This is a genomic window from Nocardia sp. NPDC059764, assembly GCF_042732555.1.
Lineage (GTDB): Bacteria > Actinomycetota > Actinomycetes > Mycobacteriales > Mycobacteriaceae > Nocardia.
The window spans coordinates 1-44,747 of the sequence record NZ_JBHWHH010000048.1 but is presented as its reverse complement, the minus strand read 5'-3'; the positions used below and the strand labels follow the sequence as shown (position 1 = coordinate 44,747).

General features: G+C 68.9%; 39 protein-coding genes and 2 pseudogenes. 12 read left to right on the top strand and 29 right to left on the bottom strand.

The window, feature by feature from the left end:
* Positions 1–622 (bottom strand): annotated as a pseudogene (locus tag ACFV4K_RS13715) (hypothetical protein); the annotation flags it as partial.
* Between the two features lies 1 nt (position 623).
* Positions 624–1,670, bottom strand: a complete 1,047-nt coding sequence (locus ACFV4K_RS13710; RefSeq protein ID WP_379274786.1) for a 3-oxoacyl-ACP synthase III family protein — start codon at positions 1,668–1,670, stop codon at positions 624–626.
* A 311-nt stretch (positions 1,671–1,981) separates the two neighbouring features.
* Between ACFV4K_RS13710 and ACFV4K_RS13705 the strand changes: the two genes are divergently transcribed.
* From ACFV4K_RS13705 to ACFV4K_RS13695, 3 genes are all read left to right on the top strand, one after another.
* Entirely contained in the window at positions 1,982–3,649 is a 1,668-nt protein-coding gene (locus ACFV4K_RS13705; RefSeq protein WP_379274784.1) for a fatty acid CoA ligase family protein, read from the top strand.
* Positions 3,646–4,680: an NAD-dependent epimerase/dehydratase family protein gene (locus ACFV4K_RS13700; RefSeq protein WP_379274782.1), complete on the top strand. Its 1,035-nt coding sequence runs from the start codon at positions 3,646–3,648 to the stop codon at positions 4,678–4,680. Before ACFV4K_RS13705 ends, ACFV4K_RS13700 begins: the two co-directional genes overlap by 4 nt.
* Positions 4,681–4,781: 101 nt before the next feature.
* Entirely contained in the window at positions 4,782–5,612 is an 831-nt protein-coding gene (locus ACFV4K_RS13695; RefSeq protein ID WP_379274780.1) for an alpha/beta fold hydrolase, read from the top strand.
* 23 nt (positions 5,613–5,635) lie between these two features.
* On the opposite strand, the gene ACFV4K_RS13690 is transcribed toward ACFV4K_RS13695, so the two are convergent.
* Positions 5,636–6,589 (bottom strand): helix-turn-helix transcriptional regulator, encoded by a 954-nt coding sequence (locus ACFV4K_RS13690; RefSeq protein ID WP_379274778.1) that lies wholly within the window; start codon positions 6,587–6,589, stop codon positions 5,636–5,638.
* Between the two features lie 63 nt (positions 6,590–6,652).
* Here ACFV4K_RS13690 and ACFV4K_RS13685 point away from each other — a divergent pair, with 63 nt between their 5' ends.
* Entirely contained in the window at positions 6,653–7,801 is a 1,149-nt protein-coding gene (locus ACFV4K_RS13685; RefSeq protein ID WP_379274776.1) for an epoxide hydrolase family protein, read from the top strand.
* 36 nt (positions 7,802–7,837) lie between these two features.
* Here the strand turns inward: ACFV4K_RS13685 and ACFV4K_RS13680 are convergent, their stop codons facing one another.
* The 4 genes from ACFV4K_RS13680 to ACFV4K_RS13665 all read right to left on the bottom strand — a co-directional run bounded on the left by ACFV4K_RS13680 (position 7,838) and on the right by ACFV4K_RS13665 (position 10,987).
* Positions 7,838–8,710: an LLM class flavin-dependent oxidoreductase gene (locus tag ACFV4K_RS13680; protein WP_379274775.1), complete on the bottom strand. Its 873-nt coding sequence runs from the start codon at positions 8,708–8,710 to the stop codon at positions 7,838–7,840.
* Positions 8,711–8,790: 80 nt separating this feature from the next.
* Entirely contained in the window at positions 8,791–9,099 is a 309-nt protein-coding gene (locus ACFV4K_RS13675; protein ID WP_357288183.1) for a pyrimidine/purine nucleoside phosphorylase, read from the bottom strand.
* Positions 9,100–9,189: 90 nt separating this feature from the next.
* Positions 9,190–10,119 (bottom strand): patatin-like phospholipase family protein, encoded by a 930-nt coding sequence (locus tag ACFV4K_RS13670; RefSeq protein ID WP_379274792.1) that lies wholly within the window; start codon positions 10,117–10,119, stop codon positions 9,190–9,192.
* A 58-nt stretch (positions 10,120–10,177) separates the two neighbouring features.
* Positions 10,178–10,987: a hypothetical protein gene (locus ACFV4K_RS13665; RefSeq protein ID WP_379274772.1), complete on the bottom strand. Its 810-nt coding sequence runs from the start codon at positions 10,985–10,987 to the stop codon at positions 10,178–10,180.
* 39 nt (positions 10,988–11,026) lie between these two features.
* Here ACFV4K_RS13665 and ACFV4K_RS13660 point away from each other — a divergent pair, with 39 nt between their 5' ends.
* Positions 11,027–11,158, top strand: coding sequence for a hypothetical protein (locus tag ACFV4K_RS13660; RefSeq protein WP_379274771.1), 132 nt, complete (start codon positions 11,027–11,029; stop codon positions 11,156–11,158).
* 34 nt (positions 11,159–11,192) lie between these two features.
* Here the strand turns inward: ACFV4K_RS13660 and ACFV4K_RS13655 are convergent, their stop codons facing one another.
* From ACFV4K_RS13655 to ACFV4K_RS13635, 5 genes are all read right to left on the bottom strand, one after another.
* Complete coding sequence (locus ACFV4K_RS13655) at positions 11,193–13,559, bottom strand: RelA/SpoT family protein (RefSeq protein WP_379274769.1); 2,367 nt, start codon at positions 13,557–13,559, stop codon at positions 11,193–11,195.
* Between the two features lie 151 nt (positions 13,560–13,710).
* Positions 13,711–15,309 carry an ABC-F family ATP-binding cassette domain-containing protein gene (locus ACFV4K_RS13650; protein ID WP_379274767.1) on the bottom strand — a complete coding sequence of 533 codons (1,599 nt, stop codon included), beginning with the start codon at positions 15,307–15,309 and terminating at the stop codon, positions 13,711–13,713.
* A 172-nt stretch (positions 15,310–15,481) separates the two neighbouring features.
* Positions 15,482–16,675 carry an MFS transporter gene (locus ACFV4K_RS13645; RefSeq protein ID WP_379274765.1) on the bottom strand — a complete coding sequence of 398 codons (1,194 nt, stop codon included), beginning with the start codon at positions 16,673–16,675 and terminating at the stop codon, positions 15,482–15,484.
* A gap of 67 nt (positions 16,676–16,742) precedes the next feature.
* Positions 16,743–17,222 carry an RrF2 family transcriptional regulator gene (locus ACFV4K_RS13640; RefSeq protein ID WP_379274763.1) on the bottom strand — a complete coding sequence of 160 codons (480 nt, stop codon included), beginning with the start codon at positions 17,220–17,222 and terminating at the stop codon, positions 16,743–16,745.
* Positions 17,223–17,265: 43 nt separating this feature from the next.
* Complete coding sequence (locus ACFV4K_RS13635) at positions 17,266–19,245, bottom strand: peptidoglycan DD-metalloendopeptidase family protein (RefSeq protein WP_379274761.1); 1,980 nt, start codon at positions 19,243–19,245, stop codon at positions 17,266–17,268.
* Between the two features lie 159 nt (positions 19,246–19,404).
* Here ACFV4K_RS13635 and ACFV4K_RS13630 point away from each other — a divergent pair, with 159 nt between their 5' ends.
* Complete coding sequence (locus tag ACFV4K_RS13630) at positions 19,405–19,692, top strand: hypothetical protein (protein ID WP_379274760.1); 288 nt, start codon at positions 19,405–19,407, stop codon at positions 19,690–19,692.
* A gap of 36 nt (positions 19,693–19,728) precedes the next feature.
* Here the strand turns inward: ACFV4K_RS13630 and ACFV4K_RS13625 are convergent, their stop codons facing one another.
* The 6 genes from ACFV4K_RS13625 to ACFV4K_RS13600 all read right to left on the bottom strand — a co-directional run bounded on the left by ACFV4K_RS13625 (position 19,729) and on the right by ACFV4K_RS13600 (position 27,210).
* Entirely contained in the window at positions 19,729–20,301 is a 573-nt protein-coding gene (locus ACFV4K_RS13625) for an adenine phosphoribosyltransferase (RefSeq protein WP_379274759.1), read from the bottom strand.
* A gap of 39 nt (positions 20,302–20,340) precedes the next feature.
* Positions 20,341–22,011: an ABC transporter substrate-binding protein gene (locus ACFV4K_RS13620; RefSeq protein ID WP_379274790.1), complete on the bottom strand. Its 1,671-nt coding sequence runs from the start codon at positions 22,009–22,011 to the stop codon at positions 20,341–20,343.
* 92 nt (positions 22,012–22,103) lie between these two features.
* Positions 22,104–23,333, bottom strand: coding sequence for a protein translocase subunit SecF (gene secF, locus ACFV4K_RS13615; RefSeq protein WP_379274757.1), 1,230 nt, complete (start codon positions 23,331–23,333; stop codon positions 22,104–22,106).
* A 2-nt stretch (positions 23,334–23,335) separates the two neighbouring features.
* Entirely contained in the window at positions 23,336–25,033 is a 1,698-nt protein-coding gene (gene secD / locus ACFV4K_RS13610) for a protein translocase subunit SecD (protein ID WP_379274755.1), read from the bottom strand.
* A gap of 115 nt (positions 25,034–25,148) precedes the next feature.
* A complete protein-coding gene (yajC, locus tag ACFV4K_RS13605; RefSeq protein WP_379274754.1) occupies positions 25,149–25,547 on the bottom strand; it encodes a preprotein translocase subunit YajC in 399 nt (132 codons plus the stop codon).
* A gap of 169 nt (positions 25,548–25,716) precedes the next feature.
* Complete coding sequence (locus ACFV4K_RS13600; protein ID WP_379274752.1) at positions 25,717–27,210, bottom strand: flavin-containing monooxygenase; 1,494 nt, start codon at positions 27,208–27,210, stop codon at positions 25,717–25,719.
* A gap of 55 nt (positions 27,211–27,265) precedes the next feature.
* On the opposite strand from ACFV4K_RS13600, the gene ACFV4K_RS13595 reads away from it, so the two are divergent.
* On the top strand, positions 27,266–27,931 hold the full coding sequence (locus tag ACFV4K_RS13595; RefSeq protein ID WP_379274750.1) for a TetR/AcrR family transcriptional regulator: 666 nt from the start codon (positions 27,266–27,268) through the stop codon (positions 27,929–27,931).
* Between the two features lie 117 nt (positions 27,932–28,048).
* Positions 28,049–28,618 carry a DivIVA domain-containing protein gene (locus tag ACFV4K_RS13590; protein ID WP_379274748.1) on the top strand — a complete coding sequence of 190 codons (570 nt, stop codon included), beginning with the start codon at positions 28,049–28,051 and terminating at the stop codon, positions 28,616–28,618.
* A 74-nt stretch (positions 28,619–28,692) separates the two neighbouring features.
* Here ACFV4K_RS13590 and ACFV4K_RS13585 read toward each other — a convergent pair whose 3' ends face one another.
* The 7 genes and pseudogenes from ACFV4K_RS13585 to ACFV4K_RS13555 all read right to left on the bottom strand — a co-directional run bounded on the left by ACFV4K_RS13585 (position 28,693) and on the right by ACFV4K_RS13555 (position 35,530).
* Positions 28,693–30,000 carry an amidase gene (locus ACFV4K_RS13585; RefSeq protein WP_379274747.1) on the bottom strand — a complete coding sequence of 436 codons (1,308 nt, stop codon included), beginning with the start codon at positions 29,998–30,000 and terminating at the stop codon, positions 28,693–28,695.
* 40 nt (positions 30,001–30,040) lie between these two features.
* Positions 30,041–30,214: pseudogene (locus ACFV4K_RS13580) on the bottom strand (cytosine permease); the annotation flags it as partial.
* 27 nt (positions 30,215–30,241) lie between these two features.
* The gene (locus ACFV4K_RS13575; RefSeq protein ID WP_379274745.1) at positions 30,242–31,375 is read right to left on the bottom strand and encodes an ABC transporter substrate-binding protein; all 1,134 of its coding nucleotides are present in this window, start codon (positions 31,373–31,375) and stop codon (positions 30,242–30,244) included.
* Positions 31,376–31,474: 99 nt separating this feature from the next.
* Positions 31,475–32,479 carry an ABC transporter permease gene (locus ACFV4K_RS13570; RefSeq protein WP_379274744.1) on the bottom strand — a complete coding sequence of 335 codons (1,005 nt, stop codon included), beginning with the start codon at positions 32,477–32,479 and terminating at the stop codon, positions 31,475–31,477.
* Positions 32,476–33,321: an ABC transporter ATP-binding protein gene (locus ACFV4K_RS13565; RefSeq protein ID WP_379274742.1), complete on the bottom strand. Its 846-nt coding sequence runs from the start codon at positions 33,319–33,321 to the stop codon at positions 32,476–32,478. Before ACFV4K_RS13565 ends, ACFV4K_RS13570 begins: the two co-directional genes overlap by 4 nt.
* A gap of 209 nt (positions 33,322–33,530) precedes the next feature.
* Complete coding sequence (locus ACFV4K_RS13560) at positions 33,531–34,730, bottom strand: amidohydrolase (RefSeq protein WP_379274741.1); 1,200 nt, start codon at positions 34,728–34,730, stop codon at positions 33,531–33,533.
* 56 nt (positions 34,731–34,786) lie between these two features.
* The gene (locus ACFV4K_RS13555; protein ID WP_379274739.1) at positions 34,787–35,530 is read right to left on the bottom strand and encodes a sulfite exporter TauE/SafE family protein; all 744 of its coding nucleotides are present in this window, start codon (positions 35,528–35,530) and stop codon (positions 34,787–34,789) included.
* Between the two features lie 207 nt (positions 35,531–35,737).
* Between ACFV4K_RS13555 and ACFV4K_RS13550 the strand changes: the two genes are divergently transcribed.
* Positions 35,738–36,421, top strand: coding sequence for a GntR family transcriptional regulator (locus tag ACFV4K_RS13550; protein ID WP_379274737.1), 684 nt, complete (start codon positions 35,738–35,740; stop codon positions 36,419–36,421).
* Positions 36,422–36,501: 80 nt separating this feature from the next.
* Positions 36,502–37,785, top strand: coding sequence for an amidohydrolase family protein (locus ACFV4K_RS13545; protein WP_379274736.1), 1,284 nt, complete (start codon positions 36,502–36,504; stop codon positions 37,783–37,785).
* Positions 37,786–38,195: 410 nt separating this feature from the next.
* On the opposite strand, the gene ACFV4K_RS13540 is transcribed toward ACFV4K_RS13545, so the two are convergent.
* The 3 genes from ACFV4K_RS13540 to ACFV4K_RS13530 are packed head-to-tail and all read right to left on the bottom strand — an operon-like array spanning position 38,196 to position 42,006.
* Positions 38,196–39,647 (bottom strand): DUF222 domain-containing protein, encoded by a 1,452-nt coding sequence (locus ACFV4K_RS13540; RefSeq protein ID WP_379274734.1) that lies wholly within the window; start codon positions 39,645–39,647, stop codon positions 38,196–38,198.
* A 23-nt stretch (positions 39,648–39,670) separates the two neighbouring features.
* The gene (locus ACFV4K_RS13535) at positions 39,671–40,849 is read right to left on the bottom strand and encodes an amidase family protein (protein ID WP_379274788.1); all 1,179 of its coding nucleotides are present in this window, start codon (positions 40,847–40,849) and stop codon (positions 39,671–39,673) included.
* Positions 40,850–40,866: 17 nt separating this feature from the next.
* Positions 40,867–42,006 (bottom strand): acetamidase/formamidase family protein, encoded by a 1,140-nt coding sequence (locus ACFV4K_RS13530; RefSeq protein ID WP_379274733.1) that lies wholly within the window; start codon positions 42,004–42,006, stop codon positions 40,867–40,869.
* A 156-nt stretch (positions 42,007–42,162) separates the two neighbouring features.
* Here ACFV4K_RS13530 and ACFV4K_RS13525 point away from each other — a divergent pair, with 156 nt between their 5' ends.
* Positions 42,163–42,858 (top strand): FadR/GntR family transcriptional regulator, encoded by a 696-nt coding sequence (locus tag ACFV4K_RS13525; RefSeq protein WP_379274731.1) that lies wholly within the window; start codon positions 42,163–42,165, stop codon positions 42,856–42,858.
* Here ACFV4K_RS13525 and ACFV4K_RS13520 read toward each other — a convergent pair.
* Positions 42,839–43,822: a GlxA family transcriptional regulator gene (locus tag ACFV4K_RS13520; RefSeq protein ID WP_379274729.1), complete on the bottom strand. Its 984-nt coding sequence runs from the start codon at positions 43,820–43,822 to the stop codon at positions 42,839–42,841. The two genes, ACFV4K_RS13525 and ACFV4K_RS13520, sit on opposite strands and share 20 nt — an antisense overlap.
* A gap of 71 nt (positions 43,823–43,893) precedes the next feature.
* Here ACFV4K_RS13520 and ACFV4K_RS13515 point away from each other — a divergent pair.
* Positions 43,894–44,747 (top strand): NADP-dependent oxidoreductase (locus ACFV4K_RS13515; protein ID WP_379274728.1); only part of this gene is annotated, 854 nt, incomplete at its 3' end.

The window sequence follows — 44,747 nt, the reverse complement described above, 5'->3', positions numbered from 1 at the left end:
GATCGGAGGTGGCGGCGCGCACGGTCAGCGCGCCGCGGCCCGCGGTCCCGGCGGCTTCGAGGTCGGCCCACGCGGTCGGGGTGAGCGGACCGGTGCTCCCTGTCGCGTAGAGACGGCCGAAACCGCCCCCGTCACCGCCGGCGTGCAGCAGGATCGCGGCGCCGCCGGCCGTGTACGGGAAGTCCTCGCGGCCGCGCTCGGTGGTGGGGTGGGTGTCCCCGGCGACGATGAGCGCGTACTCGACATCGCCCAGCCCGGTGAAGCAGTGCGCGGTCATGAGGGCGTGCAGCACCCCGGTGCCGCCGTTGAGCAGATCGAAGGAGAAGGCGGGCAGGCGGCCGGTCTCGTACTCCAGGCCGACCTCGAGGCGCTTCTGGATCAGTGCGGCGACGGCGGGTTCGGCGATATTGCTGTCGCGGAACACCCCGGCATTGATCACCAGGCCGACCCGGTCGGCGGAGATCTCGGCGGCGGCCAGCGCCCGCCGTCCCGCACGGGCGGCGAGTTCGAAATAGCTGCCGGTGTCGGCGTCGGTGCACACGGCCGCGGAAACGATTGCGGTGCGCCCACCCGTCACCCGGCCACCACCCCTCACCGAATCGCGAAGCGATGCTGTATTCATGTCAGGCCTCCAGCCGGGAGATCGTTGCGGCGAGGTGACCGGAGACCACCCCGGACGCCTCGGGGATCAGCAGCACCTTGGAGCCGCGCGGAATTCGCCCCTGCGCCAGATGTTCGCGCAGCACCAGGAAGTGGGAGGTGGACGCGGTATTGCCGTACTCGGCGTAGATATTGAGCGCCTGCGGCATGGGGGTGTCGAAATGGCGTTCGGTGAGCGAGCTGATGTACTCGATGGCCGGGCCGCTGAACTGGTGGTGGATCCAGTAGTCGTATTTCTCGCTCTCCCAGGCCCGGCCGGTCTCGAAGAAGAAGTCGGCCATGCGGGAAATGCCCTGCAGGAATCGTGATTCGCTGGCCAGTGCCCGGTTGTCGGTGTACATGGCGATGCCGGTGGTCTTGTCGCTCGGCATGCCGATGCAGTGTTCCGCGCCGGCCGAGGTGGTCATGAGTTCGATGTAGTGGATCTCGTCGTCATCGTCGCCGTGGTCGTCGACCACCACCGCCACCGCGGCGTCGCCGACGGTGAGCGCCGCGAACTGCGGGTCGTAGGGTTTGGAGATCTCGCGGGTGGCGGTCTCGGCGATGGGGGTGATCTGCTCGCCGCTGACCACCAGGCCGCGGCGCACCACGCCGGCCTTGATCATGCGGTCCAGCACCAGCACGCCGGTGATCATCCCGGCGCAGGCGTTGGACAGGTCGAAGTGCAGCGCCTTGCCCGCGCCGATGGCGGCGCCCAGCTGGGCGGCGAACGACGGGGCGAAGCAGTATTGCCCGGGCGCGGTGAACCGGGTGATCGAGACCGAGATGATCACGTCCAGGTCCTCGGCCGCGTAGCCGGAGCGTTCCAGGCAATCCTCGATGGCCCGCTGCGCGAGCACGAAGGAGGATTCGTAATCGCCGGGGTCGCTATTGTGCACGCGGCGATTCTTGATTCCGGTAATTCGTTCCAGATCCAAGGCCCGCGGCACCGACAGGGCATTGATGACGTCTGCGGTGGAACGGATGGTGCTGGGTGTATACGCGCCAATGGATTCGAAGCGTGTACGCATGTGGCCCCCTGCTCTCTCGGGTGGATTTCCGTAGGCCCCGATGCCGAGTGGAAAGCTACCGTACGGAGGGGTGGACGAGAGCGGGACGATGATCACGGATCAGCCTGTTGTACACAGTATTTCGATTCTCCGTAGGGGTGGGATAGGGGGTGCGGAGCAACCGGTGTCGGTACCGCGAGACACACTAAACCCGCTGTATATCAAACGAATTCGAATCGACACGGCTAGCGGCCGCGGAGAGCCCCGTGTAGCCTCACCGACATATTCCTCGCATTCCTCGACAATTCCCTGGGGGAAGTGTGTCGCATTCCTTGCCCACTGTTTATTGGCGCGCCCTGGATCGATTCACCGATATCGTTTCCGACCATCCTTCCCGGGCGGCGGTGATCCACGCCGAGGGCCGCACCCGGGCCGGCCTGCCCGACTACCGGCAACTCACCTACGCCGAACTCGACGCGTGGTCGGACACCATTGCCGAGCGGTTCCTCGCGGCCGGCGTGGGCCGCGGCGTGCGCACCATCGTGCTGGTCCGGCCGGGGCCGGAGCTGTACGCGGTGCTGTACGGGCTGTTCAAGATCGGCGCGGTGCCGGTGGTGATCGACCCCGGCATGGGCTTGTTCAAGATGCTGCGCTGCCTGCGCGCCGCCGACGCCGAGGCGTTCGTCGGGGTCACCGAGGCGCAGGCGCTGCGCATCGTGTTCCGCGCCTACTTCCGCAAGGTGCGGGTGACGGTCACCGCGGGCCGCTCCTGGTGGCAGGGACCCACCCTCGAGAGCTGGGGCCGCACACCGGCTTCCGCCCTACCCGAGCGCGAGCCCGCCCCCGACGACGAGCCGCTGCTCATCGCCTACACCACCGGCAGCACCGGGCCCGCGAAGGCGGTGGTGCTCACCCACGGCAATCTCGCCGCCATGATCGATCAGGTGGATGCCGCGCGCGAGCACGTCGCGCCGGAGACCTCGCTGATCACCGCACCGGTGGCGGGCATCCTGGAACTGCTGCTCGGATCCCGGTGCGTGCTACCGCCGTTGATCCCGTCCAAGGTCGGGGCGACCGATCCCGCGCATGTCGTGGACGCGGTCGAACGGTTCCGGGTGCGGACCATGTTCGCCTCCCCCGCCGTGCTGATCCCGCTGCTGGACCACATCCGCCGCACGGGGGCCGCACTGGCGAGCATCCGCAGCGTCTACTCCGGCGGCGCACCGGTGCCGGACAGCTGCATCGCCGGACTGCGCGAGGTGCTGCCCGCCGACGCCAAGGTGTACTCGGGATACGGCGCGACCGAGGCGCTGCCCATGGCCACCATCGAATCCCGGGAACTGCTGGGCGAACTCGTGGCGCAGGCCCACACCGGGCACGGCGTCTGCGTGGGCGCGCCCGCGCCGCACGTGCGGGCCCGCATCATCCCCATCACCGATGATCCGCTGCCGGACTGGTCCGATGTCGAGGGGCGGGGCGGCCTCGCGGGCCCGCTCGGGATCGGGGAACTGGTGGTGTCCGGGCCGAATGTCAGCACCCGCTACTTCTGGCCGCCGACCGCGGACCGGGTCGGCAAGATCACCGACGACGAGGTGATCTGGCATCGCACCGGCGATCTGGCCTGGCTCGACGACGCGGGACGAATCCGGTTCTGCGGCCGCAAGAGTCAACGGCTGGAGACGGCGCACGGGCCGATGTTCACCGTCCAGGTCGAGCAGATGTTCAACACGGTGACGGGCGTCGCCCGGAGCGCGCTGGTCGGCGTGGGCACGCGCGGCGAGCAACTGCCGGTGCTGTGCGTCGAACTCGAGCCCGGGGCCGACCGCGACGCCGTCGAGCGCGAATTGCGCGGGCGGCGCGACGAATTCGAGATCGCCAAACCGGTGACGGAGTTCCTGTTCCATCCCCGCTTCCCGGTGGACATCCGCCACAACGCCAAGATCGGCCGCGAACGACTGACGGTGTGGGCGGACAAGCAGCTCGGGCAGGGGGCGTCATGAAGGTCTTGGTGACCGGGGCCTCGGGGTTCCTCGGCGGCGCGCTGACCCGCCGCCTGGTCGGCGACGGCGAGCACGAGGTGTCGATTCTGGTGCGGCCCACCAGCGATCTGCGCGACCTGACCCCGGTGCTGGGCCACGTGGAGCGGGTGGTCGGCGATCTCCGTGATCCGGCGTCCCTGGAGCGGGCGGTCGCGGGCGTGGACGTGGTGTTCCACAGTGCGGCGCGGGTCGACGAGCGCGGCACCCGCGCCCGCTTCTGGGCCGAGAACACCACGGCCACCGCGCGTTTGCTGGCCGCGTCCGCCGCCGGTGGCGCGCGGCGGTTCGTGTTCGTGTCGAGTCCGAGCGCGCTGATGGATCGTGACGGCGGCGACCAGATCGATATAGACGAGTCGGTTCCGTATCCGTCGCGCTATCTGAACCACTACTGCGAGACCAAGGCCGCCGCCGAACGCCTGGTGCTGGCGGCCGATGCGCCCGGCTTCACCACCTGCGCGCTGCGGCCGCGCGCCATCTGGGGCGCGGGCGATCGGTCCGGGCCGATCGTGCGGCTCCTGGAAAGGGCGGCGGCGGGGACCCTGCCGGATCTGTCGGGCGGGCGCGGCGTCCACGCCTCGCTGTGCCACGTGGACAATATCGTCGACGCCATGGTCAAGGCCGCGGCCAGCGAGAACGTCGGCGGCAGAGCGTATTTCATCGCCGACGCCGAACGCACCGAGGTGTGGGGGTTCCTCGCCGAGGTCGCCGCCGACCTCGGGTATCCGCCACCGGACCGGGCGCTGGACCCGCGTCTGGTGGCGCTGGTGGTCTCGGCGATCGAGAACCTCCGGCGGGTCCCGTATCTCGCCGAGCACTGGACCCCGCCGCTGTCGCGCTACTCGGTGGCGGTGCTCACCCGCACCGGCACCTACGACACCTCGGCCGCCGCCCGCGATTTCGGATACCGGCCCGTTATGGACCGCGACACCGGCATGGCCGAATTGAAATCCTGGATCCACCGCACGGGGGTGATCGCCGGATCCACCCGCTGACCAGCGTTCAGGCGCTCTCCACGAAACCTTGTGTTACGCGCGGTACCGGCTAACATGGCTTGGATACAGCGCAGTACCGCACTCAATGAGGAGAGCGCCCGATGCCGGCATTCGACTATCACGGCGTATCCGTCGCCTACGACCACGCCGGATCCGGCGATCCGATCCTGTTCCTGCACAATATCGGCGGCGACCGCAACATCTGGACCCACCAGACCCGGGCCCTGGCCGCCACGCACAGCGTCTACGCGCTGGACCTGTTCGGCTACGGTGACTCCGACTCCCCCACCGGCGGTTATACCGTCGCCAACTATGTGCGGCTGGTCTCGGAGTTCATCAGCGCCCACGATCTCACCACTGTGACGCTGGTCGGCAACTGCTTCGGCAGTGCGCTGTCGCTGCTCTACACCCGCGCCAACCCGCAGAACGTGCGCGCCCTGGTGCTGTGCAGCCCGCTCACGGCCGCCACCCTGCGGCCGACACCGACCGGCTGGACCGCCCGCGCCGCGTCCCGCATCCCCCTCGACTCGGTCGCGAGCGCCATCCGCCTGCCCGGCGTCGCCGCCAACCTCGTGGTCCGTGAACAGCTCGGCCCGCGTGGCCGCGCCATGACCTCCCCGTCGTTCACGGCTTTGCGTCACCGCTGGTCCGAGCCTCGCCGCCTGTACCCACCCGCCGCCATCGCGCGCGACCTCCCCACGTTGGCCACTCTCGACACCTTCCACCCCTCCCCCGCCTTCCCGCCCATCACCACCGTCTGGGGCGCGAAGAACCGGATCCTCTCCGCCGCCGCGGGCGCTCGTCTCAACGAAACCCTGCGTCCGGCCCACGCCATCACCGTCCCCGACTGCGGCCACCTGATCATGCTGGAACAGCCCGAAACCGTCACCGCCGCAATCCGTTCCGCGACCACCACCGCTCTCGCGGGCTGAAACAACCAGAGCGCAGGATCCGTTCAGCCGTCCCCGGCCGCGCGGCTCAGGAGCGTGGACAATTCACGCATGCGGTCGACCAGTTCCGGTGGTTCGATGACCTGGAATTCGAAGCCGAAGCCCGCGACGTAGACGGCTATCGCGTCCAGGGAGTTCGCGCCCGCGTGCAGGATGCAGGTGTTCGCGTCCACGGCTTCGAGGACGCCGACCGTCGAAGAGATGACATCGGCGGCCCGGTCGGCGGAGGTCAGCAGGGTGATCCGGGCGTGGTAGCGGTAGGGGGCCGAGGTGACGCCCCGGGACACCTGGTCGGCGGCGTCGGGGGCCTCACGCGGGGTGAAACGGGGGCCGGTCGGGATACGCGGGGTGAGACGGTCGACGCGGTAGGTGCGCCAGTCCTCGCGGTCGACGTCCCAGCCGGTCAGATACCAGCGGCGGCCGTGGTGGACCAGGCGGTGGGGTTCGGTTGTGCGGTAGGAGGTTTCGGTGCCATCGTGGGTGCGGTAGTCGAAGCGCAGACGGTGCTGGTCACGGATGGCGGCGGCGATGGTGGTGAGGGTGTCGGGGTCGACGCGGGGGCCGCCGGAGGGGACCGAGACGGTCGCATCCTGGAGGGCGGTGAGGCGGTGACGCAGCCGCGACGGGAGCACCCGTTCGAGTTTGGTGAGCGCGCGCAGGGAGCTCTCCTCGATGCCCGCGATGGTGCCGCCCGCGGCGGTGCGCAGGCCCATGGCGACCGCGACGGCCTCCTCGTCGTCGAGCAGCAGCGGCGGCAGGTTCGCGCCCGCGCCGAGGCGGTAGCCGGCGGAACCGGGCGTGGCGTCGACGGGATAGCCCAGGGCGCGCAGCTTCTCGATATCGCGACGCACAGTGCGCACGTCCACCTCGAGCTGCGCGGCCAGATCCGCGCCGCTCCACTCGCGCGGAGCCTGCAACAACGACAGCAATCGCAGCAGTCGAGCCGAAGTTTCCAACATGAATTCGATTCTGCCCGACAGCTAGGGCGGAACCTGTCCTAACTGGCCCGTAGCGTTGTTCTCATGAGCGAACAGGTCAGTCCCTTCCGCATCGACATCCCCCAGACTCGGCTCGACGATCTGCGGCAGCGGCTCGAATCCGCGCAGTTGCCCGCCCCGCTGCCGGGCGACGACTGGGACACCGGCGTGCCCGTGCACTGGCTGCGGGAACTGGTGGAGCACTGGCGCGCCGGATACGACTGGCGCGCCGCAGAAGCCGAACTCAACCGGTATCCACAGTTCCTCACCGAGATCGAGGGGCAGCGGGTGCACTTCCTGCACATCCGCTCGGCCGAACCGGGCGCGGTGCCACTGCTGCTGACCCACGGCTGGCCCGGCTCGGTGGTCGAATTCCTCGATGTCATCGGGCCGCTCACCGATCCGGCGGCGCACGGCGGCGACCCGGCCGACGCGTTCCACCTGGTCATTCCGTCGCTGCCCGGGTTCGGATTCTCCGGGCCGGTCGCCGACACCGGATGGACGCGGGCGCGGATCGGCCGGCTGTGGGCCGAGCTCATGCAGCGGCTCGGGTACGAGCGCTACGGCGTGCAGGGCGGTGACATCGGCGGCGCGGTGAGCCCGGAGGTGGCGCGCACGGCCCCGGACAAGGTGATCGGCGTGCACGTCAACGGCGGCACCAACCTGCCCCCGGCCTCGGCCGCCGAGGATCTCGACCAGCTCACCGAACTCGAACGCGACCGGATCCGCCGGATCGGGGCGTTCATGCGCGAGGAGTTCGGCTACATCGCGATCCAGTCGACTCGCCCGCAGGCGCTGGCCTACGGACTGGTGGATTCCCCGGTCGGGCAGCTGGCCTGGATCATGGACAAGTTCCGTGAATGGACGCACCCGCGCACTGTGGCGCCCGACAAGATCATCGACCGGGATCGCCTGCTCACCAATGTGATGCTGTACTGGCTGACCGGCACCGCGGGCTCCGCGGCCTACGTGGGCTACGCCCAGACCGGTGAATGGGGCGCTCCCGCAACCAATTCCGGTGTCCCGACCGCCGTCATCGCCTTCGCCCACGATGTCTGCATCCGGCGGTACTGCGAGCCGTCGAACACCATCACCCGCTGGACCGACGTCGACCGCGGCGGCCACTTCGCGGCCCTGGAGGAACCGGAGATCCTCGTCGGCGACATCCGTGAGTTCTTCCGCGACCTACGCTGAACACCGGCGCCCGAATCCGGTGCGGTCCGGCCGGATTCAGGGCACCAGCGGCCTGACCTGCTCGGCGGCGAAGCGGACGAAACCGACCGGGTCGGGCTCGTCGCCGGTGGGTTGCAGCACGACACCGGTGGCCCCGGCCTCGGTCCACGCGATCACCGCGTCGGCGATGGCCTGCGCCTCCCCGGCGACCCCGATGCCCGGGATGGTGTCGCGGTTCTCGGCCCGCAGTTCGGCCGCCACCCGGTCGGCGGCTCCGGGCCCGGTGGCGGCGAGCAGGTACACGACGACCGGATACGGTCGCGCCGCCAGGGATTCCGGCCGGGCGGCCCGCACGATCCCGGCGGCCGTGCGGACGCCGGCGGCGGGCGTGGAGCTGGTGAGGATCACCCCGTCGGCCGCCGCACCCACCAGTTCGAGGGTGCGAGGCCCGGCCGCGGCGGCCAGGATCGGCGGCGCGGCGGCCGGCGGCCAATCCAGCGCGACATCGTCGAGCTGAACATAGCGGCCCCGCACCGAGATTCGCTGCCCGTCGAGCAGTGCCCGCAGCGCCTCGAGGTATTCGCGCAGCAGCGTGATCGGCGAGGCGACCCGCGCCCCCACCTGCCCCATCCAGTCCTGCACCCCGTGCCCCACGCCCCAGATCCCACGCCCGGGGAACATCCGTTCCAGCGTGGCCAGCTCCATGGCGGTGATCGCGACATTGCGCAGCGGCACCGGGAGCACCCCGACGCCGATCCGCACCCGCTCACTCCAGGCCAATGCGGCCGCCGCGGTGGCGATCCCGCCCTCGCGGAAGCAGTCCTCCCACAGCCACAGTTCTTCGAGCCCCGACGCGTCGGCGGCCCGCACCACCTCCCGCAGCCGCTCCGGCGGTTGCTGCGGACGGAACACCACTCCCAGCGTCGTCATCCCCCATGCCTACCACGCGGACGGCGGAAACGACTGCGGCCCGGCCCCATTCGAGGGACCGGGCCGCGGGGAAGTTCCGCTCAGCCGAAGTGGCAGACGTAGTGGACCGGCTCCACGACCTCGATGACGAAGCTGGAGTTGCCCGGGACGGAGAAGGACTCGCCGCCCTTGTAGGCGACAGCCTCGGTCTCGCCGGCGAGGGTGACGTTGCACTGACCCTCGAGCAGCTCCATGATCTCCGGCGCGCCCGTGTTGAAGGTCAGGGTGGCGGGGAGGATGACACCGACCGACTTGCTGGTGCCGTCGGCCAGCTCGATATTGTGGCTCACACACTTGCCATCGAAGTAGACGTTGGCGCGCTTGGTGACGGTCACATTCTCGAACTTCATGCTGCTACGGAGTCCTTCGCTCGGATGGGGACCCGCCCTGGGGGGCGGTCCGGTTCGCGCCGATCGTACCGGTGACCTCCGGGCAATCGTTCAGTCGGGCAGGGCGGCGGCGCCCGCGTCGGCCAGTGCGTCCAGGGCCGCGACGGCCAGTGCCCGCCCCTGCTCGATGATCGGGGCGGCGCGATGGAAATCCATGGTGCCGCAGATGTTCTGCGGCACCGAGATCACCAGATCGGGCGGGTGAGCGGCGAGATGCTGGCGGGTGATGGAGGCCAGCATCAGGTCGATGGCCCGCTGCGCCACGTCGGTGGCGCGCACACTGCTCAGGGCGGGCGGTTGCTCCTCGACGGGAGCCTCCGGAGTGCGGCCGAGCCGTTGCGCGGAGGCCCGCCACCACTGGGTGAACCAGTTGGTCCGCGGTTGCGCCCGGTCGTAGGCGGGGTCGGGCGGGCCGGACAAGTCGACCCCGATGAGCAGATCCGCCTGCCCCAGCGCCATGGTGGCGACCACCGGCAGCGGATCGAGGACGCCCCCGTCGACGAGGACGTGGCCCTCCCGCAGCACCGGGGTGATGAAGCCGGGGATGGCGATCGAGGCGCGGATGGCGGCGTCGAGTTCGCCGTCACGGAACCAGGTCGAGCGGCCCGTGGTGATGTCGGTGGCGACCGCGATGTAGGGAATCGGCAACTGCTCGATGCACAGTTCGCCGAGCATCTCCCGGATCCGGTCCAGGATCTTCCCCGCCCGGATCACGCCGGGCTCACTGAACGCCGGATCCAGCAGGCGCGCCACCTCGAACTGACCGAGAGTCGTTGCCCAGGACGTGAATTCGTCGAGCTTGCCCGCCGCGTACAGTCCGCCGACCAGCGCGCCCATCGACGACCCCGCCACCCCGGTGATCTCGTAGCCGCGTTCCCGCAGTTCCGCGATGACGCCGATGTGCGCGTATCCGCGTGCCCCGCCGCTGCCCAGGGCGAGGGCCACCCGTTTGCCGGTCGGGATCGCGCCACCCAGCGGCAGCGCACCGCCGATCGGCGCGGTGCTGCTCGTCGGCACCGAATCGCTCGTCGGTACCGAGTCACGCGTCGCCATGGACTTCTCCCGTCTCGACGGCGACCGGACCGACCGGTGTCGACTGCTCGGGCCGCCAGCGCCGCAGCAGGAACGCCCCGACGATCACCAGCGCGACACCCGCGACGACCACCACGACCCGGTCACCGCTCTCGGCGAGCCAGCGCGAGGCTCGAGCCAGCGTGAACACCGCGGCGGCTCCGGACAGGATCGGGGCCAGCGAGCAGTCCGGTCCCTCACCGGGCATCGGCCTGAGGTGATTGCGGGCCGGAAGGTTCGCCGCCACCAGCGCCAGCGCCACCAGGATCAGCCACACCGGCGGTGCGCCGCCGAACACGCGGTCCAGGGTGCTCGACCACCGGTCCTCGTCCGGTGGCTGGGCGAGATCCCCGAAGATCACCGAGCTCAGGCAGCCGAACAGATACGCGCCGCCCGCCAGGGACGGCCTCCACACCACGGGCGCGAGGCAGCCGATGATGACACCGGCGCCCAGGGCGTCGACGTAGTTGACGGTGGTCAGCGAATCCATGCCGACCCCGGACATGCCCACGTGATTGACCAGGATGCCCAGCAGCGCGATCGCGACCGCGTACCAGGCCGCGCGGCTGCTGCCGATGCTCACCACCGCGGCCGCGCAGATCACCGCGACCATGGCGCCGGACTCCATGGCCAGCGGCACGCTGCGCACCATGAGGTCGACCTTCTGGGGTGCGGAGGTGAACCAGCCGTAGCTGACGGGCATCATGATCGCCAGCCCGGCCGTCGCGGTGGCGGCGTAGACCGCCGCGAACCGCCCCAGCGCCCGCCACTCCACCATGTCCTTGACGGTACGGCGCTCAGCGAACAGCCCGCAATCATGACTCGCGGACGCGCCGGTCCGGATCGGTGGGAGCGCGGCATCACCGTCGAGTACATCGACTTCTCGGTGTCGCGACTGTTCGGCGGCGCGTTCCGCTGCTCCACCCAGCCGCTGCTGCGCGCCGAATGACCGCTCCCCCACCCCGTTTCGGGGTGGAGGGACGTCAGGCGGCGGAGGTCACGCGGTAGACGTCGTAGACGCCTTCCACATTGCGGACCACATTGAGCAGGTGCCCGAGGTGCTTCGGGTCGCCCATCTCGAAGGTGAACTTGGAGATGGCGACCCGGTCACCGGAGGTGGTGACCGCGGCCGAGAGGATATTGACCTTCTCGTCGGCGAGCACCTTGGTGACGTCGGAGAGCAGGCGGGTGCGGTCGAGAGCCTCGATCTGGATGGCGACCAGGAAGACCGACGACGGCGACGGCGCCCACTTGACCTCGATGATGCGTTCGGGCTCCGCGCGCAGCGAGTCGGCATTGGTGCAGTCGGTGCGGTGCACGCTGACCGCGCCGCCGCGGGTCACGAAGCCCATGATCTCGTCGCCGGGCACCGGGGTGCAGCACTTGGCCAGCTTGGAGACGGTGCCGGGCGCGCCCGGGATCTCCACGCCCGCGTCGCCGGTCGTGCGCTGGCGGGCGGGCACCGTGGACGGCGTGGACCGCTCGGCCAGTTCGTTCTCGACATCGCTGACGCCGCCGAGCTGGGCCATGAGCCGCTGCACCACGTGGTGCGCGGACACCTGGTTCTCGCCGACGGCCGCGTACAGCGCGGAGATGTCGGTGTAGTGCAGTTCGTGGGCGAGGGCGCTCATGGCGTCCACGCTCATCAGACGCTGCAGCGGCAGGCCCGAGCGACGGACCTCCTTGCTGATGGCGTCCTTGCCCGCCTCGAGGGCCTCCTCGCGGCGTTCCTTGGCGAACCACTGCCGGATCTTGGCCTTGGCGCGCGGGGACACCACGAAGTTCGACCAGTCCCGCGAGGGGCCGGCGTTCTGGGCCTTGGAGGTGAAGATCTCGACGACCTCACCGTTCTCCAGCTGCCGTTCCAGCGCGACCAGGCGGCCGTTGACGCGCGCGCCGATGCAGCGGTGCCCGACCTCGGTGTGCACCGCGTACGCGAAGTCGACCGGGGTCGACTTCTGCGGCAGCGTGATCACGTCGCCCTTGGGGGTGAACACGAAGATCTCCGGCGACTTCAGGTCGAAGCGCAGCGACTCCAGGAATTCGGCCGGGTCGGCCGCCTCCCGCTGCCAGTCGAGCAGCTGACGCATCCACGCCATGTCGTCGACTTCGGTGGAGTCGCTGGAGTGCTTGCCCTTGGTCTCCTTGTACCGCCAGTGCGCGGCGATGCCGAACTCGGCGGTCCGGTGCATGTCCTGGGTGCGGATCTGCACTTCCAGCGGCTTGCCGTCGGGGCCGACCACGGTGGTGTGCAGCGACTGGTAGACGCCGTAGCGCGGCTGGGCGATGTAGTCCTTGAACCGCCCGGCCATGGGCTGCCACAGCGAGTGCACGACGCCGACCGCGGCGTAGCAGTCGCGTACCTCGTCGCAGAGGATGCGGATGCCGACCAGGTCGTGGATGTCGTCGAAGTCCTTCCCCTTGACGATCATCTTCTGGTAGATCGACCAGTAATGCTTGGGGCGGCCCTCGACGACGGCCGTGATCCGGCTCGAGGCCAGCGTGTTGACGATCTCGGCGCGCACCTTGGCCAGGTAGGTGTCGCGCGAGGGCGCGCGGTCGGCGACCAGTCGCACGATCTCGTCGTACTTCTTGGGGTGCAGGATCGCGAACGCGAGATCCTCGAGCTCCCACTTGACCGTGGCCATACCGAGGCGATGCGCCAGCGGCGCGATCACCTCGAGGGTTTCGCGCGCCTTCTTGGCCTGCTTCTCCGGCGGCAGGAAGCGCATGGTGCGCATGTTGTGCAGCCGGTCGGCGACCTTGATCACCAGCACGCGGGGGTCGCGGGCCATGGCGATGATCATCTTGCGGATGGTCTCGGCCTCGGCGGCGGCGCCCAGGTTGACCTTGTCCAGCTTGGTGACGCCGTCGACCAGGTGGGCGACCTCGGTGCCGAATTCGGCGGTCAGCTCGTCGAGCGAATACCCGGTGTCCTCGACGGTGTCGTGCAGCAGGGCGGCCACCAGGGTGGTGGTGTCCATGCCCAGCTCGGCCAGGATGTTGGCGACCGCGAGCGGATGGGTGATGTACGGGTCGCCGGACTTCCGGAACTGGTGCTGGTGCTTCTCGTCGGCGACGTCGAAAGCCCGTTGCAGCAGAGCCAGATTCGCCTTCGGGTACAGCTCGCGGTGCACGCTGGCGAGCGGTTCCAGCACCGGCTTGACCGCCGCGATGCCGCGCTGCCCGGTCATACGGCGGGCCAGGCGGGCGCGGACGCGGCGGGAGGCGGACGTGGGGACGGCGGTGGTGTTGCGGGCGGCGGCCGCGGACTGGGCGTTGGCCGCCTTGGTGTCGGATCCTTCCTCGGGCGATTGCCCCGAGTTCGCCTTCTCCAGATGCTGTGTCATGCCACCTCCGCTCGCGGCCTCGAAAGGAAAACCATATCGGACCGTTCAACCACCCAGATCATCCACTTTAGTCCTGGAATCGGATCACGACCGGGGCAGCGTTCACCGCCGGTGCCAACCGCTCCGGAGCGATGAACGATACCCGTCCTGCTCACTGTTCGCTCGGACTCGCCGCGAGCCCGTCGCGGGTCAGTTCCAGCCGTCGTGTCACCCCGATGCCGGCCAGGAATCGCGGGTCGTGGCTGACCACCACGAGCGCGCCCTGGAAGCTCGCCAGCGCCTCGGTGAGATGGGCGAGGCTGGGCAGGTCCAGGTTGTTGGTCGGCTCGTCGAGCAGCAGCAGTTTCGGCGCCGGTTCGGCCAGCAGCAGCATGGCCAGCGCCGCCCGCAGCCGCTCCCCGCCCGAGAGCGCCCCGGCCGCGACGTCGGCGTCGGCGCCGCGGAACAGGAACCGGGCCAGCTGGGCGCGGATCCGCTCGGGTGCGACGTGCGGCGCGGTGGCCGCGACGTTCTCGAACACGGTCTTCGATTCGTCGAAGACGTCGAGGCGTTGCGGCAGCATGCGCCACGGCACGGCCGGGCCCGCCTCCCGAATGCGGTGCAGCAGCGTGGTTTTGCCGATGCCGTTGCGTCCGGTGAGCGCGATGCGTTCGGGCCCGGTGATTTTCAGGGTCACGGTGGGTCCGCACGCCAGTCGCGCCTCGGTCAGGTCGAGGACGTCCTGGCCCGGGTAGAGCCGGGTGCCGGGCAGGTCGACGCGGATCTCGCGGTCGTCGCGCAGCCGGTCCTGCATGTCGGTCAGATGATCCTTGGCCTCCTCGACCTTGCCGATGTGGTTGTTGCGCAGCTTGCCCGCCGACACCTGGGCCTGGCGTTTGCGCTCGCCCATGACGATCTTGGGTTCGCGTTTCTGGTCCCACATCTTCTGCCCGTACCGCTGGCGGCGGTCGAGTTTGATGCGGGCTTCGACGAGTTCGCGCGACTGCTTGCGGACATCGCCGCGCGCCTCCCGGACGGCCGCGCGGGCGGCTTCCTGTTCGGCGTCGATGATCCGCTGGTAGTCGGTGAAGTTGCCGCCGAAGAGGCGCACCTCGCCGTGCCGTAGTTCGGCGATGGTGGTGACCCGGTCCAGCAGTTCGCGGTCGTGGCTGACGGTGAGCACGGTGCCGGGGAACTGGCCGACGACCTCGTAGAGCCGTTCGCGCGCCACTCGGTCGAGGTTGTTGGTCGGTTCGTCCAGCAGCAGCACATCGGGTTCGCGCAGCAGTTCGGCCACCAGGCCGAGCAGCACGGTCTCCCCGCCGGACAGGGTGTCCAGGCGGCGGTCCAGGTGCGCGACATCGCCTGCGACGTAATGCAATCCGAGCCGACCCAGCAGCGCGACGGCTCGTTCCTCGATGTCCCAGGCCGTGCCGACGGTCTCGAAGTCGGTGTCGTCGCCGGTCCCGGATTCGATGCGGTGCAAGGCCTTCCGGATCTCCGACAGCCCGAGCACCTCGTCCACCCGCTGTCCTGCGGCGAGTCCGAGATCCTGACGCAGGTACCCGCACCGCCCCGGCATGGTCACCGAGCCGCGCTGGGCGCGCAATTCCCCGGTGAGTAGGCGGAACAGGGTCGATTTCCCCGCGCCGTTGGTGCCGACCAGGCCGACGTGACCCGGCCCGAACTGGGCGTCGAGTCCGTCGAACACAGGGGTGCCGTCCGGCCACGCGAAGATGAGATCGGAAACAGAAATAACAGGCAAAGACATGCAGGACTCCCGAGAGTGAGCGAATGCGGCGCGCGATTGCGGGCCACTTGGCGATCACCTCAGAAGATCAACGGCATGTCTCCGATCAGACGGGAATGAGAACCGAACTACGGTAACCGAGATCAACAGGCCGGGGCAAGAACATATTTCGTGAGCCGAGTCTCAGCGCACGTCAGCGCGCTGTGACGCGCAAATACCCGAGCGCCGCCGACGCCAGCGCGGCGGCCACGCCGAACATGACCGTCACGCCGTGCCCCAGGGTGACCCCGCCCAGCACGCTCCCCGCCCCGATTCCGAGGTAGATGCAGGAGGCGTTCAAGGCCACCACCAGCCCGGATTCCGCGGGCGCGGCGGCGATGAGCCGGTGCTGTTGCGCGGGCGTCTGGCACCAGGTCGCCGCACCCCAGCCGAGCGCCAGCACACCGATGAGCACGGGAAGCCGGGCACCGGTCGATGCCAGCACGGCCATGACGCCGAGGGAGACGGCCATCAGCGCGTACCCGGAGGTGAGCACCGGGACAGGTCCGAACCGATCGGTGGCGTAGCCCGACGACAGATTGCCCGCGATCGCCCCGACCCCGTACAGGCCGAGCACCCACGCGGTGTCCGATGCCCCGATTCCCAAGGCCCCCAGGGCCGGAACCGCGTACGCGTACACGGTGTAGGCCGCGCCCATGCCGAGCACGGTGAGCGGCAGCACCGCCGCCACGGATCGATCGCGCAGCACCGCCAGCCGAGTCGCCCACGGCACCACCGGATTTCCGGGCAGCGCGGGCACCCACGCCGCGACCCCCGCCGCGGCCACCGCGCACACGACCGCGACGCCTATCAGCGCCGAGCGCCACCCCATCCGCTCGGCCAGCAGGTCACCGAGCGGCACGCCGAGCGCGGTCGCCACGGTCAGACCGCCGACCACGACGGCCAGCGCACGCGCGCGGGCCCGCGGCGGAACGAGCGCCGAGGCCACCGCCGCCGCGTTCGGGGTGAAGGCGGCAGCCCCGAGCGCGGCCACGTTCCGGGTGGCCAGCAGGATCCAGAACGCCGGCGCCAGCGCCGAGCCGAGGTTGGCCAGGGCGAGCACCAGCAGCGCCGACACCAGCAGGGTCCGGCGCGACAGCCGCGCGGTGAGCGTCGCCAGCACCGGCGATCCGAGCGCGTAGGTGGCGGCGAAGACCGTCACCGCCAGTCCCGCACTCGCGAGCGAAACCCCCAGCGTCCCGGCCACATCCGGCAGGAATCCGGCCAGAATGAACGAGTCGGTGCCGACGGCGAACGTGCCCAGCGCCAGAATCCCCGTGCGCCGCAGCCCGTTCCGACCGGCGATGTGCGCGGGTGCGGTCGAACCAGCCTTAACCGGGATACTCATCATCCCGAATCTCCTTCCGAAAAAACCCGGCGTGGGCCGGGTCGGTTCTCACGGGCGAAACGACCGGTCAGCCGGTCACGTTTTCATAGAAGCGGCGTGTGTACTTCGAGGCATTGGCGGGAGTCCCGGCCATCACGTCGGCCACTGTCTGCGCCGTCAGCTCCCGCCGCCAGGCCAGTTCCGCCCGCCCCATGGCCGCGGCGATGCCGCACGGTTTGGCGAATTCCTCGCTCCCCCGCGCGGCGCCCGCGCCACGACGGCGAATCTCGGTGCATCGGAAGGCTTCCGTACGCCCTTCGACGGCGGCGACGACGTCCATCAGGGTGATGCGTTCGGGCGCCCGCGCCAGCCGGTATCCCCCGCGCGCTCCGGGAGTGGACTCGAGGATCCCTTCCCGCACGAGCGGTTGGAGCCGCTTCTTCAGGTACTCCGGCGGGAGTTCGAAGATCTCGGCGAGCCGGGCGGTGGCGATCGGCGCGTGGTCGTCGAGCCAGCCCAGGGCCACACAGCAGTGCAGCCCCCATTCGACGCCTTCACCCATCAACATAAATAGGGATACTACATGTCCCGATATGCCGGGCCAACCCCGTTCAGCGGCCGATGCGGCGCGCCTTCATGCCATTGGCGAGGGGCACCTCGCCGACCTTGCCGCCGGCTTCGGCGTGCAGCATGCGACCGCCACCGGTGTAGATGCCGACGTCGGAGGGCCCCCGCGGCCCGAACGACCCGAACACCAGGTTGCCGGGCTCGGCCGACAGCAACGGCACCTCGACGCCCTGCTCCCACTGCTGTTCGGCGGTCCGCGCCAGGGTGATGGTGCTGCCACTGCCCGCGAACACCGCGGCCGCGGTCAATCCGGCCTGGTCGAAGCCGCCGTCGCTGGGCCCGCCGGGGCCGCCGCCGCCGAACACGTACGGCGTCCCGATCCATTGCTCACCGGCGGCCACGATCTGCGGGCCGAGAGCGGCGTGCGGGTCGGCCTGGAACCGGCCCTCACTGCCGAGGCTGCGGAACCCGGGTTCGGCGGCGAGGATGCGCGCCACGTACGGCCGGGTCTCGGTGTAGTGCCGCGAGATCTGGTTGGGCATACCGCCCGACGCCAGTACCGCGCCCTCACCGGCGTTGTAGGCGGCGACCGTGAGCGCGGTCAGGTCACCGGACACCTTCCCGGCGGCCATCCAGCCCTCGATGGTCTTGGCGATGGCGCACATGTAGCGACCCTGCCCGATGATGGCGTCGGCCGGATCCAGCACGCTGGCATAGCCTTTGCCGTCCGCGTCGATGACATAGGGCTGTCCGTCGGGAGCGAGGGCGCGGGCGGTGCCGGGCATGAACTGGGCGATGCCCTGCGCGCCGTCCGGGGAGACCGCATCGGTGCGGAACCCGGATTCGGCCTGCCCCTGCGCGGCCAGCAGTGACGCGCCGATCTCCGGGCACAGCGAACCCGCGCGCCGGTACCAGATCTCGAGTTCGGCCGGCACCTTCCCGGCGGCGAGATTGCCGCCGGCGGTGCCGAATCCGTCCTCGCAGTAGGGCCCCGCGGGCGCGGGTATGCTGCCGCCGGCCAGCCACGGCATCGGGTCGACCTGATGCCCGCCGGTCATGCGCCCGCCCGGGACCAGCTCGAAATGCAGGTGCGGGCCCGAGGATTCACCATTGCTGCCCACATCGGCGATGTGGCGGCCCATCTGGACGATGTCGCCGGTGCGCACGAAGATGCCGTTCGCGTACATGTGCCCGTACACCGTGGAGTAGCGGCGGCCGCTCTCGTCGAGGGAGTCGATGACCACCCAGTCGCCGAAGCCCGAGGCCGCGCCCGAGGCCACCACCAGACCGTCGGCAGCGGCGTAGATGGGGGTGCCCGTGGCGGCCGCCATGTCCACACCCAGGTGCGCGCCACCACGCGCGCCGAAGGTGTCGGAGATGGTGAATGTGCCTGCGGCGAGCGGATATTGGTGGCGCCCCGCGCCGGTGAGGCTGCCCGCCTCGTTCACCCGGCCTGGCGCGGCGGCCATGGAGGCGTTGGCGGGGGCGAGCACGGTCGAGGTGGGGGCCGCGTCCTTGACGGTGACCAGCACCCGGTCCAGGCGATTGCGGGCCGCGTCGCCGCGATCGCCCAGTGGAGTCCACTGGATGCCGGCGGCCGCGCCGGGAGTCCAGCTGCGCTGCTTCCAGATCAGGTAGTCGACGCGGAAGGCGGCGGCGTTCTCCTGGAGGAACGACACGATGGCGTCGCCCTTGCCGGAATCGCCGCCGACGATGAATTCCACGGCGCGCCCGGCCTTCAGGTCCGGGGTGGCGTCGTCGTCGACCACGCCGCGCATGTCCATCATCCCGAAGCGGGCCACCGTGCAACGCAGGACGCGCAGCGCGCCCTCCTGCAGCCCCGCCTCGACGGGCGAGCCGGTGGACGGGCAGCTGGGTTCGGTGCGCGCGGAGGTGAACGCGGGGACGGCGGGCGATCCGGGGCCGCAGCTGGTCTCACTGGCGGGCAGGATGATGACGAGCAGCAGCGTCATCATCCCCAATATCAGGCAGATCGCCCCACCCACGAGGTATTTGGGCCTCACGCCCGAAAGCTCCCGGCCGCCGCGCTGATCACTCGGACATCATGCCATGGCGGACACGCGGTTTCACGGACCTGCGTGACTGTCACCCGCGACGTGCGTGTCTCTTTCGACGGACCTGCGTGTCTGTTTCGACCCGCATACCGCGGGCATCCCAGGGGTATGCCGTACGTCGCCCGCAATGAAGTCCACGCCGCTCGCATCATCAGCGGCGTCGGCGCGTTGTTCGCCCTCATCGAGGGCGTCTACATCCTGATGCTGGTCCTCAATGCCGACCAGTCCAACAAGTTCTTCGTCTTCATCAAGGGGCTCGCCGAACCACTCGCACTGTTCTTCCCGGGACTGTTCCACACCGGGAGCGTCGACTTCGACATCATCCTGGACTACGGTCTGGCCGCCATCTTCTGGCTGGTGGTCAGCGGATTCGTGGCCCGCATCATCGCCCGCTGACCGAGCGGACGATGATGCGCGACAAGAGAAATCAGGTCAGAGCTTGACGACGGAGGTCACCGGGTAATCCCCCTGGCGCTCACGGCCGTTGAGGAAGCCGAGCTCGAGCACCACCGCGGCCGCGGTCACCTCGGCCCCGGCGGCGATGAACAGTTCGGCCGCCGCGGCGAGGGTGCCGCCGGTGGCGAGCACATCGTCGAGCAGCAGCACCTTGCGGCCCTTCAGATCGATGCCGTCGGCCGGGATCTCCAGTGCGGCCGAACCGTATTCGAGGGTGTACTCGCGGGAGATGACCGGCGGCGGCAGCTTGCCCGCCTTGCGGACCGCGACCACGCCGGTGCCGAGGATGGCGGCCACGCCCGCGCCCAGCAGGAAGCCGCGCGCGTCGACGCCGGCGACCAGGTCGGCGTGGGGGGCACAGGAGGCGAAGCAGTCGAGCACGGCGCGGAAGCCCGCGGAATCGGCGAACACCGGGGTCAGGTCGGCGAAACGCACACCCGGCGTCGGGAAGTCATCGTGCCAGCGAGTCAGCCGCCGCACCGCTTCCTCGGCCCGGGCGGCCCGCTCCCCCACCAGTTCGGCCGTCTCCAGCATCTCGTGCTTGCTCATATACACCCACTCCTCGTTCACCACGCCGGTCCGGCACAACTACCGTTTCAGTACCCAGCGATCCATATTCCAGCCCGCGCCCGCCTTCGTGGCGCTGGCGATCCCGTTCTCCATGCCGTTGCCGAACCCGATGGTGCGGGGGGAGGCGAACAGCGGAATCGACGGCATCTCGCTCCAGAGCAGGTTCTCCTGCTCGTTGAGCAGATTCAGCACGGCCGTCGAGTTGTCCTCGGCCGCAAGCTGATCCGCGATGGCATCGTAGCGGCCGTTGCCGAACCGCCCGAAATTCAGGCCCGCGCCGGTGCGTAGCGCGGCGATGGCGTCGGTCGCGGCGAGCGTGCCGGAGGGGCCCGGCATGGCGGCGGTGCCGCCCAGGATCGCGTCGACCTTGCCCTCGGTGAGCTGCGCGGCGGTGAAATCCGGTGCGCCCGCGTCGATCACGTTCACGCCGGCGGCCTTGCAGGCGTCCGCGATGGCGGCGACCATGGCGGCGCGGCGCTCGTCGGGCTTGACGTAGCCGATCCGCACGGTCTGGTTGGCCACGCTCGAGGACGCGGCGGCCTGGGCGGCGGCGCCGTCGCCCTTGTACTTGTCGCCCGCACCCGAGATCGACTGGTAGTAAACCGAATCCTGTTGCACGGTCCGCGAATTCAGCGGACCGGCGCCCAGGCCGATCTTCACGGTGTAGTCCGGGTGCCCGAACTTCTCGAACAGCGCCTGCCGCGGCACGCAGGAGGCGAAACCGCGCCGCGCGTCGGCACGGTCGAACACGCCGCCGGTGGCGAGCACCAGCTGCTCGACGCCGCGACCGGGCAGATTCTGGCTGTGGAAGCTGCCCAGACCCACATCACCCAGCGATCCCGCGCCCACGTCCAGCACGCCGATCGCGTTGTCCGACACCTTGGACTTCAGGTCCGAGTGCCGGTCCCAGACCACGATGCGCCCGGTCCGGGGCTGGTTACCCCACCACTTCTCGTTCTTCACCAGAACCAGGCCGTCCTTGTCGGTGAAGGAGTCGATCCGGTACGGGCCCGACGACGGCAGCACCGTGGCGTCCACCTTGCCGGGGGTGAGCTTCCAGCCGTTGTTCCAGAAGTCGGCGACCCGCTCCAGGGTGGGCTGGTCTCCGGTCTGCACCGGGGTCACCACGTTCGGGATCTTCACCTGGGTGGCGGCCACGTGCGCGGGCATCAGCTCGGCGGCGTTGAAGAGAGCCTTCCACGCCGTATAGTGCTTGCCGGGGCGGAACAGCACGGTGGCGTCCTTGGATCCGGGCTGGCAGTCGACGCGTTCGATATCGCGGTAGCCGTCGGTGCTCGCCGCCTCGAACATCGGGACCGGGCCGCCCGGAGCGGGCTTGGTGAAACGCCCGCTGCGCGCGGCCCAGGTCAGCACCAGGTCGTCGCAGGAGGTGGGGATGCCGTCGGAGTAGACGCCCTCCGGGTTGAGCCGGTACTGGATGGTCTGGGCCTCGCCCGGCACCTCCTTGGCGGTGCCGGTGTCGGTGTCGGCCACCGGCTGCCCGTCGGGTCCGGTGTAGAAGAAGCCGGTCAGCACCCGCGAGAACACCGCGGTCGCACCGCTGTTCGCGCCGAGCGCACTGCCGCCGTTGTAGGTGGCGACGACCGCGTCCACGCCGTACCCGATGGAGGGCACCTGGTTCTTACTCGCGCAGCCCGCCAGCGCGCCGGCGGCGAGCGTGCCCGCCATCAGCGCGACGACGGTCCGGCGCACAGTCGTGTCGACGGCGGTCCGGCGCACAATCTTCTGGTCTTGCTTCACCCGCGAAACCCCCTGCGCGCCTAGTGCCGTCGCTGCTGTCGTTTCCCACTCGGCCGGGCGCCCGGACGCGGCGCCCGGGTGCCCTGGCTACGCGGCCCGTGCTCGCGCGCGGCGCCGTTGGCGTCCGAGCCGCGACCGGCGACGCCGGCCCGCTCGGCCACCGCCACGCCCACGCGGGCCCGGCTGCCGCCCGCACGGCGGTTGAGCACCTTCTTGGTGTGCGCGGCGACCGGACCCCAGGTCTCCTTGAGCGACACCAGGATCGGGACAGCGAAGAAGATCGACGAGTAACCACCGACGATCATGCCGACCAGCTGCACCAGCGCCAGGTCCTTGAGCGTGCCGACGCCCAGCAGCCACACCGCGATCACCAGCATGCCGATGATCGGCAGGATGCCGATGACGGTGGTGTTGATCGATCGCATCAGGGTCTGGTTGGCGGCGAGGTTCGCCTTCTCCGCGTACGTGTGCTTGGTCAGGTGCAGCACACCGCTGGTGTTCTCCTCGACCTTGTCGAAGACGACCACGTTGTCGTAGAGCACGTAGCCCAGAATCGTGAGCAGACCGATCACCGCCGCGGGCGTCACCTCGAATCCGACCAGCGAGTAGATGCCCGCGGTCACGATGAGGTTGAACAACAGCGAGGCGATGGCCGCGAACGACATGTCTCGTTCGAAGCGGATCGCGATATAGAGCATCGTCAATCCGACGAACACCACCAGCGCGAGCAAGGCCTTGTGGGTGACCTGGCCGCCCCAGGTCTCACTGATCTCGGCCACGCTGATCGCGTTGCGGTTGGGTTGTCCGCTGGAGTCCTTCGGCTGGAACGAGTCGTACAGCGCGTTCTGCAGCTTGTCGGCCTGCTCGGCGTTCAGCGAATCCGAGCGGATCTGGATGGTCGACGACGAGCCCGAGCCCACCTTCTGCACCGTCACCGGATCGTGGCCGAGCGCGGACCGGTAGACATCCTCCACCTTGGAGGTGGTGACGCTGTCCGAGGCGGGCAGCTGGATGCGCGAACCACCGGCGAAGTCGATGCCGAGGGTGAACCCCTTGAACACCATGCTGGCCATCGCGATCGCGATCAGCGCGGCGGCGATGCCGTAGTACACCTTGCGCTTGCCGACGATCTCGAAACCGCCGGTGCCGGTGTAGAGCCGCTCGAACAGGCTGTGCCGCTTGTCCGCGGGCGTGGCCTCGTAGTCGAGCTCGGAGTCGGAATCCACCACGATGGGTGAGGACTTAGCCATGATCACGCCTCCTTCACGAGAACGCGGGCGGTGGCCTTGCGTTCCTGTGCCAGCTCTGCAATTGCGCCCAGGCCGTTCACCGACGGCTTCGCCCAGAACGGCGACCGCGAGACCAGCATCATCAGCGGCGCGGTCACCAGGTACAGGACGATGACGTCGAGGACGGTGGTGACACCGAGGGTGAAGGCGAAGCCCTTCACCTGACCCGCGGCCAGCAGGTACAGCACCGCGGAGGCGATCAGCGAGACCGTCTTACCCGAGAGGTTGGTGCGCTGGGCGCGCTGCCAACCGCGCGGCACCGCCGAGCGGAAGCTGCGGCCCTCGCGCATCTGGTCCTTGATGCGTTCGAAGAACACGACGAACGAGTCGGCCGTCATACCGATACCGATGATCAGACCCGCGATACCGGCCAGGTCGAGGGTGAACCCGATCCAGCGGCCCAGCAGCACGATCAGCGCGTACACCGCGACACCCGCCGCGAGCAGCGAGAAACCGGCCAGGAAGCCGAGCATGCGGTAGTAGAGCAGGCAGTACAGCAGCACCGCCACCAGGCCGATCGCGCCCGCGATCAGGCCCGCGCGCAGCGAGGACATGCCCAGCGTCGCGGAGACCGTCTCGGCCTCGGAGGTGGTGAACGACAGCGGCAGCGAACCGTACTTCAGGGAGTTCGCCAGCTCCTTGGCGGTGGTGGCGGTGAAGTTGCCGCTGATCTGGGTGCTGCCGCCGAACTGGTTGCCGGACTCGACTCGCGGCGCGCTGACCACCTTGGTGTCCAGCGCGAAGGCCAGCTGCTTGTTCAGGTACTCGTTGGTCAGCTTGCCCCAGGCGTCCGAACCGCTCGACTTGAACTCGACGTCGACGACCCAGCGGCCCTGGCGCGAATCCAGCTGTCCGGTCGCGTTCTTGATCTCCTGGCCGTCCAGCTTGGACTTGTCGAGGAGGTAGACCTCGGTGCCGTCGCTGCTGCACGCGACCAGCGGCAGGTTCGGATCGTCGTTGCCCTGCAGCGGATCCGGCTTGGTGCAGTCCATGGTGGCCATGGCCTGCAGCTGCGCGGCCTGATCGGTGCTCTGGCGCAACGCCTTCGCGGCCGCGATCTCCTGCTGCGACTGCTGCGGGCTCGGCGCCGGAGTCGGCGACGGGGTGGTCGGAGCCTGCGCCGGGAACACCCGGTTCTGCGGGACCGTCGCCTCGGTCGCCGCCGCCGACGTGGTCGGCGCGGACGAGGTGGTCTCGGGCGTCACGGTGCTGGGCGCGGCCGGGGCGGTGGTCGGGGCGCCCGCGGGCGGCTGCTGCGGCTGGGCCTGCTTGCCGACCTGCGGCGCGGTCACATTGAGCACCGGGCGCACGTACAGCTTGGCGGTGGTGGCCAGCGACTTCGCCTGCGCGCCGTCCTCGCCGGGGACCGTGATCACCAGGTTGTCACCCTCGATGACGACCTCGGAGCCGGCGACGCCGAGTCCGTTGACGCGCTTCTCGATGATGTCCTGGGCCTTCTTCAGGCTGTCCTGGCTGGGCTTGCCACCGTCCGGGGTGCGAGCCGTCAGGGTGACCCGGGTGCCGCCCTGCAGGTCGATGCCGAGCTTCGGGGTGTGGACTTTGTCGCCGGTGAAGAAGATCAGGCCGAACATCAAAGCCACCAGCGCGGCGTAGACGCCGAGCAGGCGCAATGGATGCGCCGTTCCCTGTGAAGGTGGCACAGTACTTATCTCCTAGGCGGGATCGAGGGTGGAACTAGCGGGTACACACCGCAGCGCCACCGGCCGCCGGTGTACGTCGAGTACAGCCCGGAGCGGCCGATGGCGCCGGATGTGTTCAGTCCTTGGTCAGCCGCGGCGTGTCGTCGGCGGCTTCGGCGGTGGCGTCCTCGGCCGCGGCGGTGCCGTTGGCCGAGGCGGCGGTGCCGTCGGCCGCGGGGGTGGCGGCGGTGTCGTCTGCGGCGGCCGTGTCGTCGGCCTCCTCGTCGTTGCGCACCTCGAGCACCGACTTGCGCAGCCAGGTGGTGACGACCTCTTCGGCGATCTCCAGATCGACGGTGGCGTCATCGAGTTCGACCACGGTGCCGAACAGACCCGACGTGGTGACCACCCGGTCGCCGACCTTCAGGGCGTCCTGCATGTCGGTCACCTTCGCCATCTCGCGCTTCTGGCGGCGTACGCCGAGGAACATCGGGATGAGCAGGGCAACCAGCAGCAGCGGCAGCAGAAGGTCCATCGTCGAAGTCAGCTCCTGGTCAGTGGTCAGACGGTTGTTTCCCGACAGTCTGCCAGTAATCCCTGAGAGAACGCTCGCCGACCTGTCCCAGAGTCCACCCGTTTTCGCCCAGGGCTGATTCCCCGGGCCGCGCCGTCGGCCCCCGACAGTGCCGACCGCACAGTCCCACTCAGGCGGGCCGCTGTCCGTAGCTGTAGTCGTCCAGGGGGAAGGTGGACGCTTCGCGGTGCGCGTTCAGGGTGCTTGTCGGGCGCAGCAGGGCGGCCTCGCCGTGCTGGTTGAAGTAGTAGCTGCGCGCGGTCGAGCACTGGCCGCCGTAGAAGACCGAGGAGCCGAGCTTGTCGGTGACGCGGTCCAGGAATTCGGCGTTGGCGCGCTCGGTGACCTCGAAGACCTGCTCGCCGCGGCGGAACATCTCCCCGAACAGGCGCGTCATGTGCTTCATCTGCGCCTCGATGGTGGTGAAGTAGGACAGGCCGCTGTAGGAGTAGGGGCTGTTGAGGCTGACGAAGTTGGGGAACTTCGGCACCGTGATGCCCTCGTAGGCCTGGAAACGGTTGTCGCGCCAGAACTTTCCGAGGTTCACCCCGTCGCGGCCGATGATCTCGATGGCCGGGAAGTTGACGTCCCACAGGTTGAAGCCGGTGGCCAGGATGAGGGTATCGACCTCGGTCTTGTGGCCGTCGGCGGTGACGATGCCGTCGGGCTCGATGCGCTCGATGGAGTTGGTCTCCAGGCGCACGTGCGGCTCGTTGAAGGTCTTGAAGTACAGGTTCGAGAAGGTGGGCCGCTTGCAGCCGAAATCGTAGTCCGGCGTGAGCTTCTCGCGGGTCCGCTTGTCGCGGACCTGGGTGCGCAGGTGGGCCTTGGCGAGCAGTCCGGCGGCCTTGTTGAGCGGCTTGGCCTGCTTGAAGTGCAGCACGCCGACCACCATGAGCGCCTCCAGCATGGAGGTGTTGATCAGGCGGGCGGCCTTCTGGGTGGCCGGAACGCGCGCGAACAGCTTCTGCACCGAGGGCGGGATGGGGGCGTCGACCTTGGGCACCACCCAGATCGGGGTGCGCTGGAAGACGGTGAGCGCCCGCGCCTTCTTGGCGACCTCGGGGATCAGCTGCACGGCGGTGGCGCCGGTGCCGATGATGGCGGCTTTGGTGCCGGTGAGGTCGAAGCCGTCCTCCCAGGCGGTGGTGTGGATGATCTTGCCCTCGAACGTGTCGATGCCCGGGAACGGCGGGGTGTAGGGCTGCGACAGGAAGCCGGTGGCGGCCATCAGGTAACGCGCGGTGAGGGATTCACCGTTCTCGACCGCCACCACCCAGTGCTGCCGCTCGGCGTCCCAGCGGGCGCCGCCCACGGTGGCGCCGAAGCGCATGCGGCGGCGCAGGTCGTACTTGTCGGCGATGTGTTCGGCGTACTTCTTGAGCTCCGAGCCCGGCGCGAACAGCCGTGACCAGTTCGGGTTGGGTTCGAAGGAGTACGAGTAGGTGACCGAGGCGATGTCCACCGCCAGGCCCGGATAGTGATTGACGTGCCAAGTGCCGCCGAGGTCGTCCTCGCGCTCGAGGATGAGGAAATTGCCCAGGCCGAGCCGATCCAGCTCGATCCCCGCACCCATACCGCCGAAACCCGCCCCGACCACGATGGCGTCGTATTGAGGTGCCACGCCGAACCTCCCGCTGAGCTGTGTGTTCCACTAAAACTGATTCATCTGTCACGGAATGACATCTCATTCCGTTTGTGATCACCGTATCATCGGCCTGGTGACGAAGCCATCCTCGAGAATCGAACGACGCAAGGCCGAACTCCGCCGGGAGATCATCGACACCGCGTTCGCGTGTTTCGCCGAGAAGGGCTACCACGCCACCGGCATCGCCGATATCGCCGCCGAGCTCGGCATCGGGCACGGCACCTTCTACCGGTACTTCGAGAACAAGCGCGACATCATCGACCACGTCATCGATGACCTGGCCGCGCGGATCATCGAAGCGCTGGGCACCGACAACGCCCCCGACGCGGCCGACAGCCTCGAGGAGTACCGGGCGCAGGTGGACCGGATCGGCGACGCGCTCAACCGGATCTTCCTGGAGGACCGGCGGGTGGCGCAGCTGCTGCTGTTCCAGGCCACCGGCATCGACTCCGAATTGACCGAGCGGCTCTACGGCCTGCTCGACACCGCCGACGCCTTGACCGCCGGATACCTCGAGCACGGGGTCGAACACGGTTATCTGCGTGCGGATCTCGACACCGTGAACACCGCGCGCGCGGTCACCGGCATGCTGCTGGCCGCCATCGTGCACGGTATCCGCACTCCCGACCCGCGGGCGGTGGACGATCTCAGCCACGCCATCCGCGCGCTGCTCATCGACGGCGTGCGCAAGCACTGAAGCGGCGATCCGGCAGGCGCTGAAACCCGTGTACAAACAGACCCGTATGTCCGGTGCGGCCGGATCCGCAAGGGGCGGAAGTAATTCGGACACGAAGCTCTTGGCACAATGGCGCGAGTGACCCCCGAGGACGTCCGCCGCCGCCGGTTCGGCCCCGCACCGCACGGGCCGCACGGCTACCACCCCGCCCAGGTGGACGCCTTCTGCGCGCGCATCGCCGACACCATGGCGGGCTACGACCATCTGACCGCCGCCGATATCCGGCTCGTCGAATTCGACGGTCCCCCACCCGGGCAGCCCGGTTACGACATCGAACAGGTCGACGATTTCCTCGACCGGCTGTGCACGGAACTGGAATACCTACGCCTGGGCCGGACCCACCAGCCCGTGAGCCGCACCCACGACCAGCTCACCCCCGAGGATGTCCTGCACATCCAATTCTCCACTCCCCCTTACGGTTTCCGCGGCTATCGGGCCGAGGAGGTGGGGGTGTTCCTGGACCGCCTGGCCGCCACCCTCGCCCATCACGGCCCCAACGGCCTGACCGCGGACGAGGTCCGGGCCGTCACCTTCCACCTCGCCCCCGTCGGCGAACCCGCCTACCACCTCGAAGAGGTCGACGCCTTCCTCGATCTGGTGGTCCGCCGGCTCGAAGCGGTGCGCGCGGAGCCGCACGCTCATTCCTGATCACGGAAGCTCCGCCGCAGCAGCCGAGCGGCGAAGGCGTCCGGGCTCCGGTGCTCCGCACCGGCCGTCGACCGCTATCCGCGTATCGCCGGCTCGGCGGCCGCGGTGCTGATCGGCGGTCGCCGGTGCGCCCAGGGCGCGACGGCCTCGATAGCGGCGGCCAGCCGCAGGACCGTCTCGTCGGCGAGGTGGCGGCCGATGATTTGCAGCCCCACCGGCAGTCCGGTGCCGGTCCAGCCCGCGGGAATGCTGACGGCGGGCTGGCCGGTGAGGTTGGCCGGATAGTTGAGGCCGATCCAGGTGGAGTCGGAAACCGGTGTGCCGTCGATGGTTCCGGGTCCGTGCAGGCCGACCGGGAAGGCCGGGACGGCGGTGGTGGGGGTGATCAGGACGTCGTGGTCGCGCATGAGCCGGGCCATCGCGTTGACCAGCGCCTTGCGCGCGATATTGGCGTCGGTGAGATCCTGTGCCGTCCACGGCCCGCGCAGCCAGGTGACCAGATGCGGGGACATCCGGTCGGCGTGCGTATCGGCCATGGCCCGCATGCCGCTCAGGTCGGACTCGGCCATGACGAGGGCGTAGAAGGCGGCGGCCGGGTCGGACCAGCCGGGTCGCACCGGTTCGACACGGCAGCCGAGCTGTCCCGCCACGACCTCGCGCACGGTCCGCTCCACCACCGCGCGCACCACGGGATCGACGGGCAGATAGCCGAAGTCAGCGCTGAATCCGACCCGCAGCCCGGCCATCGAGTCCGGGCGTGCGCCGCCGTCACCTGCCGCGGCGATCCAGTCCACGTCGCCGCACGGAATCGAATGCCGATCGCGTGGGTCGGGGCCCGCGAGCACCGACAGCAGCAGGGCGGCGTCGGCGACGGTACGGGTGAGCGGGCCGATGTGCTCGACACTCTCCCAACCGGATACGCCGGGCAGTCGTTCGTCCCGGCAGCCCGGGTAGACGGGCACCCGGCCCATGGAGGGTTTCACACCGACCAGCCCGCACAGGGCGGCGGGCGCGCGCACCGAGCAGCGGCCATCGCTGCCCAGCGCCGCGGGCCCGAGCCCGGCCGCGACGGCGGCGGCCGATTCGGCACTGGAACCGCCGGGACTCGACGCGGTGTCCCAGGGATTGCGGGTGGCCGGGAACAGCGGATTGAGTCCGGTGGCGCTGTACCCGAATTCGGAGGTATTGGTCTTGCCCAGGCAGATCGCGCCCGCCACCAGCACCCGCTCGACGACGATGTTGTCCTCGTCGGGGATGTGATCGCGATACACCCATGACCCGGACGTGGTGCGAATCCCCTTGGTGGACAGCAAGTCCTTGATACCGACGGGAACACCCGCGAGCGGTCCCGGATCCCGGCCGCGGACGAGATCGTCCGCCACCCGCCGGGCCTGCCGCCGGGCCAGCTCGGGCGTGGGGGTGCAGAACCAGGTTGCCGAACAGGATGGCCAGCATGCCGCGGCCCATGCCCTGGCTGTAGACGATCAGTCCGCCGAAGACCGCGTTGCCCAGGCACATCGGGAAGCCGGCCCAGACCGCGGCGACCGAGAGCAGGTCCCGGCGGGCCGCGGCCGGGACCGGTTCGTGCTCGTACTCGTGATTCGACATGGTTCTCCCCCGACCTCAGCCCTGCTGCTTCAGACCCTTTGCGGGATCGATGAATTCGTTGGTCACCAGATCCTTGGCGGTCAGATTGTCGGGGACTTCCCGGCCCTTGGCGCGCAGCAGCGGGGTGACCTGGGCGATGGCGCGGGTGACGCGGTCGAGGTCGAAGTTGCCTAGGGTGTTGCCGGGACCGTTGGCGATGATCTTCTCGGCGAGCTGCACCTTCACCGAATCGGTGTTGCCGCCGGCGGTGATGGGTGGGCCGTCCGGAATGCCCTGGGCGATCTTCAGCAGGGCCTGATTGGTCGGTTCGGGGTTGGTGGCGTAGTCGATCTGGGCCTGCTGCAGCATGGGGACGAGCTTCTGCAGGCAGGGGCGCAGCTTGTCGAGTTCACCGGAGCGGACCGACCAGGCGTGCGGGTAGGCCTCGTAGCCGGCGTCGCCGACCAGCAGGTGGCCGGTGGGCTTGAGCCAGCCCTTGACGTCATGCTCCCAGCGGTAGGGCTCGTTCGAGACGTACCCCTGCTGCATGACCCGCCCGTGCTCGGCGACGAAGCGGCTGGGCGTGCCGTCGTAGGAGGCGTCGGCCTGTTCCTTCTTCACGTCGCCATTGGCGATCAGGTAGTCCATGTAGATCTTGCCCTCGGAGTACAGGATCGGGGCGTTGGTGGCGGCCACGTCCTTCCACGAGTTCACCGTGTAGGTGGCCGGATCCCACATGACGATCTGCGGATTCTTCTGCAGTGACGCGAAGACGCCGGTGAGCGGGAACTTGGCCCGGGCCCGGACCTGCTCGTCGGTGGGCACCAGACCCAGGGTGATGGAGTTGTCCTGGTACATCTGGGCCGCCACCGGCTGGCCGCCGAGGAACGGACCGCCCAGGCGCACTTCGACATTCACCCCGGTATCACCCAGCGGGCCCGAGTAGGCGCCCTTCTTGGCGTCCACGGTGCCGTTCGGCCCGACCAGTTGATAGGCGGCCGCGCGCTCGGGCGTCGCGAACCAGTCGGTCTGGATGACGACGGTGGACGGGCAGACACCGGCCAGCGCGCCCTTGCCCGTCGGGGCGGGAGTCGATGCGCCGCCACCGCAGGCGGCGGTGAGCAGGACACTGCCGGCGAGCGCGGCGGCGACGAGGACACGTTTCTTCACGAGCATTCCTTGGGTTGGCACAGTGGGGTTGAGACATGGTGGGGGTTGAGACACGGAGGGATTGGGAGACAAGGGGGTTGAGTGATGGTGGGGTTCCCGCTAGCGGCGGGCGCGTTTGCCGTGGGCGCGATCCACCCGCCCGGCCAGGAAGTCGAAGATCCAGAACAGGATCAGCCCGACCAGTGAGGACAGCAGCAGCGAGGTGAGCAGTTCCTCGGTGGCCAGCCGCTGCCGGTAGACGTCGATCATGCGGCCGATGCCCGGGTCGCCCTGACGGAAGAAGAAATCCGCGACGATGGAACCGATCACCGCCATGCCCGCCGAGATCTTGAAACCGGAGATCATGGCCGGAAGGGCCGCCGGAAGTTGCAGCTTGAGCAGGCGCTGCCAGCGGTTGGCGCCGTGCAGGGTGAACAGGTCGTGTTCGGCGGCCTGCACGGATTTCAGGCCGAACAGCGTGTTGGTGATGACCGGGAACAGCGACACCATCACGCAGACGATGACGCGGCTGCCGAACTCGTAGCCGAACCAGAACCCGAACAGCGGCACCACGGCCAGCACCGGAATCGTCTGCAGGATCACGGCATACGGGTAGAGGGAGTATTCCGCCCAGCGGGCCTGGCTCATGATCACCGCGAACGCCACGCCCAGCACGATCGCGATCACCAGGCCGACCAGGGCGATCTGCACGGTCGCGCCCAGCGCCTGCAGGATCTCGGCCCGGGTGGCGGCGTCGAGCAGGCCCTTGGACACCACCGCTTCCGGCGGCGGCAGCAGGAAGCGTGACTCCGGCGCGATCAGGAAGTGACTCGCGATCGACCACGTGGACATGACCAGTACGAATACGAGGACCGGCGCGACCACCCGCACCGGCGCGATCGCGAAGGGCCAGCGAAGTTTCCGCAGTCGGCGCACGGGCTGCCCGACTTCTCCGGGTGCGGCGGTATGGCCATCCGCCTCCGATACCGTAGCCGCATCTCCGCCATCGGGCGACGTCGTCAGATCGCCGACCTCACGCACGGTCGTCGGGTCGCCTGCCTCGGATGTGATGATCGGCTCGTCCGGCCCTGGCACAACAATCTCGCTCTCGGCGGCGGCGGTCATGCTGCCCTCCCCAGTGTCCGGGCGGTGCCCCGTTCGGCGTCGTGCAACGCCGCCGACACCTCCGCCGCGACCGCACCGAACTCGGCCGAGTACCGCAGCTCCGGCGAGCGCGGTAAGTCCAGCGGCACCGCGATATCGGCCGCTACTCGTCCGGGCCGCCCGGTCAGCACGACAACCCGGGTCGACATGAAGACCGCTTCGGCGACCGAATGGGTCACGAACACCCCGGTGAATCCCGAGCGCCGGTACAGCCCGCTCACCTCCTCGTTCAACCGTTGGCGCGTGATCTCGTCGAGAGCGCCGAAGGGTTCGTCGAACAGGAACAGCTCGGGCGCTCCGGTCAGTGCGCGCGCGATCGAGGTGCGCATCCGCATACCGCCCGAGAGTTGCGCCGGCTTGTGGTTCTCGAATCCGGTGAGCCCGACCAGCTCCAGCGCCTCACGGGCCGCGGCCCGGCGAGTCGCCTTGTCTACGCCGGCAAGTTCGGCGGGTAGTTCCACATTCCGCAGCACCGACCGCCACGGCAGCAGGGTGGCCTCCTGAAAAACATAGCCGAGCTTGCCGGTCGCGATGGCAATCGTTCCGGCGGTGGGCTTCTCGAACCCGGCGGCCAGTCGCAGCAGCGTGGACTTACCGCAGCCGGAGGGGCCGACCAGCGAAACGAATTCCCCGGGCCGGATGGCGATATCGATGCCGTCGAGCGCGTGGGTGCCGTTCTCGAAGGTCAGGCCGACGTGCTGAAAGGCCAGGGCCGAGTCGGTGTATACGTTGCCGCCCGCTGCGGTCTCCGTATTCCCGTCCGGGCCTTGACCTTTGACAGTGGTTGAGGCGGTGGTGCGCATGTCCACAGTTCTATCGGCCACTCATTGCCGAATGCGGTCCAGGCGATTACGCGCTTGTTTCGTATACGATATCTCGCGCGGGTGGGGTTCATTCCTGCTCAGCCGATGGACCGGATCCGAAACCCCTTGCGGCGCAGACAACGCGACCGGCCGCCGAGCAGACAACGCGGGGCACACGCTGCGGTCGGCGGCCGGTCGGGGCGGGATAGTCAGCTGTCGGCGAGCCCGCCGTTCCTCGCGACCACGCGACCACGCTTCACGACCAGAGCGCGGGGAGGCACGGAAACCACTGCGGCGGCAGGTGTTTCGGCGTCCACCGTGAACAGGTCGGCGGCCGCACCCTCCCGCAGCCCGTAGTCCTCGATCCCGAGCAGGGCCGCTCCCCCGTAAGTGCCCGCAGCCAAGGCCAGTTCGATGTCCTCGTCGAAGACCAAGCGATCCCGGAACGCCACCTGCATGACTCGCCGCAGCATGTCGCCATCGCCGTAGGGCGTCCACAGGTCCCGGATGCCGTCGTTCCCGAGCGCCAGCCCGGCCCCGGCGGCGTGCATGACCCGGACCGGCACCACCGGCGAACTGCCGACAGCGCAGGTGACCATGGAAACTCCGGCGTCGGCGAGGCTTTCCGCGATCCGCCGCTGCTCGCCGGGTTCCAGCTCTCCCATCGCGTAGGCGTGGCTGATGGTCACCTTCCCCGCCAGGCCCGTCGCCTTGGTGCGGGCCACGATCAGGTCGTACTGCCAGGCGCCGAGCGCGCCGCGGTCGTGCAGGTGGATGTCGATGCCCGCGCCGTACTTCTCGGCGAGGTCGAACAGCAGATCCAGCTGCCCGACCGGATTCCCGTCGTATCCGGCGGGATCCAGCCCACCGACCACCTCCACCCCGTCGGCCAGCGCCGCCTCGAGGAGCTCGGCGGTGCCCGGCCGGGTCAGCAGACCGCCCTGCGGGAACGCCACGAGCTGCACGTCCACTCGATCGGCGTGCCGGGCCGCGGCCGCCCGCACCGCTTCCACACCCCGCAGCCCGACTTCGGGATCGATGTCGATGTGGCTGCGCACGTGAGCGGTCCCCGCGGACACCATGGCCCCCAGCAGGTTCGACGCGTAGTCGGCGCTCGGCAGCCCGAGCTCGTCGCGGCGGCCCTCACCATTGGCGATCCGCCCGGCGAGCGTGCTCCCGCCGGTGTTCGGCACCCACGGCCCGCCGTACATGGTCTTGTCGAGGTGGCAATGCGAGTCCACCAGTCCCGGGAGTACCAGTGCCCCCGCGAGATCCACGGACTCGATGCTGTCGGCGGTGAGCCCGGTTCCGATCGCGGCGATCCGCCCGTCGCGAATCAGGATGTCGGCGACCGTGACCGGCGCACCGGGCGTCCAGGGCCGGCCGCCGCGGAGCAGGAGATCGTTCATGAGATGCACCACCTGTGTCGTAGGAGAGAGAGAGAACAGCAGGGTCCCGCCAGGGGTCAGGCCAGCAGCATGGCCGCGCCCGCCCCGACGCCGAACACGATGACAACCGCTCGAAAGGCGCCCGGCCGCAGCCGATCCGCCACCCGGGCGCCGACGACGCCGCCGAGCAGGCAGGCCGGGGCCAGGACCGCGACCGCCCACCACTCGACGGGCCCGAACAGCGCGACCGCGATCACCGCGGTACTCGACACCGTGAGCGTGAGGAGACTCTTCAACCCGTTGAGGCGGGTGATCGAGGCATCGATCCCCAGGGCCAGCGCGGTGAGCAGCACGATCCCCATGCCCCCATTGAAGTACGCGCCGTAGGCCGCGCCGAGGAACACGCCCGCGAACAATCGCAGCCGCGAGTCCCCGCCGTGCTCGGACAGCTTGCGAGACACCAGCGGCTGCGCCGCGAACAGCGCGGTGGCGGCGAGAATCAGATAGGGCACCAAGGCCGCGAACACCTTCGGCGGCGCGGCCAGCAGCGCGATCACCCCGCCGGTGGCGCCCGCCACGCCGGTGAGGATCAGCCCCGGTACGAGCGTCCGGTGTTCGTCGAGCCGTTTGCGCAATGCCGCGGCCCCTCCGAGATAGCCGGGCCACACCGATACCGAGTTGGTGACCGTCGCCGTGACCGGCGGCAGCCCCGTGGCCAGCAGCGCCGGGAACGACAGCAGACTGCCGCCCCCGGCGATGGCATTGCAGACGCCCGCCCCTAATCCGGCGGCGAACAGGAGCACGAAATGCGCGGGATCCATGAGTTCCTTCCGAACAGAATGGCCGCATCGTATACAAACCACGGCGCGGCGGCGACCCGAAACCACTGCGGCGCAGCCAGACCCGCGAATGAGACAGCTGTCCAGAGATTTTCAGACCGATATAGTAGATTTGCCACATCCCGTCGGCCGAGGCCACGATGGATCGTATGCAAATCCCCGTTCCACCGATTCCCTGATGAGGCTGCCGTGACCAGCACCGCCGGGCGTATGACACCGCAACAGCTGTGTCGCGCCATCCGTGACGACATCATTCGTGGCGCGTACGCCCCCGGCCAGCGCCTCACCGAGGACGCGCTCGCCGAGAGCTACGGGGTGTCCCGGGTGCCGGTCCGGGAGGCGCTGCGGACCTTGGAGGCCGAGGGTTTCGCCTCGTCACGGCCCTACGCGGGCGTCTTCGTGGCGGCACTGACCGAGGACGAGGCCGCGGACCTCCTGGAGATCCGGGCCCGCCTGGAACCGCTGTGCGCGTCCCGCGCCGCCGTCCGCCGCACCCCCGAACAACTCGGCCGCCTCAAGGAGCTCACCGCCCTCGGTCAGGACGCCGTACGCGCGGGCCGCCTCGACGAGCTCGCCCGGCTCAACAGCCGCTTCCATGAGGTCCTGGCCGAGGCGTCCGGCAGCACCCTGCTCGCCCAGCTGATCATGCAGCTGAGCTGGAAGATCGCCTGGGTCTACTCGGTCGAACTCCCCCGTCGCGCCTCCGATTCCTGGCACGAGCACGAACAGATCTGCGCCGCCCTGGAAGCCGGTGACCCCGATCGCGCCGCCGCCGTGGTCACCTCCCACATCGCCCACGCCGCCACCGCCTACCGGTTCCGGCAGCGCACCGAAGACCCTGCGCCACAGCCCGGTTCGGCTCGCGCTTCGTAACACCGGGGAAGCAATTGCCGCACCCGAACGAAACACGGCTCTCGTATACAAACGAAGTCACTTCGTTCCGGGAGGTAGCCATGACGGATTCGAGTCCGCGCCAGGTGGATCTACTGCTGCGAGGCGCCCGCATCGCCGACGACACGGACCTGGTCGACATCGCGATCTCCGAGGGCGTCATCGTCGCGATCGGAGCCCGACTGCCGGATCAGGGCGTCGAGGAAATCGACTGCGCCGGGCGCGTGGTCATCCCCGGCCTCGTCGAATCCCACCTCCACCTGGACAAGGCTCTCCTGGATGCCGAGAAGTCCAACCCCGACGGCACTCTCGCCGGGGCCATCAGCGTCACCGCCGAACTCAAACGCGGCTTCACCGTGGCCGCCATCCGCGACCGCGCCCGCCGCGTGCTCGACATGGCGATCGCCAACGGCACCACCGCCATTCGCGCCCACCCCGACGTCGACCCGATCGTCGGCCTCCGCGGCGTGAACGCGCTCCTCGACCTGCGCGAAGAGTACCGAGACCGCCTGGACCTCCAGATCGTCGCCTTCCCGCAGGAGGGCATCCTCCAATCCCCCGGCACCCTCGACCTGCTCCGCGAAAGCCTGCATGCGGGAGCCGACGTCCTCGGCGGCTGCGCATACAACGAACGCAGCGTGGAGGACTGCCGCCGCCACATCGACCTCATCTTCGACCTGGCCGCCGATTTCGATGTACCGCTGGACATCCACACCGACTTCGCCGACGACGCCACCGATCCGAGGTACGCCATGGCCGACTACATCGCCTCGGTCACCGAACTCACAGGTCGTCATGGTCGAGTCACGCTGGGGCACATGACCTCCCTGGCCGGGCGGTCTCCGGCGGATCGCACGCAGACATTGGAGCGGCTCGCATCGGCGGGGATCTCGGTGGTTCCGCTGCCTGCGACCGACATGCATCTGGGCGGGCGGTCAGACGCCACCAACGTACGTCGTGGGATCGCTCCGATTCGCGAGCTGTGGGAGGCAGGGGTCACCACCGCCTACTCGTCCAACAACATCCGGAATGCGTTCACTCCGTACGGGAATGCCGACATGCTCGATATCGGGCTGTTTCTGGCTCAGACCGGGCATCTGTCGGGGCCCGAGGACTTGAACCGGATTCTCGGGATGGCCACTACCGACGCTGCTCGGACTATTGGGATCGCGGATCGTTACGGGGTTCGGGTAGGGGCTGTGGCTGATCTCGTCGTGTTGTCGACGTATCGCGTTGCTGACGCTCTGCTCGACCGACCTGATCGTAATTACGTGTTCAAGGGTGGACGGTTGACGGCTCGGACTACTCGAGTTCGGGAGGTCGTCGGAGCTGCGGCAGAACTCTGAAGACCAAAGGACCGAAAGACAAGAGACCAAAGATAAAGACGGCTGGAGAAGGAAGAGAGGGTGGCCGAGCTTGCGAGGCCCGCTCACTCACCAGCCCCCTCACGGCTCGGCCGCACAGCATCCCGGTGTTCGAGTACAAGCACTTCGGATGGCGTTCGGATGCAAGGACTTCGGTGGGCGTTGGGGTGCAGGGACTTTCGGCGGAGGGCCGACGCGACAGAGGTTCGGGGGTTGGCTGGCTTACGGGGTCTCGAGGTTTTGGTCTCGAGAAGGTGATGCGTGCAGTCTGTGGGCTGGGATCGGCGGGAAGCGGCTCCCAGCCCGGCGCCAGCCCAGGGGCGGCAGGGCAGGCGAGGTCACCACACCCTGCGTTGTTCTGCGCACGCCAGCAGGACACGCACAGCCGGGTGTCACGCTGCCCGTGAGCGCCACGTTCGGCAGCTGGAATCGACGGCAGCCGCGATCGCCTGCCCCACGTGATGGCGGTCGTTGACACGCGGAGTCCCCGAGGGATCAAGACTCTTCGGTGCAATCCACCCTGTCCGGCCGGGGTGGGGCGAGTCTTTACCCATCACAACGGTTTTCCAGCCATCCGGGCCGTCGTTGACCAGCGCGTGGCAGTGATCGCACGCCAAGGTCAGGTTGTTGATATCGGTCGGCCCGCCCTTGGCCCAATCGGTGACGTGGTGCGCGGCGCACATATTGGCGGGTTGTTCACAACCCGGCCGAGTACATCCCTTATCACGGGCCAGGAGCGCGAGGCGTTGGGCGCGGGTCGCGGTGCGGCGGGAGCGACGCAGGTACAGCGGCATCCCGTCGCCGTCGAGGACCGCGATCACCGGCTTGGTGCCCTCAGCCATCTTCAACGCCTCGTTGATGGAGATCTGGGTCCCGGACGCGGTGGTCGCGACACCGGTGCCGTTCTCGAGGTCGGTGAGGCTCATGGTGAGCACGACCTCGACCGGCAGGCCACGGTGCATGCCCAGGGCCCGTATGTTCACCCCCGGCCGCACCAACGCCAGCAAAGCGTCGTGGGTGCGCTGCCCGGCATCACGACGGTCACGACGCGCGGCAGCATCGAGCACGCTATCGGCGATGAACCCACCGGTCGCGGACGGGCTTTCCGAATCCTCGACATTGCACATCCCGGGCCGAGCGAGCTTCGCGAACACCGCATCCAGGCACGCACGCAGTTCCGGGGTGATCCAGCCCTCGATACGACTCATCCCGTCCACACCCGGGCGGCACAGGGCGATCCCGCGACAACGGCCACGGTCCGCGTCGGACACAACCTTCCCATCGGGATCCAGCCGCGCGAGGATGTCGCGCCCGATCTTCAACAGATCATCCGGCCACCCGCTACGCGAGTAGTCGACCAGGATCTGCTCGGCCTCAGCACGCGCCTCACCGGGGACATCGAGGGGCAGGTGGTTCATCACATCCATGATGTGGCGCACGTGATCCCGCGAGATCTCGCCCGTAGCAAAGGCTTCGGCAGTCACCGGAAGCACGGGCGGGGCAATGTGCCCGGTCTGCTGCACGAAGTCCCCGCAGTGGTGGGTGACCTTCACCCGCACCGACGCGTCGTAACGGGAGAGCCCGAGGGTGTGCCGAAGGAACGGCACCATCTTCCCCACCCCGCTACGTGAATGCAGCGAACGCTCCCCCGCTTCGACGATCAGCGGAGTATCCAACGCGGCGAGTTGACGCTTACAGGTTTCAATCTTCTGCATCAACGTCACAATGTCTTCGTCGGAAAACCCCGACATCTTCCTGCCCTGAATGGATTCCGACAGGGTCGAGACCGCGGCCGCCAGTTCAGCGATACCACAGTCGTCGAGTGTCACCCCATTCGAATCCATGCCCCTATTTTACGCCCGTGCAATCACACCGGGAACCCGAAATGTCCAGTATCCCTTATCTTTTCACTCAATATCGAAATCAAACTCCAATCCATACCGGGCGCCCCAACCAAACACAAACTACTTGGAATTCCCCGGATCTCCGTCAAGGGAAAGCTAATCGCGGGCCCGCCGACAATTGACGCCAAACACGTCAAATGCAACGTCCGCGTCCGCCCCGACTCCAACGCCCCAGCCGATGCCACCCGAAGGGGCGGAAGCGTGGCGACCGTCGGCAACACGAGAAACCGCCCACGCAAGGCGTCCCGAAGTATTCCCGCCGCATCCCGGAGCACGGCGCGCGACGCGGATGCCTCCGCTACGGTAACCGTCGATGCGATTTGGAACCGCTGTGCCACTTCTGATTCCAACGACCCTGGATGCGCCGAGATCCACTCGCCATGGTTCTGCCAGGCTTCGAACGCCTGAACCTTCCGGAACGCCGTGAACCAGGATTCGAGGTCCGCATTCAGGTGGTAGTCGACTGCGCCGAGCCGCCTGGCCGCCTTCAAGCCGGCTTCCGCGACCTCGTCATCGGCCACCGCGCACAGGCCGGGATCGACGATGAGCTCGTACGGGCCTGAATTCTGCTTGGGTAGTAGACATTCCGCCACGGATTGCAGCGTGTCCAGGTCCCGTGTCATCCAGCCCACGGTGTCGAAGGACTCTGCCAGCGGCAGCAGTCCCGCGGTGGAGATGCTCCCGTGCGAGGTCCGCATCCCCCACAGCCCCTGATATGCCGCGGGAACCCGAATCGATCCCGCCGTATCGGTCCCCAGCCCGGCACAGACCTCCCCACGCGCGACCGCCACCGCCGACCCACTCGATGATCCACCCGGAATCCGCTGCGGAGCAGCCTGATTGATCGGCATCCCATATCGCCCGTTGCCGCCGGTGATGCTGTAGGCGAATTCATCGGTGTGCGCGATTCCTGCGATATCCGCCCCCGCCGCGAGCAACCGGGACACGACTGCCGCATGCGCGTCCTTCGGCGCTCCCAGAAACTCCGGAACCCCGCCACCAAGCGGGTATCCGGCGACAGCGTAGAGGTCCTTCACCGCCACACTGTGTCCACTGAGCGGCCCGTCACCGGTGGCGGCCACCAGCGGAGCACCCCACTCCCGCCACACCCGCGGATCGAACTCCGGCCTCTCCCCGGGCATTTCGCGTGCAGCCGTCATCACGCCCTCGCCAGCACGCGCTTGGCCAGCTCGGTGGCCGCATGTCCGGCGAAGTCCGCGACCCGCACCTCACCGTGCACACCCCGAACCTGATCCACCGCCTGCGAAATGTTGAAATCCGCTGCGGCACTGAGGTACAGATACGCCTGCTGCGGATCAGCATCGAACAGCGACACCACCAGTTCGATGGCGTTGCCGACGCACAGCTCGAGCGCCTCGTTCAGATCCTCACTCAACCCGGTCGGAATCAACAGCCCATGCGAGGCCGCGAACGGGCCGATCCCCCTCCCCAGCCCGGCCGCGACCTGGACCGCCGGAATCACATCGACGGTCAAAGTAGCCCGCAGCGGTGCTTCCAACGCGGTGAGCGCCACTTCCCCATTCCCTTGGGCGAAGTGCGGATCCCCGATATAGAACAGCGCGTCCGCGACCTGAACCGGCAGAAACAATGTCGCCCCCGCCGTCAACCGCCGGATGTCGATATTGCCGCCGTGCGCCCCCGGCGGTACCGAGGACACCCGCGTATCCGTGTCGGTCGCGACCCCGATGATGCCCAGGAACGGGTGCAGCGGAAACCCGGCTTCCCCCGGCCGATCCGGATGCAGTGGCATCGTCCCGAACCACGCGCCGCCCCGCTCTTCGACAGCGCAGAACTGTCCGTAATTGCCGTCGAACCCGACCCGATTCGCCAGCACACCACGCGCGTGCCGTGTGGATACGACCCCATACGGCGCCCGCATCGCCAGCGCGTCGATCCGAATGGCAAGCAGATCCCCCGGTTTCGCCCCCGCGACCGCGATCGGCCCGGTTACGATGTGCGGCCCCGCCAGCGAGTCCCGGCGACGGGTTCCGGCCACCTCGATCGCATCCGCGAGCACCTGATCCCGCTCGACCCCGTGCCGCCCGAAGTAGGCCAGCGGATCGGACCCCTGATCCTCCAGAATCCCTTCGTGACTGACGGTGTCGACCACAATGGTCCCGCCCGCCTCGACTGTCGCGACGGGCTGGTCCCCGACGCGCGGCAATCGCCCCCACAACACCGCCGAAGAGTCAATCGGCAGGTACCCGGCGCCACCGATCCCCTCCCCCGGTTGCAGTACCGGAAACGCCGGGGCGAACCCCCGCACAATCGACGTCACGCGCCCTACCTTCCCTACCCGGCCAAAATTGGTCGGACCATCCGATATGCCGACCATAAGTCGGCCGGACCGGCGATGCGGAGTCACGAAACCTAACGTAACTGCCGTTTTACCTACCCGAAATGGTCTGCCTGGGAAGGGATTTAGACTCGGGGTGTGACGGCATCGATTCCGCCGCTCCGCCGGCGCGCACGCAGCGTCAGCGCGGAGGTCGCGGCGCACCTGGAGGGTTTGATCACCAGCGGGGAACTGCGGGCCGGGGATCGGCTGCCGCCGGAGCGGGAGCTGGCCGCCGGGTTGAGTGTGTCGCGATCCTCGTTGCGGCAGGCCATGTTCGAGCTGGAATCCAAGCAGCTCATCGAGCGCCGTCAGGGCCGGGGCAGCACCGTCACCGAGAACCCGCGCCGGGCAGGTGATCTCGCGGGCGGGCTCGCGGACCTCGATATCGAGCTCGGCCACGCCACCGAACTCCGCGACCTGGTGGAACCGCGGATCGCCGAGCTGGCCGCCCTGCGCGCCGTCGAATCCAACCTGCTGTCCCTCGACGACGTCCTGGCCCGCTCCAGCGACTCACTGTCCCCCGCCGAATCCCTGCGCCTCGACATCGAATTCCACACCCTCCTCGCCCGCGCCGCGCAGAACCCCCTGCTGGTGACCCTGTGCACCATGACCACCGACTGGACCCGTCGCACCCGAGCCCTCTCCCACCGCACCCGCCACGCCCGCGCCCTGTCCATAGACGGCCATCACCGCATCTACGCCGCCGTCGCGGCCCACAACGGACCGGGCGCGGCGGCCGCGATGGAACAGCATCTGCGTGACGTTCGCGAGGTCAGCCGCCCACGCCGGTGAGCACCGCTTCACTCCGGAAGGTGCGGCGATAGGCCAGCGGTGCGACGCCGATCGCCTCGTGCAGGTGCTGCCGCAGCGAGGCGCCGGTCGTGAACCCGACCTCACCGGCGATGCGGTCCACGGAAAGCTCGGTGGATTCGAGTAGTTCGCGCGCCCGGAACACGCGCTGCTGGATCAGCCACCGGCCGGGACTCATCCCGACCTCGTCGCGGAAACGGCGCGCGAAGGTGCGGCCGCTCATGCGTGCGCGATCGGCCAGGTCGGCCATGGTCAGTGGTCGGTGCAGGTTTTCCAGTGCCCATTGCCGGGCCTCGGCGGTGCCCGCGGCCGTCGGCGGCGGGACCGGCTGTTCGATGAACTGCGCCTGCCCACCCTCGCGCCACGGCGGGACGACGCAGCGCCGCGCGACGGCGTTCGCGACCTCGCTGCCGTGGTCGCCGCGAATCAGGTGCAGGCACAGGTCGACTCCGGCGGACGCGCCGGCTGAGGTCAGGAGGTCGCCGTCATCGACGTAGAGCACGTTGGGGTCGACGCGAATGCCGGGGAAGGCTCGCTGGAAGCGGTCGGCGATGTTCCAGTGCGTGGTGGCGGGCCGGTCGTCGAGCAGTCCGGCCGCGGCAAGCACGACGGCGCCGGTACAGATGGACACGATTCGCGCACCAGGACGGATCGACGCCAATGCCACCGAAACAGCCTGCGATAGGCCATGTTCCAGGATCGGAGTCACATCACACGGCGGAATCACCACGGTGTCCGCGGTTTCCAGCACGCGCGCGTCGTGCGCGACCGCGATGTCGAAGTCCGAGCTGCTGCGCACCGGTCGCCCGTCGAGCGAGCAGGTGATCACCCGATACCGCCCGTCCGCGGTCCCGAACACCCGGTTCGGGATGCCGAGCTCGAAGGGATACACCCCGTCGAGCGCCAGCACCACCACGGTATGCGGCCGAGCAACCTCCGACTCCATGGCACGATCCTATCGAATAATGGCGATCATGCCATTTCCCGGGGTCGCTCCCGACGGGCAAGCTGAGAGCCATGAGCGACAAGGACTACACCCTCCCCACCACCATGACGGCCATCGGACAGGACGTGCTCGGCGGTCCGGAGGTCCTGTATGAGGTGAAATTGCCGGTGCCCCAACCGGGTCCGAGCGAGCTGCTGGTCCGGGTGCGCGCCACCGCCCTGAACCCGACCGATTGGGGGCACCGCGCCCGCGCGGGCCTGTTCCTGCCCGCACCCCCGTTCGTGCTGGGGTGGGACGTCTCGGGCGAGGTGGTGGCGACCGGGGTCGGCGTCACCCTGTTCCAGCCCGGTGACGAGGTGTTCGGCATGCTGCCTTACCCGCACGGGCACGGCGCGGCGGCCGAATTCGTCACCGCACCTGCCCGCGCCTTCGCCCGTAAGCCCGCCAATCTCGGCCACCCCGAGGCCGCCGCGATCCCGCTGGCCGCGCTCACCGCCTATCAAGCCCTGGTCGACAACGCGAATATCGCAGCCGGGCAGCGGGTCCTGATCCACGCCGCCGCCGGGGGCGTGGGCCACTTCGCCGTACAGATCGCCAAGGCCCGCGGCGCGTACGTGATCGGCACCGCCAGCGCCGCCAACCACGATTTCCTGCGGAGCATCGGCGCGGACGAGGTCCTCGACTACCGCACCACCGATTTCGCCGAGACGGTGCGCGATATCGATATGGTGCTCGACCCCATCGACGCCGACCACGCTCTGCGGTCCCTGCGAACGCTGCGTCCCGGCGGCCTCCTGGTCACGCTGCGCGCCTTGGGTACCGACCATCTGAGGGCTGCGGCCGAGGAACTCGGCGTCCGTGCCGCGGTCATGCTCGTCGAGGCCGATCACACGGGCATGGACGCGCTGCGCGAGCTCGCCGAGAC

Coding starts and splice junctions, on each gene's coding strand:
- ACFV4K_RS13710 (WP_379274786.1), bottom strand. CDS start 1,670: ATGCGTACACGCTTCGAATCCATTGGCGCGTATACACCCAGCACCATC.
- ACFV4K_RS13700 (WP_379274782.1), top strand. CDS start 3,646: ATGAAGGTCTTGGTGACCGGGGCCTCGGGGTTCCTCGGCGGCGCGCTG.
- ACFV4K_RS13695 (WP_379274780.1), top strand. CDS start 4,782: ATGCCGGCATTCGACTATCACGGCGTATCCGTCGCCTACGACCACGCC.
- ACFV4K_RS13690 (WP_379274778.1), bottom strand. CDS start 6,589: ATGTTGGAAACTTCGGCTCGACTGCTGCGATTGCTGTCGTTGTTGCAG.
- ACFV4K_RS13685 (WP_379274776.1), top strand. CDS start 6,653: ATGAGCGAACAGGTCAGTCCCTTCCGCATCGACATCCCCCAGACTCGG.
- ACFV4K_RS13680 (WP_379274775.1), bottom strand. CDS start 8,710: ATGACGACGCTGGGAGTGGTGTTCCGTCCGCAGCAACCGCCGGAGCGG.
- ACFV4K_RS13675 (WP_357288183.1), bottom strand. CDS start 9,099: ATGAAGTTCGAGAATGTGACCGTCACCAAGCGCGCCAACGTCTACTTC.
- ACFV4K_RS13665 (WP_379274772.1), bottom strand. CDS start 10,987: ATGGTGGAGTGGCGGGCGCTGGGGCGGTTCGCGGCGGTCTACGCCGCC.
- ACFV4K_RS13660 (WP_379274771.1), top strand. CDS start 11,027: ATGACTCGCGGACGCGCCGGTCCGGATCGGTGGGAGCGCGGCATCACC.
- ACFV4K_RS13655 (WP_379274769.1), bottom strand. CDS start 13,559: ATGACACAGCATCTGGAGAAGGCGAACTCGGGGCAATCGCCCGAGGAA.
- ACFV4K_RS13650 (WP_379274767.1), bottom strand. CDS start 15,309: ATGTCTTTGCCTGTTATTTCTGTTTCCGATCTCATCTTCGCGTGGCCG.
- ACFV4K_RS13645 (WP_379274765.1), bottom strand. CDS start 16,675: ATGAGTATCCCGGTTAAGGCTGGTTCGACCGCACCCGCGCACATCGCC.
- ACFV4K_RS13640 (WP_379274763.1), bottom strand. CDS start 17,222: ATGTTGATGGGTGAAGGCGTCGAATGGGGGCTGCACTGCTGTGTGGCC.
- ACFV4K_RS13630 (WP_379274760.1), top strand. CDS start 19,405: ATGCCGTACGTCGCCCGCAATGAAGTCCACGCCGCTCGCATCATCAGC.
- ACFV4K_RS13625 (WP_379274759.1), bottom strand. CDS start 20,301: ATGAGCAAGCACGAGATGCTGGAGACGGCCGAACTGGTGGGGGAGCGG.
- ACFV4K_RS13620 (WP_379274790.1), bottom strand. CDS start 22,011: ATGGCGGGCACGCTCGCCGCCGGCGCGCTGGCGGGCTGCGCGAGTAAG.
- secF (WP_379274757.1), bottom strand. CDS start 23,333: ATGGCTAAGTCCTCACCCATCGTGGTGGATTCCGACTCCGAGCTCGAC.
- yajC (WP_379274754.1), bottom strand. CDS start 25,547: ATGGACCTTCTGCTGCCGCTGCTGCTGGTTGCCCTGCTCATCCCGATG.
- ACFV4K_RS13595 (WP_379274750.1), top strand. CDS start 27,266: ATGACATCTCATTCCGTTTGTGATCACCGTATCATCGGCCTGGTGACG.
- ACFV4K_RS13570 (WP_379274744.1), bottom strand. CDS start 32,479: ATGACCGCCGCCGCCGAGAGCGAGATTGTTGTGCCAGGGCCGGACGAG.
- ACFV4K_RS13565 (WP_379274742.1), bottom strand. CDS start 33,321: ATGCGCACCACCGCCTCAACCACTGTCAAAGGTCAAGGCCCGGACGGG.
- ACFV4K_RS13560 (WP_379274741.1), bottom strand. CDS start 34,730: ATGAACGATCTCCTGCTCCGCGGCGGCCGGCCCTGGACGCCCGGTGCG.
- ACFV4K_RS13555 (WP_379274739.1), bottom strand. CDS start 35,530: ATGGATCCCGCGCATTTCGTGCTCCTGTTCGCCGCCGGATTAGGGGCG.
- ACFV4K_RS13545 (WP_379274736.1), top strand. CDS start 36,502: ATGACGGATTCGAGTCCGCGCCAGGTGGATCTACTGCTGCGAGGCGCC.
- ACFV4K_RS13540 (WP_379274734.1), bottom strand. CDS start 39,647: ATGGATTCGAATGGGGTGACACTCGACGACTGTGGTATCGCTGAACTG.
- ACFV4K_RS13535 (WP_379274788.1), bottom strand. CDS start 40,849: ATGCCCGGGGAGAGGCCGGAGTTCGATCCGCGGGTGTGGCGGGAGTGG.
- ACFV4K_RS13520 (WP_379274729.1), bottom strand. CDS start 43,822: ATGGAGTCGGAGGTTGCTCGGCCGCATACCGTGGTGGTGCTGGCGCTC.